Below are 55,528 nucleotides of genomic sequence, written 5' to 3'. Positions count from 1 at the left end.
TCTGTTCCGCGCTGATCCCTCTTTGTTCAGCAGAGGCTAAAATAGCTTCAGCTTTCATGCCCGTCATTCCACATTCACGATGACCGATGACACATACTTCATCAGCTTGCAAAGCGTAGACGGCAACTAATATACTTCTCATGACGCTGCCAAAGGGGTGGGAGATAACAGCTCCGGCATTTTTCACTATTTTTGCATCTCCATTTTTTAGCCCCATGGCTTTAGGAAGTAATTCTAACAAACGTGTATCCATACAAGTTAAGATCACTATTTTTTTGTTAGGAAATTTGGATGTTTGAAAAGCCTCAAATTGATTATTTGTTACAAATTTTTCATTAAACTTTAAAACTTCAGATAGACAAGTCATTGTTTTCCTCCTGGGTTATTTATTTTTAACTTATTTTTTAGTCTAAAGATAAAGTTTAAAAACGAACTAAATAAAATATTAAAATTTTCTTAAAATATTCAGAAAAAACTTATAAATAAATCACATTTATATGCGTGAAATTATGTAAGCGTATTCTTTCTTTGTTTTGACGAAAAAATAGGAATTATATGTTAAAATGGTACAAAGTTGGAATTGTCTAAAAGAATGGTAGAGAGGAGGTAGGCAAAAGTGAAGGCTCTTATAGCAATAGGTCTTATTTTTTGTTGTTTAGCAGGGTGCAATTCTAATGCTCAAGTCACCAACGACAAAGAAATGGGGGAGAATATTCAGCAATTATTTGAAAAAAAAGGTGTAAGGTCAGTGGATGTATCGAAGTTAAGTGATTTTAAATGGGAAAAAGGATATTTATTCACAAACAAAAGCAAGAAAGCCGACGTAGAAAAACTTGTAAACGCACCGATCAGTGAAGAGGTAATGAAAAAAATATCTGCTGCTAATCAAATGCTTGTGTTTGTACACGAAGGAGAAGTTGTCCGCTATGTAGAACTACCCCAAGATTTCATAGCACATGATAAAAACCAACTTGAGTTTTCATTTTATCATTCTGAACTAAAATTTAATAAAAAAAGGGAGGGCAAGCTTATAAAAGCAGGAGATAAAACGTTAAGTTCAGAAGATGCTTTAGCTGTAGAATCAATTATGAAACAAATTCAATGGAAAAAAGCTGATTACACTGTCGCTCTTGACCCAGATGTACAGCTTACTTATGAAGGAGTCGTATACAATGTACGATTCACCTCCGAGAGTGCGGAACTTACTTCTAAAAGACGAGGAGTATATGGTAAAGTTACAGGAGAAACAGCACAGCAGCTATATGACATATTGATGTAACCTATTGATTTATCAATAGGTTTTTTTGTGCACATATTTTTTAATTTACATAAAATGTCTCGATATTATTGACATTAACGTTAACGTTAATCTATAATAGTAACAGATAGTTGACGTTAACGTTAATGTTTGAGGGAGGTGAAGGGGAAAATATGTATCTAATCGATGACGTAACGAAAATGACTGGTTTGACCAAGCGTGCTCTTCGGTATTATGAAGAGATTGGACTCATTTTGCCCCCGCAGCGTACAAAAGGAAATGCACGGATTTATTCCGAAGAAGAGGTAAGAGAACTAAAAAAAGTAGCAGAAGCAAAAGAAGTTCTCGGTTTTTCTTTACAGGAGCTGCAGCAGTTTATGTCGCTCAAAAGAATGATTGAAGAAAGAAGTGAGCAGCAAGGATTATCAGCGAAAGAGATAACTAAAATAGAAAATTTACTGGAAAATCAAATCAAGATGATTGATTTTAAAGTGGTTAAAATGCAGGCATTTAAAACAGAATTAAAACAAATGCGAGAATCTGCTATGAAAATACATGAAAAAACAAAAGGAGAGATGAAAGAGTGGAAGGACAGCATTCAAATAACCGATTAGGTCAAATTATTACGGTAGTAGCTACTTTTTTAGCATTTATGGGAATCGGGGTAGTAGATCCGATTTTACCAGAGATTGCTAAGCAAATTGGAGCTTCTCATTGGCAAGTAGAAATGTTATTTACTTCCTATTTGTTAATGATGGCTATTATGATGATTCCAGCAGGCATCTTAGCATCACGTGTAGGAGACAAGCGTTTGATGGTAACAGGACTTATCATTGTAACGATTTTTGCAGCACTATGCGGGTTTTCTAACAATATTCCTCAGCTTTCTATTTTCCGAGCAGGATGGGGACTTGGTAATTCGTTTTTCTTTGCAACAGCTATGACGCTGCTTATTGCATTATCAGGTGAAGTGAAAAAAGCAGTAGGATTATATGAAGCTGCGATTGGTTTGGGAATGGCCGGAGGACCGCTTGTAGGAGGCGTGTTAGGAAATGCTTCTTGGAGATTGCCGTTTTTCGGTACAAGTGCTTTAATTTTTATCGCCTTTATTTTAGTATTAACGATTGTTAAACAGCCTACAAGCACTAAGCCCCGTAAAGCAGCGGGTTTTAAAGACATGGTTAAACTTTATAAATTAAAACCATTTACTCAAGGCGCTGTATCAGGCATGCTTTATTACTACGGGTTTTTTACAGTGTTAGCTTATACGCCGCTTATTCTATCGATCGGAGCTCTTCAAATTGGCTTTGTTTTCTTTGGATGGGGATTATGTTTAGCTTATGGATCAGCGGTTTTAGCACATCAGTTAGAGAAAAGATATCAGCCAAAACAAGTGTTACATGTTAGCTTAATTGTTTTTTCACTTATTTTAATTTGTTTATTTGCCTTTGATGCAACATGGTTGCGTATTGTCTTAATCATGGCAGCAGGTCTTGTATCAGGACTTAATAATGCATTATTTACGAGTCATGTAATGGAAGTATCTCCTTATGAACGAGGAATTACATCTGGAGGATATAATTTCTTAAGATGGTTAGGTGCAGCTTTTGCTCCTTTATTATCAGGAGTTATCGGCAATGCCGTAGCGCCTCAAGCTCCTTTTCTCGTAGCAGCGATTCTTGGGTTGCTAGCTTTTGTTATTATGGTTATAAAAGTAAAAACAGCTTCTCAAACGAATGAAGCTGTATCTAAATAAACGTTGAAATAAAAGGCTTTTTCTTGTAAAAAGCCTTTTATTTTGTTTTATGTTATAATAGTAAAAACGTTTTTAATCATAAAAATGAAACTCTTTACCAACTTGTACGTATACTTTATATGTACATAAATCTTTTTAGGAGCGTGATGCCCATGGCCACCTGTCAAAATTGTAATCATAAATGGAACTGGAGGACAACCTTTAAACAACTGTTAACATTTAGAAACGTTTTAGAATGCCCACACTGTGACAAACAACAGTATATCTCTGCAAAATCCCAAAAGCGATTATCAATCTACTCATTTGCACCCCTTATTATTTGGCTTATTCTCTCACTATTTGACTTTTCCTTTCCATCCATTGTTGTCGCGGAGCTTATTTTCTTCATAGCAGCGGTTGTTATGATGCCACTTTCTTATGAAGTAAGCAGCGAAGAAGAACCCTTGTGGTAATAAAAAACCTTCCGTTTTAACGGAAGGTTTTTTTATGCGGCTTTACCGTCTAGCTGTTGTCCGTGATGGCGCTGATAATACACCCACCCAGCATTCAATAGTAGAAGAACACTGGTTGTTAAGAATACGTAAGGAATTCCTTTAGCTCCGGCAATTTGTCCGCCAATGACTGGACCGGCTAAATTCCCAAAGTATTGCGCTGTTTGATTATAGCCAAACATTTTACCGGTAATCGAGTCCGGCACAATTTTCTTTAAATAAGAATTAATAGAAGGTAATAATCCTCCCATTGCAAAACCGAGTAAAAAACGAAGTAAGAATAGCTGCCAAGTACTATGCACAAAGGCCTGTAAGCCGCAAATAACTGCTACGATGAGCAGGCATATTTGAAGTACATTTTGAGGACCAACGCGATCGCTGACTTTGCCGAGTCTTGATGCAGCTAAAATATTTGATATTCCTGTTGCCGCCACGACAAAACCTGAAATAAGGGCAAGGTGATCGGTATGAGTAGACAGTTGTTTTACATACAGTGTAACGATTGGCTGAATAGCCATAACTGCAAGCTGCAGTAAAAAAGTTGTAACAAATATACCAATCACAGCCTTTGAATTTTTTAGAGATAGTAACCCAATGTTAGATTCTTTCGTCGTTTTCGCCGTCTCTTTTTTGTCTTCTTGAATTAAATTTACAATTAAAAAAGACAAAAACATAAATGCACCCGTCACGAAAAAGACGTGACGCAATCCAATTGTATCTCCTAAATATCCCCCTACTAGCGGTCCTAATAAAGATCCTGATACAGCCCCTGTAGATAACGTACCTAATGCTTTACCACTATGCTCTTTAGGTGTTTGAGTTGCTACTAACGTAATGGCTGCAGAGATGAAGCCGGAAACAGCGCCCATTAAAAAGCGCAGTCCGACAAGCTGATAGACATTTTGCACAAAACCAATAGAAGTCATAACAATTGCCATACCCAAGCTTGCGCGAAGGAGCATAAGCTTTCGCCCGTATTTATCGGCTAAACTCCCCCATAAAGGAGAAACAATAGCCGCCATTAAAAAGGTAGCTCCAAACGCAATACCAGCCCATCTGCTGATGGAACTCGTATCGTGAACTCCCAGCTTTTCAATATAAAGCGGTAAAAACGGAATAACTAAACTCATCCCGGCTGTGGTGCAAAAAGAACCGAACCAGCAAATGTACAAGTTTCGTTTCCATAATTCCATTATATTTCCTTCTTTCGTTGTGCCGCATAGCGTAAAAACAACAAAAGAGCGAAACCATATGGCCTGCTCTTTTAGCATACATGCAGCATCTTTTTATCGGTTTAAATTATACCATATATCAGAAATATTTAAAAATAAAATGATTCACTTAGTGAAATATTACCGTGAAATGAAAACAGAAAGATGTCCTGTGTTTACGCTTGGCTTAGAACATAAAGTGACCCTTGGTTCACTCATTACTTTATGTTGTGACAATGGAATTATGTAAAGAATTTATACTTCACTAAAAACTGCGTCAGATAATCTGTCCAAAATATACGTTATACCCACACAGTATTATATTGCGGAAACGAACTTAGCTTACGTATCGAAAGGCAAACAAAATAAAATAGTATCCATGTTCCTTAAGGCAGCTCTTTTAGCCACTACTTTATACGGATCTATCCGAACGGCTGAAACTGCATGGGCGTTAGCAGATATTGGAGTTGGAATAATGGTTTGGCTCAATTTAATTGCAATTTTGATTTTAGCTAAGCCTGCTTTAATAACTTTAAAAGATTATCGCCAGCAGAGAAAACTAGGGATAGACCCTATCTTTTCTCCAAGGAAATTAGGAATTCAAAATGCTGATTATTGGGACGAGGAATATCAGCATAATCAAGATAAGGAAAATGTTTCATAAATCAAAAAAGCCAGCTGGGGTTATCCCGTTGGCTTTTTTTAGTTTATGAAGAAGCTCTTTTGACCGCTTGAAGATGGTAATGATTCGTTCTTTTCGGGTATAATGTGGCGTGAAGCGTCCTCAATTTATTTTCGTTTGAGTATTTATTTATAATAGAAGACATATAAAGGGACGGTGGTATGTAAATGACTAAAAAAGAAAATGAATCCATTTATATTCAGCAGCATTTAGCAAATGAACGAACGTATTTAGCGTGGATTCGAACGTCTGTTGCCACACTCGGCATTGGCTTTGTTGCAGGCGGCCTACATTTCAATTCCGGAAAAAAATTAAGTGAAGCAGCCGATACTCTTATTATTGCTGTTATTATCTTTTCTTTAGCTGCAAGTGCAGGTTTGCTTCTCTTCTCAACCTATCATTATTTTTCAACCCGCAAAAAAATTAACAGCCAAACGTATCAATCTTCTCACGCTTTGGTTATTTTTGTTTCAATGATTATGCTGATGCTGATCGGCGCTCTTATGTTTTACTTTTTTAACATTGCGTAAAAAAGTTTAAGATGTAAGAAAAAAGGGAAAGCAGTCCCAGAGAATTTACGGTTTTATGAAAGAAAAAGAAGATCTATTGATATGGTGGTAATGGCAGATGTAATTATAATAATATCTTCTTTATGAACCGGCTGTATAATTTTACAGGTTAAATTCTTTGTTAACCGCGGATAATGGAAAGGAAAGCTTTATAAGCCGAAACTTATCCAATACATGTTGAACATAAAAATTGAATATGAATTTCACTACAGGGTGAAGCGAAAGTAAAGGAGAACGCTGTTATGATTCAAACATCTAAGACCGTTGCCGCTCGTTTTTTTACGGAGCGTTTCTTTGATCAGGCTGCTCAAACAGCCTACTATTTTTTGTTATCTTTTGTACCGTTTATTATCTTTCTTTTTTCTCTGCTGAGTTTCTTTCCAATTGATACAAACAATTTGCTGATATTTATTGAACCATTTACGCCTAAAAGCGCCTACGACGTAATTGAACGGTCAATTGAAACAGTTAACAATAGCGGGAAAAAAGTTTTATCTTTTAGTTTATTAGCGACTTTTTGGCTCGCATCTATGGCTATACAATCTTTGGTTCGCTCGTTAAATGACGCGTATCATATTCAAAGAAAACAAACGTTTTTGCGCGGTTTAATCAATGATTTGATTTTAACTTTTGGTTTTATGGTTGTGGTAGCTATTTCATTGTTTGTACCAATTATTGAAGAGGTCATTCGACATTTGGTCCTAACAAAAGTCCATGTTCCTGATATATGGTTTCAAAGCTGGACGACAATTAGATGGGGAATTGGGACATTATTTTTATTAGGCTTCTTCATTCTTTTTTACAAACTGATGCCAAGCGCAAGAGTAACGTGGAAAGATGTACTTCCAGGGGCTGTTTTCTCCACGCTAGGATGGCAAGTTGTATCTACCGGATTCGGATACTATGTCCAGTTTGGAAGCTACTCGCAAATCTATGGTCAGCTTGGAAGTATTATTATTTTAATGGTCTGGTTTTATTTAACCGCCGCTATTTTATTAATTGGCGGTTTAATAAACGGTAATAAGTTCATCAAAGCTCACAGGACAACGTATAGAGACGCAGAAAATGACTAGGGAAACCTAGTCGTTTTTTTTATATTCAGTTTTACAGTTAGAAAGTTTATCAAAAAAATATTGCGGGTAACTATTGAATATCTCGTTGCCTTCCCTTTACACACAACAAAAAAGCAGTAGGAGTTCACGTTGAGATGAGGTGGAAAATTGAATAATTTTAATCGGTTTTTAATCGCAGTTATTGGAATTGCAGGACTGATTTGTTCAGGTATGTTAGCACTGATGGTTTATAGGGTTCCTCACCTTTCAAACTGGTTAGAAAAGTGGCAGCATCAGGAGTGGTTTTACTACACAATTTTATCAATAAGCGCATTTTTAGCTGTTATTTTTATTATTTTTCTTTTAACAGGCATATTTAGCAGACCGCCTAAGAAGAATTTAGCAATTGTAACTGGTGAAGGCAAAATAACAATTTCTAAAGCAACGATCGAATCTACAGCTTTACGAGCAATTAGAAGCTTTCAGGGAATACGCTCTCCTGAAGTCCAGGCCTCTATTCATTCTCGGAAAGAAAAAGTTAGTCTGTATATCAACTGTTCGTTGTTTGGACGAGATGGACTACCAACACTAGGAAAAGAGATGCAGCTTGAAACAAAACGCGCCGTGGAGGCCTTACTCGAGCTTCCCGTTCACTCCGTCCGTATTGACTTAACAGATACACAAACACGAAAGAAAGAGCGTGTTGTGTGATGAAGGAGGGACATAATGAGTACTCCAAATAAATTGATTCCGTACCGTGGCCGAGTACTTGGTATTCTGGCAGGTTTAGTGTTGGCAATTTTGCTATTAACAATTGGTTTTGGCCCCACGCTGCTAATTGTAGCTTTTATGGGAATTGGTTATGTAATCGGGAAGTGGAGAGACGGTCATTTAGACATAAATGCTTGGGTAGGATTCTTTACTAAAGGAAGATAGAAAATCACTTTAAGGGAGATGTTAGTTATGGCAGTTAATGAAACAAATACAGCAGTAAAATCTCAGGAAAATACACATCAAAATACATTAACATTTGAAGATCAAGTCATTAAAAAAATTGCTGGAATTGCAGCTAATGAAATTAAAGGAATTTTATCAATGAGCGGCGGATTTATGAGCGGGTTAACAGATCGCTTCCGCAGCACTGAAGATATCACAAAAGGGATTAACGCTGAAGTAGGAGAAAAGCAAGTTGCCCTTGATTTAAAAGTAATTGTCGAATACGGAAAAAATGTTCCAGCCATTTTCTCTGAAACTGTTAATAACGTAAAAAAATCAGTTCACGATATGACGGGATTAGAGGTAGTAGAAGTAAATATGCATGTAGAGGACGTAATGACTCGCTCTGAATTTGAAGCGAAAACGGATCGAGACAAAGAGCAGGAGTCAAAGCGTGATCTTGAATAAAATATAAAAGGTAAACACTTCCATTCATCATATATTCTTTGTATGATGAATGAGAAGTGTTTTTTTATGGGAGGGAGAATTCTGTGATTTTGGTTAGTTCCTGCTTAGCAGGTCAAGCTTGCAGATATAATGGAAGCAGTGCCTTAGTTAAGGAAATTGAAGCGCTCGTTGAAAATAAAGAAGCGGTGATGATGTGTCCGGAACTGTTAGGTGGATTTCACACGCCTAGAGAACCGGCAGAAATTATAAAAGGAACGGGAATAGACGTAATAAACGGAAATGCGCGAGTTATTGAACGATCGGGAAAAGACGTGACAGATATATACATAGACGGGGCCTATAAGGCACTGAGCATCGCAAAAGAAATAAAAGCTACTGTTATTGTACTAAAAGAAAACAGCCCTTCATGTGGAAGTGAACATATATATAACGGAGCATTTTCAAATGTTAAATTAGCCGGTGAAGGGGTAACGACTGCGTTGCTAAGAAAGCATGGTTTTATCGTCATGTCCGAATCTCAATTTGCAGCTGAAATGCATGGAGACCCATCATAATCAAAAAAAGCGTACACTATATGTGTACGCTTTTTTTATAAAAGCTTATTTACTGTGAAGCGTATCTGCTGTGCTTTCTGTTCGTGTTACCGCATAAAGAGAGCAGAAAAGACCAAGCAAAACAAAAATAGACCCGACCCAGCCGTTATAAATAACAGAGTATTGATTAACGACAATTCCTCCAACATAGGAGCCGATCGCAATTCCTACGTGTGAAATCGCTGCATTAGTGCTGATTAAAATGTCCGACGTGTCGCGTGCACTATGGATAATTAAATTGCTTTGAGCTGGTGAAACCGCCCAGCTGAGTGCACTCCAAATGATCATAAGAAGCAAGAACACAATAAATGGTAATTGAACGCCAAAAGGCATAGCAATCATGCTAACAAAAAAGAGAGCAATCATGGTGATAACAGATGAAGAAGGGTTCCATTTATCAGAAACAGCTCCTCCAAGTCCTCCTCCTGCCACGGCAGCAAGACCGAAAATACCATAAATAATGGTCACCATCGCTGTATTTAATCCTAGTGTTTCTTGCAAAAATGGTGTGAAGTACGCATAAAGCGTTAAATGGCCCGCAAGTACAAATAATGTTGCTAGGTGAATAGCGAGCATTTTTTTATTGCGTAAAGCTTTTACCTGAGTTTTTAACGGTACAATTGGAGCAGGAGCTAGACGCTCCATTGTAAACCAAACGGTAATCATAATAATGGCAGTCAAAATTGCAATCATAACAAATACTTGACGCCAGCCAAGCGCATTTCCAATCAAAATACCAAGAGGAATGCCTAAAACAAGTGAGCCGCTGATTCCCATAAATACGATGCCAATTGCTCTGCCTTGGTATTCAGGTTTTACCATTCTAGAAGCCATTGTGGTAGATAGTACAATGATAAAAGAACCGCTCGCAGCAGCAAGAATACGTCCAATCAGTAGCATATAATAGCCCGAACTGTAGGCTGAAAATACATTGCTCAATAAGAAAATAAATAATGTCCACATATAAACTTTTTTACGCTCTATCTTAGCCGTCACATTTAGTAAAATCGGCGCAGACAAGGCATAAACAAACGAATAAATAGAGATTAAATAACCTGCTTTTGCTAATGATACATGAAATGCATCGGCAATTAAGTCTAAGATGCCTCCTAGAATTAATTCGACCGTTCCAACAACAAAAGAAGCAATCGCAAGTATGTAAACTTTTTTATTCATCAAAAAACCCCCTCTTTAAAAAGTTACAACTAGAATAGTAACCTTTTTTAGAAGGGATTTCAATAGGTAATATTAAAAAGGTTACTAATGAATTAGTAACCTTTTTAATATCGCAGGCGAGTAAGCAGATCCATGATCTCAGAATCTTGAAGAAGCTGCTCTTGATATTTCTTTGTAATATGGGTAAGTGCAACGTCATGATAAAAGAAATCAGCAAAAACTTTTACAAGCGGCTGGGACATGGTTTTTATTGCTTTCCATGTCTCATGTTCAATGCCGGCAAATAAAAGGTAAGCATCGTCAACAATAATCAACTGCGACGGCTCAAGGTTTTTATGATCATCTATTGGATTTAATGTATGTAAATGTTTGAGGGCAGTCTGCAAGTTTCCTATGGTTAAGACCTCGACGTTTACGCCTTGTTTCTCTTTTTCTTCTAGCAATGAGCGGTAATGTGCTAACTCATCATTCCACGCGGATAAAATAATAGAAGATTCCGCTTCATGAATCAATTGTTCGATGTGAGCAGAAATAGAGGATTTATCTTTTAAACTCCAAACATGATCATCTGTAAACGTTTTTTTAATTTTATATGTTTTTAATTCATTAATGTCATTTTCAAAATCAGCAGTAAGTTTTTGAATGACGGTTTGAAGGGCTACCGCTGAGTAAAGTTTCTTTTTCCCGGACAATGTATTTACTACAATACCTTTATCAATTAAACGATTAAGCACTTCATAAATTTTTGCTTTTGGAACATGCGAATACGTAACAATTGAACTAGCATCCAGCGGGCCATCATTCGCAAGCAGCGCTTCATATACTTGACTTTCATACTGAGAAAAACCAAATTTTTGCAGCATAATTTTCTATTCATCATCCTTTCTTTTTTTAAGTATATCACGGTTTGTAAAAGTATTACTAATTCTAAATATATCTTGTTAAACTATGTTCTAAATAATTAATAAAAATAAAAAATACGCTATTAAATGGCTTGTACTACGATAAAACTATTTTTAATCAGGTGCTTTTCATACTAAAACATTCATCATCGGGTAAAGGAAAGAGAGAGGTGAAAAAAATGAAGAAAAATGAAAAACTACTGTTGAAAAAAATGAACATAAAACAGCAACGAGAAGTGGCTGCTCAGCTTGAAGACGTACTGGATTCCTTACTGTCTCTTGAAGAAAAATTATGCTCAGCACCTGATAATAAGGAGTGGCTGTCTTTACAAGCTCAGCTTGAAAAAAGAGAACATGAGCTGAAATTTAAGCATAAAATGCTGTGTGAAGAATGGACAGCACTATAAAAGACAGGCATTTTGTCTGTCTTTTATTGTATCTAAATTTTCATGACCCGGATAGGACTCACCATCAAAATAGCTAAAATAATCATAAGATAAGGATTCACATAATAAAACATACCAAGCAGTGCGATAATTAGAGCTGGAAAAGGAATAGGCAGCCCTATAAAATAACCTATGGTTGGATTTGCACTAAATTTAGCTAATCTTAATGCGCCCATGCTTGGATAAATCATAAAAGCGAGTACCGTGAGCCAAGAGTGGGGAGAAAGAGTATGAAATAGCATTGCAGGCGCTACGCCAAAGCTGATAATATCAGCCAAAGAATCTAGCTCTACACCAAACTCGCTGTTAACTTTCAGCTTTCTCGCAATTTTGCCGTCAAATAAATCGAAAAAAGCGGCTAGAAAAATAAAAAGAGCAGCTAAGCGTTCGTAGCTGTTCATATTAAAGGCTATGGAAAATACGCCGCTTAGCAAATTTCCAATCGTAAAGAGATTCGGAACCCATTTTAACAGTCGAAGAATCAATGTCATACAACCGCCTTTCACAGTGTGTACAATTAGTGTAACTGTTAAATCGTATTATTATGTGAGATACAAGATAAAAAGAAGGTAGTATTGAAAACTGGGTGTCGTTTCTGTAATATATATCGTATAATACGATAATAATTGAAAATACGATATAAAGGAGCAGGATCATGAAAGTAGAGGAGTTAAACAGCTATTGGACGTCTATTTATTATCATTTGCACTATACGCATCAAGAGAAAATTACACACCAAACCATACGTCTTTTACAGCATATCGACAAATCATCTTCGGTTGGAATAAAAGAAATTGCGGATTATTTACACGTTTCACATAATACGGCATCTGAACACGTAAAGAGAAATATTGATAAAGGGTATGTATATAAAAATAGAGATATACATGATGAAAGAAAAGTAATTCTGCATTTAACAGAAGCAGGAAAAGACCTATTAAAACGGAATTCAAGCTTGGATGAAGAAAAAGTATCAGCTATTTTACGCGAAATGACAGCATCTGAAAAGCAGCTGATTCAACAGGCTTTTCAGTTATTGAGCGAGCGTGCAAAACATGTATAGTATCATCAAAATTTTAATGTCGGCTCTTATTATTGCAGGGGTAACAGAAATGGCCAAAAGATTTCCGACATACGGTGGAATTGTGGCTGCCCTTCCAATTGTGAGCTTACTAAGTATTGTATGGTTATCAGTGCAAGGAGAAAAAAAGGAAGTGGTCAGTCAGTTTACACTCGGCGTTCTTTATGGACTCCCAGGCACTATTTTACTACTTGCTGTCGTCTATATTTGTTTAAAAAACTCCCTTCATTTGTTTATGAGTTTATCAATAGGAGTTATGTGTTGGGGCTTGTTTTTAGGCCTTCAAAAGATAGTGATTAAACTAATTACTACATAAACTATTGGAATTTAATCCAATTTTCTGTAAAATAAAAGCCTAAGTAAAAGATAGGGGCTGAGTAGAGTTGAGTTTAGCAGAGAAAAAGTTAGGAATTGACCGAGTTGTTTTTATCGGCAGAACGTTTGAAGAGTATAGCGCCATGTTTAATTTGAATGAAAAGTATTTAAAAGGAAAAAAAGTGTTAGATTGTGCTAGCGGGGCCTGTTCTTTTACTGCTCATGCCATGCAGCAAGGTACGGAGGCTACTAGCTGCGATATTGCCTATAAATTTACGGCAGAAGAGCTTGAAAAGAAAGGAAGCCTGGATTTAATTCATACGATGAATCAAATGCAGCACGTACAGGAACAGTATGTGTGGAAGTATTTTTCGTCTATTGATGATTTAACTGAACATCGAAAAAGAGCATTAAAAGATTGTATTGCTCATATGAAAAAGAACCCCGAAGCCTATCAGTACGGAGCACTTCCTAATTTGCCGTTTCAAAAGAACGAGTTTGATTTAACGCTTTGTGCTAACTTTTTATTTATGTACAGTGACCGGTTAGATTATACGTTTCATTTAGAAGCTTTAAAAGAACTGATACGCGTTACAAAAGAGGAAGTACGTTTGTTTCCTTTAACGGACCTGAGCGGCAAGATTTCTACCTATTTGCCGCAGCTGTTAGAAGAGATTGCGCCTCTAGTAAAAGGAACAGAAATAGCAGACGTCCCGTACGAATTTCAAAAAGGTGCCAATCAAATGCTGAAAATATATGTATAACAAATATAACGAAAGCCGCTTTTAGTTAAAGCGGCTTTTTAACATTCAAACGTTTTTTGGCAGTTTGAGTATGCTTCGTTATAGTTTCAGATCCAAGCGCTTTAGCTAAACCGAACAAAGGCATATTCACGTATACTGATTCATAATTTCCTGCAGGAATGACGTACGTTTCATGATAAATGCCCACTTCATTCGTTTTTGAAGCCTGTTTATAAAAAGAATTCCAAGCTTTTAAGTGCTGAGGACCTTTGGCATAGGAGGTTAATTGATCAACTGACTCCCAATATTGTATCAGCGTGATGGTTCTTAAATTAAAAGATCCTTGCAAAGATAAAAAGCCAAGGTTTTTGTTTGTATACAACTCGCGAATCATAGGAGGCATTGCTTTAAATACAGGGAACCATTTGTGTACCGCTGTCCACTTATTAATGCGCATTCCTATAACAAAGACGACCAACTCCTGACCGGGCTTAGCCATCATACGATTGGAATGAATCATAAATTATGCGCCTCCTCATCATATAATTTATTAATCGTATCTTTGCACCATTCTATCGAAGCACACGTTGTTCGTTTACCGTAGTCTAGGGTAATAAGCCAATACGTTCTATCGGGAGAAGGGCTGTTAGAAATGCTGTCTTCAATTCCGCAATACATGTGATAACGTTCAGTTAGTTTCTGCTGAGCGTTTTTTAACTGGGAAATTGTGAGCTGCTTTTCTTGCTGACTACTAAAAAAGAGTTTTAACAAAATTTCATTTCTTTCGGAAGGGAGCTGCTTAATAGGTTCACGCAGCCAATCTTGCAGAACTTCTTTTCCTTTAGTTGTTATGACATACTCTTTTTTATCTGGTTTATCAGTTTGAGCAACGGAATTAACCGTTGCTAGTTCATTATTCACAAGCTTTTGTAAAGTGGGATAAATTTGGCCATAACTGATTTTCCAAAAATGATTTAAACTTCGATCCATTAACTGCTTAATTTCATAACCAGTTCTGCATTCCGTGGTAAGCAGTCCTAAAATTGCATATGTTGTTTGATTTTCCTTCATTTATTTTCCTCACCTATATCTTTTTGATATATATATTACCATAAACAGGATAACATTCAATAAAAAAACGCGAGAGTTATGCACTCTCGCGTCTAAAAAAAGGTTTGTATTGCTGAACCATCATTTGCGAAGCAGCAATAAATAAAAAGATAAAGCCTCCACACATTAGCAACATGACAGCACCTATTCTCCATAAAAGCTTTGGCATCAGCATATCTCCTTTTTTGAAGTTATTACCTATAGTGTAAAGAATAGCGTGCAAAAATTCTAGTCATAACTAGATATAATTTTATGACTTTTTTAAACTGACTCTCCCTTTGGGTCGTCTTCTAGATCCTCTTCGTCAAAAATAGGAACTTCCGTATATGTTTCTTCTTTTTCTGAAACGGAAGGAGAACCCTTTGTATCCTCTTGTCCTGGCTTCGCTGTGCCAGAAGAAATATCTGATTTTGCGTTTTTTAACTCTTCCATATCTTTTTGAATTTGGTCCGTGAAATCTTTTGGTATCGCTCCGCTTCCGTATGTAGCTCCGATGTTTAAAGTACCGCCGAGTTCTTTAATGCCAACTTGGCCAATATTGTTGTTTTGTTCGTATTTATCAAGAAAAAATTTATCAATATGAATAGGCGGGGGAGCATTTTCTAAAAGTGCCGCTTTTTCCTGAATCCCTTTTATTTCTTCTTGAAGGGCAGACGTTCGTTTTAGCATGTCCACCTGTACTTCAGTTACAAGCGACATGCTGCGTTCTAATGCTGAAACTCTGTTATCTAATTCTGTCATTCTTTCGATATAAGGAGCCATTTGCTTCTTTACAGATTGTTCTACTAACCGAGTTATATCCATGTAAGGTATAGCTTCTATCTTTTTATCGCGAGGAGGTTGTGTGGAGATCACTTGTTCCAATTGCGCTACTTTTTCTTTTAAAAAATGAAGCTGTTTAGCAGTTTCTTGCATGTCTTTTGCATACGTTTGTTCCGTATCTTTATGAGTGCTTCTTTGTGAAGGTGAAGAAGCATTGGAGTGCGTGGGCTGAGCCTCCAGCTTTTTTTTGAGCATGATGAGAGAACCAATTTGCGGTTCGAGTTTTAAAAAACGGTTCATGTGAACTTCAAGCGTGTTAATGCGCTTGATTTGATGTTTGAAGTCCGCTAGCTCAGTATGAAGCTGTTGGTTAGTCTGTTTGGGGTTGAAAAATCCTTTCATAGACATTTCGCTTCTCCTCATCTTGGGCTTATTTCCTCTGTAATCACAGTTAGATAAATACATAGTGAGCCAGTTTAGAAGTGAACGTTAAATTTTTCGCATTTATAAATACTTATGTGCAGCATTAAAATTCATTCGTAAAACTACTAAACCTTATTCAATGTGAATACGTTCTTCTTGGAAAAACTGCCTGTGATAAGAAAGGATAAGCAGCCCGTTTTCAAATTTTGCACGCAGATGATGTGCATCGGTGGGCTCTGGCAACTCAATAATTCGGTTGAAATCTCCAGAAGGTCGTTCTTGTACAACCGGCTGTCCTGTGATGAGAGGGTGCGGTGAGCCTTTTAATAGAAGTCTGCTGCCTGAAACGGAAACGTGTAAGTTTTCTTTTAGATAACCAGGCAGGTCAGCGATAACAATGATCTCGTGAGGCGTAACGTAAATGTCAACAGGTGGAAAATTACTTTTAGAAGCCTGAGGTGCCTGATATGAATCAGGAGCATTCATATCCATATTTTCTTTCATAAATTCGTTAAAAGCAGTTTGATCAAAAACACCGTTCCAAAAGTCATTTGTTTGATAATTTTTAGCAAATTCCATCCACTGCATAAGTTTATCAAAGTCCATATCGTTTCCTCCTTACCACACATCATAAAAAGATGGAATTTGAATATAGTTTGAAAGGGGGTGGTTTAAATGGCAGGTGCATCTATAAATATTAATATTTTAATGCTAAAGATAAATTCCTTTGAAAATGCGTCTGCAGTAAATATCGGACAGAATTTACTAGCAGACTGGAATAATTCAGATAAAAAAACACAGGGATTTGGGCAAAATTTTGGTGATGATAGCGGCTTTATAGGAACGAGAAGCTGTGTCGATGATCGAGATCAAATTGACAGCCCATCATCTTTTCAAAAAGTGCCCATTTCATAGAAAAAGCCTAATAAATATAGCCAGTTCAGATGCAGGTTATATTTATTAGGCTTCCGATTGAATGCTAATAGACGAATAGATGAAGATATGCTGCTAGTTGTGCGCAGTAGAGGCAGAGGAGATGAAAAAATTAAATTACGCTATTTTTAACTGAGTTTGAATCATTTACATCTGAGTCTATAATCCATGAGAACGGAGTTACGTTCGGAGAAAAATCTCCGTTTGATTCTCCCAGACCTTGATTACGTTTATAAGATACGAACACATCAAGCTGCTGATTAGGTCCTATGCTTAAAACGGATGAATTATCCAAAACGTTCACTTTGAAGGCTTGTAAGTTAATGACCATGGGCGAAAAAATCATATGGTTTCCTCCTTATTTATCATTTTTTGTTGCAAATGCATCTACATAATCATTATCTACAGTTTTGTAAGCAGATCCTGCTGTAAAACATTGATCAGCGTGCTGCTGTCCGAAGGCCTGATTTTTCTTTGCTGTGACATATCTTGTAACTTTTGACGTATTTCCAATAGAAATACTGCTTGCTTGATCAGCACTGCGAACGTTCAAATTTCCTAGGTTGATTTTTGTTGAGTCGAATAGCATATTATTCTCCTTTCAAACGACAGTTCTTCTAAGTCTTTAAAAGCTTATTGTAGCTTCTTTGAAAATATGAATAATACATGGATTCATTCAGAGAGTAGAAGTGGTCTACTGTAGCGTATTGTAGTTCCGTGTAAAACGTGAAAAGATTTTAAAACCTCGACAGGAAAAGGAGGGAATAATAAAAATGCACGATATTTTACATGCTGTAAACACATCAACAGTAAAAAGTGTGTTGGCAACGATTGTTCATGTAGAAGGATCCTCATATTTAAAAGAAGGAGCGTCCATGCTGTTTCAAGAAAATGGGGAGAACATTGGGATGTTAAGCGCTGGTTGTGTAGAAGCAGATCTTGCTGAGCGCGTAAAAGAGTTGTTCGACACTGAGCACGTATTAACCGTTACGTACAATTTGAAAGAAGAAGGTGATGCAGGATGGGGACAAGGAGCAGGCTGCAATGGAATCCTGTATATTCTCCTAGAACCTGTAACTGCGAGGATGAAGCAAAATCTTTTGCGGGTAAAACGTCATTTAGATAACCGAAATCCTGTTTTGCATATTAAAAAATTAGAAAAAAACTTTATTCAAACAACCTCTTTTTATGTAGAAAAAACGGGCGAAACATTTGGTGGAAATAGCGACACATCATCTTTTGCAACAGATGATTGGAATGGGGGAAAGAGCGGTATTCAACTTTCAAATTGCTCCCTGCTCACATATGCTCATCTATATAAACCAAAGCCTCGTCTAGTTATTTGGGGAGCAGGTGTTGATGCAAAATATTTAGTATCACTTGCAGCCAATACGGGGTTTTCGGTTACCTTATGCGACTGGAGACCGGCTTTATGTAATAAAGAACATTTTCCGCTAGCAGAGGAAATACATATTGGATTTCCAGAGGAAGTAGACAAACAATTATCTATACAAAGCGATGATTTTGTTGTGATCATGACCCATAATTTTTATCGCGATCAAGAAATTCTCTCGCTATTAAAATCAAACCCTGTGAAGTACATAGGAGTTTTAGGATCTAAAAAGCGAACACTTCGATTATTGAATACTGATATTTCTTCACGCATTCATTCGCCGGTAGGACTTTCTATAGGAGCGGTAGGACCGCAAGAAATTGCCGTTAGTATTCTTGCTGAATTAATTCAAAACCTCCGAATATATGATGAAAAAAAGGGATGAAAATGTCCGGGTTAAATATTGTTGCTGTTTATCTTGCCGCGGGAGCTAGTAAAAGGATGGGCAGAAATAAACTGCTGTTGCCTTTAGGGAATGGATGTTTGGGGAGTAAAGCTTTACGAAAAGCGGTTTCTTCAAAAGTAAATCATACGATAGTAGTAACTAAGAAAGGAGATCATCTTGAGTGGATTGACCCTATTCTTTTTTCAGAAGCATATCAGCAGAAGTGGAGTCATACTTCTTGTAGTAGCGCCTTAAAAGGTCAGTCTGCGTCTTTAAAATGCGGATTGAAAAAAGCAAAAGAATTAAACGCTGATGCTATTATTGTGCTGTTGGCAGATCAGCCTCTTATAAGCATCGTGCTGATAGATACATTTGTTTCTCTTTTTGAAAAACATTTTTCTGTTCCATTTATTTCATCTTTTTATCAAGGAATGTCCAGAGCACCGGTTTTATTTTCAAAACAAATGTTTTCAAGCTTGGATAAGCTGCAAGGAGATCAAGGGGCAAGAAAAATTATAAGACAAAGCGGACCTGAAAATGGAATATTTTACGAATGGACCGACGCGTCCCTTTTTATGGATGTTGATACAAAACAAGCGTATGAACACATTAAAAAGATATACAAAGAGAAACGTCGACTGTTTTGATTGATGGAGGTGAAAAGAGTGGAGATCATTGGAAAAAGCGTGATTCGAAAAGATGCATTGGAAAAAGTAACGGGTACGGCGCGATACACAAATGATTACATGTTTAAAGGCTCCCTGCATGCCAAAATAGTAGTCAGTCCTTACGCTCATGCAAGGATTCAAGCCATAGACGTCCAAGCGGCGATTGCTATTCCCGGTGTTCACGCGGTTGTGACGGGTGAGCATTTGCCGTTAACCGGGGAAGGAGTTCGTGACCGGCGACCGCTTGCATTTGAAAAAGTGCGGTATCACGGAGAAGCCGTAGTCCTGGTAGTAGCAGAAACTCCTGCACTCGCTGAGCGTGCGGCGAGCTCCGTTCATATTCAATATGAGCCGTTGCCTGTCGTACATTCTCCTAGCGCTGCTATTGAGCCTGATTCTCCTTTAGTGCATGAACATATGCACATCTACAAGCATGATGAAACGGTGTATCCAGAACCCGGCACCAACGTAGCAAACAGAGTTAAAATTCGAAAAGGCAATATAGAAGAAGGTTGGCAAAAAAGTGAGTTAATAGTCGAAGAAACATTTTCTTTATCTCCTTCAGATCACGCGGCAATGGAAACAAGAAGCGCCGCTGCTGAAATCCTTCCAAATGGATTAGTTAAAATTATCACTTCTTCTCAAGCTCCTTTTATGGTCAAAAAATTAATCAGTGAGTATTTTGAAATTGAAGCGGGAAAAGTGATCGTTGAAACACCGCTAGTAGGAGGAGGGTACGGAGGAAAAGCAGCTGTCCAGCTGGAGCTGCTTGCTTATCTAGCTTCAAAAGCTGTGGGTGGAAGGCTGGTTAAAATATTGAACACAAGAGAAGAAGATATGCTTACTTCGCCTGCTCACGTAGGTCTAGATGCCAAAATCAAGCTAGGTTGTTCTAAAGAGGGACTCTTGCAGGCTGCTGACATTCTTTATTTGTTCGACAGCGGTGCTTACGCAGATAAAGGAACGGACTTGAGTAAAGCAGCAGCAGCTGACTGTACGGGACCTTATCGTCTTGAACATATTTTCTGTGATTCATTATGTGTATATACAAATCACCCTTACGCTTCCCCTTTTCGAGGATTTAGCCATTCGGAACTATTATTTGCGTTTGACCGCACGATGGACATCCTTGCTAAAAAAGCAGGTATAGATCCTTTGGAGTTTAGAGAAAAAAACGCTATTCTTCCGGGTGATACTACGCCTACGCAAGTACGTTTAACTTCTAGCAGCGTTGGTAACTTACCGGAATGTATTCGTCGCTTGAAGCAGCTAATGAAATGGGAGGAAGGGCAGAGAATAGTTCATGAAAACGGCCTTATTACTGCCAAAGGGATTAGCTGCGTCTGGAAAACCTCCACTATTGAAACAAACGCAGGTTCAGGTGTTATTCTCACATTCAATCCTGATGGAAGCGTGAATTTAATGTCTGGCGTTATTGAATTAGGCACGGGGACAAAAACAGTGCTCGCGCAAATACTGGCTGAAAAATTGCAAATGCCCGTGGAACGTATTCATGTGCGAATGGAAGTAGATACTCAAACGACTCCTGAACATTGGAAAACGGTGGCTAGCAGAGGCACTTTTATGGCAGGAAGAGCGGTTTTAGAAGCGGCTGAAGATGTGATTAACCAATTAAAAAAGATAGCTTCTTGTATATTTCGAGCTTCTGAGGAAGATATCGAAATAAAAAATGAAAAAGTTTTTTTACGGGATGAGCCTGAAACCTCCTTGGCCTTTAAAGAAATTGTATATGGCTATAAATATCCGAACGGAAATGCAATTGGAGGGCAAATCATAGGGAGGGGCAATTATATTTTAAGAGGGATGACCTACTTGGATAAAGAAACGGGAGCTGGGCGTCCCGGTCCTGAATGGACGGTAGCAGCTGAAGGAGTTGAAGTGGAATATAACCCTAGAACGTATAGATATCGTATTGTAAAAGCAGTCTCTGTTATTGACATAGGAACCGTGTTAAACGAGAAAATGGCAAGAGGGCAAGTCATGGGAGCGATGAGTATGGGCCTATCGTTTGCCGGAAGAGAAACATTTTGGTTTGATTCAAATGGCCGTATTTTAAACCCTCAGCTTCGGAAATATCGTCCTCTTCGCTACGGAGAGCATCCGGAGTACGTAGTAGATTTTGTTCATACGCCTCAATTAGATGCGGCCTATGGAGCTAGAGGAGTGGGAGAACACGGGCTGCTTGGTATGCCGGCTTCTTTAGGAAACAGCTTAACGGTGGCAGCAGAAACAGAATTAAACCACCTTCCGCTTATTCCAGAATTAATTTGGAGAATGAAAGAAGGGAATGCTGATGATTTCATTTGACTTTGAATATCACAAACCTGCTACCGTTTCAGAAGCAGTTGCCTTATTTCAAGAGTTAGAGAATCAAGGCAAACAGCCGCGTTATTATGCTGGAGGCACTGAAATTCTGACATTGGGCAGGTTGGGTTTGTTTGTTACCCATGCTGTCATTGATATAAAAAATATACCCGAGTTTCAAAAAGCAGAAGCCGATGAAGACTGGATGATTTTTGGTGCAGGTGTAACGTTGACTGAACTGGAAGAGAAAAACGTATTTCCTTTATTAAGTAAGTCTGCTAGCGAAGTGGCTGATCACACGGCTCGAAATAAAATAACGCTGGGAGGAAATATTTGTGGGCATATCTTTTATCGAGAAGCCGTATTGCCGCTCCTTCTAGCGGATAGTCAACTCGCAGTGGCAGATCTCAGTGGAATAAAGCTCCATTCGATTCACGATCTTTTTCAGCGGCGTTTGCAGCTAAAAAAAGGAGAGCTGCTTGTTCAGGTGTTTGTTGAAACAAAGTATGCTGACCTCCCGTATATGAGTATAAAGGAGCGCCAGCAGTGGGATACAGGATATCCACTAGTTACAGTAGCAGCTTTAAAAACAGAAGAAAACATTCGAGTAGCTTTCAGCGGAGTATGTTCGTTTCCTTTTCGATCAGCTGAAGTAGAAGAAGTGCTAAACCAGAAAGACATTCCATTAGAAGATCGACTTCAAACTGCTCTTGATTATATACCGGCTCCAATTTTAAATGATGGAGAAGGATCGGATCGATATCGCAAATTTGTGATTGAAAATTTATTGATTGATATTTTCAAAGAGCTGGGAGGAACGTAATGTGCTAAGAGATGAAGGGTATAGAATAACAGTTAAGCTAAAGGTTAATGGGGAAGCAAAAATGGCTGATATCCGAACAGCAGATACGCTGCTTTACGTATTAAGAGAAAAGCTGGGCCTTACCGGAGCAAAACCAGGCTGTTTAAATGGAGACTGCGGAGCTTGTACAGTAGGGATAAATCAGCGGCCAATGAAATCCTGCCTCATGTTAGCGGCAGAAACAGAAGAGAAAGAAATAATGACTATAGAAGGACTGAAGAGTTCACCTATGCAAAAAGCTTTTATTGAACACTTTGCTTTTCAGTGCGGTTATTGTACATCGGGTTTTATTATGAATGCTCATTTGCTTTCCAAACGCCATCCTTCAGGCAGTGACGATATTATAAAGGAGTGGTTAGCTTCCAATATATGCAGATGTACAGGGTATAAAGAAATTGAAGACGCAGTAAAATCTGTTTTACACTTTTCTGAGCGCGAGTGAGAAAAGAAAAAGCAGAATTAGAATAACACTTACACGTGTTTAGAATAGTATGTGCTAAGGGTGTGGAGAATGTGGAATGGAAAAGCGGCTTTGACAAAGAAAGGGAACTTATCTTTGCCATTCAACGAGATCTTGATGTAGTAACAGCCATATTATTATTAACTGGCCAAATAACAATTATAGGAGTATTTGTGACACCCGGAGCTTTTCGTGTTTCAGTAGGCGGACCTATTACAGGAACCAGTCGCATCGAAGGAAAAGACGGAAATGCGGGAATTAATATTATTATTGATATGATTGATGTGTTTCTTGCGGCTTTGCTGCTTAATAACCAGATCAATGTGTCGGGCGCCTTTATTTCTTCTGGAAGGTTTACCATTAACGTAAGCGGACCTATTTTTGGCGTTCCCAAAACAGAACCTGCATTAAGTGAACTGAATCAATCCTCTCAGTTTTTTCATCGTACTGTATCAAAACATTTTTATGTAAATCCTGACTTAGTTGAAAAATTTACAAAGGACTGATTAAAATGTCATTAACGGATATACCTACAGTAAGACCTTCAGAGACGAGTATTTTTCTTATCGCCCTGCCGCTTATTATTTTTATCTTTTTCTTTACTCAGCCAAAAGCATCAGATGTTAAATAATCATGTAGCATAATGGGTGTTTTATACTTGGGCACACAAGCTGCTTATTTTTCTGTTCATATCATTGCCTCTTCATTCATTAAGCCCCTAACGCTTTTCTTTTCTGTCATGTTTCATTAAAATGAACATAAACATGTATGTAGAGAAAAGAATAATGTAGAGTTTCCTAACGTTATAAAATAGCTTACTATACGAAGAAAGCGTCTATAATAAAAGAAATGAACCTTTTGCGTGGTCAGTTGACGATGCTTTTTATTTTTACAAACTGCAGTGAAGGCAGAAAGGAGAGAATTCGATGAGTTTGCGCGAGCGGCTGCTGTATGTAGCGGAACATTATAAACAAATGGGTGGAGACGTACTTGTAAAACATGAAATAGAAAATATGCTTACACGCAGGCTTCCGATTTCTCTTTATCGATTGGAGCATATAAATCGAGAAGAAATGCGTATATCGGGACACCACGCTGAAACATTTCCTTACGTGACCCTTGCGAATAAGAATATAGAGAGTGACGTGATGGTCGCGTATTTATTCAGTGAAGACGGTCAGCGCATTTACTTGGTCATGATGAGAGGAGACTCAGAAGAAGGAACAGATCTGAAAGACATTCGATTTTTTACTCCTGAACATGCCCGCGTATTGAAAGATAATCATATTGTCATTGGTACAAGCATGGAAGCGAAAAGCTTTGAGGATAGAGTAGCTCTTTATCTTCCTTACAATATAGCAGACTTACCTAGCAATGATCAGCTGCAAGAGGACTTGCATTTACTGCTAAGTATGCATGAACAGTATATAAAAACATACGGAATGAGCAAAGAGATGATGGGGGACAAAGACGCAATCGTCCATATTCATGAGTATATTAGGAAATCTGGATTTACATATGAACGACATGATATAGCCAACGCCTACTTTGCTTTAAAGACCAAACCGTTTATTGTTTTATCAGGAATGAGCGGGACAGGGAAAACAAAGCTTGCTCAGCTCTTAGCAGATAGTATCGGTGCCACGATTGAAAATGGAAGACAAGTGCTCATTCCGGTTCGACCCGATTGGCACGATAGTTCAGATTTATTAGGATATATTGATTTAAGAGGGGATTTTCGCAGAGGATCGTTTCTGTCGATTATGCAGCAAGCCATTCAGCATCCGGCTTACACATATGTTGCCATATTGGATGAAATGAATTTAGCTCGAGTTGAACATTATTTTAGCGACATTTTAAGCGTGATGGAAAGCAGGAGCTGGTCAAAAGGGAAAATCAAAACGGCTCCGTTATTCCCGGGACATAAGATGTTCCGAGATATTTATTTGCCATCCAATCTTCTCATTATCGGTACAATTAATATGGATGAAACAACTCATGGGTTTAGCCAAAAGTTGTTAGATCGTACCAACACCATTGAGTTAAATAAGATTCAACTAGATTCTTTTGATTTTTTAGATGATAAAGATCCGTCTCAGCACGGCATTCAAAATGTACAAATTCAAAGTCAATATGTTCACTTAAAAGATGCGTATGTTGAACATGCTGAGCTCATTCACGAAGTAACAAATGAACTGCTAACCGTCAATGAGATGCTTATAGAAGTCGATTTACAAATAGGTTACCGCGTACGCGACGAAATATGCTTTTATTTAATTTACGCGGTGAAAAGTGGAATGCTTACATTTGATCAGGCGTTTGATTTTCAGGTTTTGCAAAAAGTTTTGCCTCGTATTTCAGGAAGCGATGGGTACACATTTGATTTATTAAAAAACCTTTATTATTACTGTACAAATACGCTGTTAGATGATGAATTTGAGACAGCTGTCGTAAATGCAGATGGAATGAGATTTCCTAAAAGCGCACGCAAAATAATGGAGATGATGAGACGTTTTGAAGTATACGGATACACGTCATTTTGGATTAATACCGTACGTTGAAATTGAAACTGACACGTGTACGGTGGTTATAAAAGGGAAAAATAAGAAAAAAATAAAATCTGCAGAAGAAGTGATGTTTTTTTCTTGTACAGGAAAAGGAATTAGACATGTAAAAGTATTAAATCGAACAAAAGGCATGATGACCTCAAAACCGCCGCTTGAGCCTTTATTTTTTGAAAATGAAACCTATCAAATTACAGTTGTTTCTAAAAATGAAACAAGCCTGGTTGTTAACCACGATTCAAAAGCAGTTGAACAAAGCTTTCAAAGCGTAGGATTTCCCTACATTCTGACGGGAAATATAAGCTTTCAAAATGAAGTAGGGTATTCTACGTTTCATGTTTACAGCGAAAGAGAAAAAGAGCTCTCCTTTACTCTTGAAATTTTCCCTTCAAAGATGAGCTACAAGACAGATTATGTAAACATGGTCGATGAAGTGAACGGATACATTCATGATTTGGCATACGATATGCTTCGTAAAACATATATTGAAGCAAAATCTGTTTGGTCTAAGCAAGCAACATGGACGGAATTTTATCATGTTCTCTCTCACTATATGAAACCCTTTCTTCATTCTGTGCGTCAGATTGAAAATCAGGCGTTTCAATCGGTAAAAGTTGAACATGAGCTCATGAGAGGCGATCAAATAAAAAAACAAGATAGCCGTGCTATATCATTTGTCCGAACCCACCCTACCTATCTTGCATCTTCAAGCAGGGGGATTAAAATTAATCGAAATATAAAAGTAGTACCCACAAAAGCGATTGGCACCAGGCACGTGTCTACCTATGATAATCTGGAAAATCAAAGTGTAAAATGGATGATGACGCAGCTGTATCATAAGCTAACTGCACTAATTGACAAATTGATAGAAGATAGATATGTAAAAAAAGAAGCCGTATCGGCTCTAGAAACTAATCATACCGAATTAAAAAGACTGTTAAATAATGCGTTTTGGCAGCGGGTGAAGACCCTACAAGCTTCAACTCTTCCTTCTACATTGCGTACGGCACCCCGCTACCGGGAGGCAAGCAGATACTTTATGTTCTTAACGCGAGGATTGGCTCTTAACGGAGAGTTTTACCACCTTTCATTAAAAGATATCGCAACTCTCTACGAATACTGGACGTATGTTAGTCTTTTAAAGAAGTTGCAAACTTACGGCAAGCGGATAGAACAAAACATCATGACAACGACAGAACAAGGGTTGAACGTCAGGATGCAGCCGTCTTATCATCGTTTTCAAGTGGGGAAAGCAGAAGTCACGCTATGGTATCAGAAAGCATACCATCATACTCATACCGTTATTCAAAAGCCTGACTTACTGCTTGAAGTAAAGCAAGGGGAGAAAAAAAGTGTATATCTTTTTGACGCTAAGTATCGTATCAAACCAAATCACGATACGCCTTCACCTAGAGAAGAAGATATTAATACCATGCACCGTTACCGAGACGCTATTGTAGAGGAAAATGGAATAAAACCAGTACAAACAGCGATTGTGCTGTTTCCAGGGAAAGCAGAGGACTATAAGCAGCATCATTTTTATAAAAGTATTGAACGTGTTGGAGTTGGCGCGCTGCCTTTTTTGCCGGGAGAAGAAGGGTTAGTAGAAGAATTTATTGAAGCTATTTGTACGGTAGAACCACATTTTTTCATCGCTGAGTAGGTGAATAGATAGAAAGTGAACAAGTCTTTTTTTATGCGTTGACATAGTGTTAAGTTTTTTATGTTTTGATGACATTTCGAGATTTTAGTTGTATTTTCCTGTTGAATTTTCTAGAATAGTAGAGAATAAAACCGTATCGAAAAGAAGTCGTATCATGTGCAGAGAACGTTTCAGGAGGACAACGAAGTGAAAAAGATTCTACTATTCACGTTAGTAGCGCTATTGGCAACTTTTTTTATTGACAGGGTATACAGCGAACGCAACCAAGCGCAACTTCAGCAAACTGTAATTAATGAAATTAAAAAAACAAATCAAAGTAAAGAAGAAGCTTCCATCCTTGATTTTAATGAATTATGTGATTTTAGATGGGATAAAGTATATGTTTTTGGACCGGAAACGACTCGCAGTGAGGTAAATGAAAAGCTGGGCTTCACGTGGTCTGAAGCAAAAGCAAAAGGTATTGGAAAAGATAAAAAAGATAACTTTATTGTCTTTGTAGAAAATAATCAAGTAACGCAATATTTAAAAATACCGGCGTCATATGGAACTATTGTTCCTAAGACTTCTGTTGCAAATGAAAGCTAACGAATTTCTTCGTTAGCTTTTTTATGCTTTCTTTTTTAAGGATGAAGTTTTTTTCTCTGCTGTTGATTTTGTCGGGTGTAAAGTAGAAGGATCTATGCTCACTTTTAACATTTCCATTAAATGTCGAATATCTCGTTCTTCGCTTCCGCTGCCTTTTGTAACTTCGCCTTGATTTATTTTTTGTTGAATGACGTTTTGCAAGGCGTCTCGGTAGTTGTTTTTGTAAATAGATGGATTAAAAGAAGTAGATAGCTTATCAATTAATTCCACCGTCACTTGTGTATCACTTTCATTAATGGAAGAAGTACTGGATAAGTTAGGCACATCTGTGACTGAACGAAGCTCTTCTTCAAAATGCATCGTGTGAAGAACAAGAGATCCGCCCACGGAGCGAATAATTGCCATTTGCTGTTTGGAATATAAAAATACATCCGCAATACCGACTTTATTCGTTATTTCAAGTGCATTTAATAAAGTGTAATAAGCTTTTAGGCTTGTTTCCCCAGGAGAAATATAGTAGGGCTTATCAAAAAACAGGGGATCAATGTCATCTAACGAAACAAAGTGTAACAATTCAACGGCTTTGTTTGCTGTAAAGGGCTCTTTGACACTGTCAATTTCCTGTTGTGAAAGTACAACAAACTGACCGGTCGCAGTTTCGTATCCTTTAATCAGTTCATCGGATTCTACTTCTCGTCCGCACGTTTGGCAATGTTTTTCTTGATGAATAGGTGTATGGCAAACGGAGTGTAGCGTGCGCAGCTTTACATCTTTTTCTTCAATTGCTCCGTGCAGTTTAATAGGGATATCAATTAATCCAAAGCTGATTTTACCTTTCCAAGCAGTATGAAGCATAAACGTTCTCCTTTTACTCTTTTTTTAGTAGTGTGCCGTAAAATCAATTAGATATCCCATTGTTTTGAAAAGAAGAATATTCTTAAAAAACTATGTGCTAAATAAATAAATAATTAAATAGTTCCAATAAAGCTGCAGAGACAACATCTCCAGCTTTATTGGAACTCAATAGGGACTATTTGCTGATTAGATTCATTTGTCTCATGTTTAGAAATCGTAATTTCAAGGATTTCGTTACTAAATGTAGCGGTAATTTTTTTATTCATCAATGGAAATGGAAAGTCGATTGTACGTTCAACGCTTTCTTCCATTTGTTCTCTTGCAAGCGTTCCTTGCTTTTCATCATGAAATTCTCTAATACAGTATTTTTTGGCTGTCAGCTGTAAGTGGTCAGCTTGTATCTGAACGATAATATCCTTAGGGTGATACCCTAATAATTCAGCTTCGACAATAAATGATTGTTCTGTTTCAAATAAATCTATACGAACGGAATCATAATCTAAATAACTCATAAAGGGATTTGAAAGCATGACTTCTAACAACTCTTGAAAGCCTTTTACAAACATTTGGTCTGCTGGCAGACGCTTGTTTTTCATTTCTGCGTTCCTCCATTATTTAAACTGTTTCACTTTACTATCATATGCGCGTTTATGTACTTAGTGAACTCCTGCGCAAAGAATAAGCTTGAAGTACTAGCTGTCTTTTCTACGCATAAAAAAGCAAGCTCTGTAGAGAGCTTGCCGCTGTTTTACATATCATGTCCGCTATTGTGTTTTTGGCGAGAATGCTTACGGTTTTTTACTTTATGAGATCCGCTTAGCGGTTCTGGCTGTCCAGAATTGCTTTTTGGCGCATTTCTTCTGATGTCTTTGCTGCTGTTTTTGTTCATAGTTAAAGCCTCCCTTTCATTTATTAGGGTAGGATAGCGACAGGGAATTTATCCGATGAAAAATTCCCCTTTCTAAAAATAGGTTTAACAAAAACAGGAAATGGGAACAGAAAAAAAGCGTCATATATAATGACGCCTTCTCGTTAGATTTCATGGAGTTAAACGATTTTGCTTTTCTAACTAGTGATTAGTATACCCAATAAGAGATTGTTTTATTGATTTTTTTTGCGTTTTTTATTATTTTGTTTCTGTTGTTCCGTTAATGGTTCATTTGAAAACTCTTCATTATAACCCGCTCCTTTTCCTTGAGCGCTAGCCGCGTTAGCTCCAGGAATGACGTGGTTTGACTTGCGTTTAGCCATGTTGAATCACCTCCGTTTCTAGCATGCGTAAAAATCAATGAAATATGAATTATTAGAAAAATAAAAGGGGGATGGAAAAAGGTTATAAGTGAAACTTATGTTAATTAATAACATTCTTTTTATTTACTTATGTATAATATTATATTAAGATAGATGGTGAAGGGAATAGAGGATGGGGTAAGTAAATCCTTTATACATAGAATTTTAAGGGGGTAAAAGTAATGACTAAAAAAGACGTTTTCAACGCTCGTTCGTCATTCGATCTTAATGGCAGCACATATAATTATTACCGCTTACAAGCTTTAGAGGAAGCAGGTTTAGGTAATGTATCTAAGCTGCCGTATTCAATTAAAGTATTATTAGAATCTGTTCTTCGTCAGGTAGATGGCCGTGTTATTACAAAAGAACACGTCGAAAACCTTGCAAAATGGGGAACAAAAGATATTAAAGATATCGATGTTCCTTTCAAACCATCTCGTGTTATTCTTCAAGATTTCACTGGAGTTCCAGCGGTTGTAGACTTAGCGTCACTTCGTAAAGCAATGGCTGATTTAGGAGGAGATCCTGACAAAATCAATCCAGAAATTCCAGTAGACCTCGTTGTCGACCACTCCGTACAAGTTGATAAAGCAGGTACAGCTGACTCATTACGAATTAATATGGACCTCGAGTTTCAACGTAATACAGAGCGCTATAATTTCTTAAGCTGGGCTCAAAAATCATTTAATAACTATCGTGCAGTGCCACCAGCTACAGGTATCGTGCACCAAGTAAATTTAGAATATTTAGCAAACGTTGTTCATGCTGTTGAAGAAGATGGTGAATTTGTAGCTTTCCCTGATTCTCTAGTAGGTACTGACTCTCATACAACGATGATTAATGGTATCGGTGTTTTAGGATGGGGTGTTGGCGGTATTGAAGCGGAAGCAGGTATGCTTGGTCAACCTTCTTATTTCCCAGTTCCTGAAGTAATCGGTGTTAAACTTGTTGGTGAATTACCAAACGGTACTACAGCTACAGACTTAGCGTTAAAAGTTACGCAAGTGCTTCGTCAAAAAGGAGTAGTCGGAAAATTCGTTGAATTCTTCGGTCCTGGCGTAGCAGAACTTCCATTAGCTGACCGTGCAACAATCGCTAATATGGCTCCTGAATACGGTGCAACATGTGGATTCTTCCCAGTTGACGCAGAAGCATTAGCATATATGCGTTTAACAGGAAGAGATGAAAAAGACATTCAGGTTGTCGAACAATATACAAAAGCAAATGGTTTATTCTTCACACCAGAAAATGAAGATCCAATTTTCACTGACGTTGTTGAGATTAACCTTGCTGAGATTGAAGCAAATCTTTCTGGTCCAAAGCGTCCGCAAGATTTAATTCCACTTTCTCAAATGCAAACAGAATTCAAGAAGGCTTTAACAGCTCCTGTTAGCAACCAAAGCTTCGGACTTGATGCTAAAGACGCGGATAAAGAAATTACGTTTAAGCTTGCAGACGGTTCAGAAACAACAATGAAAACAGGTGCCATTGCCATTGCGGCTATCACAAGCTGTACAAACACATCAAATCCTTACGTATTAGTAGCAGCTGGTTTAGTTGCGAAAAAAGCGGTAGAAAAAGGATTGGATGTTCCAGCTTACGTGAAAACTTCTTTAGCACCAGGTTCAAAAGTAGTAACGGCTTACCTGCAAAATTCAGGGCTGCTCCCATACTTAGATAAAATCGGCTTTAACATAGTAGGTTATGGCTGTACGACTTGTATCGGTAACTCTGGTCCATTAGAAGCTGAAATTGAAGCAGCGATTGCAGATAGCGACTTGCTTGTAACGTCTGTTCTTTCAGGAAACCGTAACTTTGAAGGACGTATTCATCCATTAGTAAAAGGTAACTACCTTGCTTCTCCACCGCTTGTTGTAGCCTATGCACTGGCTGGAACAGTAGATGTAGATTTACAAAAAGATCCAATCGGCATTGATACAGACGGCAATGAAGTATTCTTTAGCGACATCTGGCCTTCTCAAGATGAAATTAAAGAAGTTGTTAGCCGTACCGTAACGCCTGAATTATTCCGTAACGAGTATGAGCGCGTATTCGATGATAACGAGCGCTGGAATGAAATTAAAACAAGCGAAGATGCGCTTTATACGTGGGAGAATGATTCAACGTACATTCAAAACCCACCTTTCTTTGAAGGCTTATCAGAAGAACCAGGTGAAGTAGAGCCGTTAAATGATCTTCGCGTAGTAGCGAAATTTGGTGACTCAGTGACAACGGATCACATTTCACCAGCGGGTTCAATTGCAAAAACATCACCTGCAGGTCTTTACCTTCAAGAAAACGGTGTAGAGCCAAAAGACTTTAACTCATATGGTTCTCGTCGTGGTAACCATGAAGTGATGATGCGCGGTACGTTTGCAAACATCCGTATTAAAAACCAAGTAGCTCCTGGTACAGAAGGCGGCTGGACAACGTACTGGCCAACAAATGACGTAATGAGCATTTATGATGCTTGTATGAAATACAAAGAGCAAGATACAGGTCTTGTTGTACTTGCAGGCAAAGATTACGGCATGGGAAGTTCTCGTGACTGGGCAGCAAAAGGAACAAATCTTTTAGGTATTAAAACAGTAATCGCTGAAAGCTTCGAGCGTATTCACCGTTCAAACCTAGTATTAATGGGTGTTTTACCTCTTCAATTTAAAGATGGTGAAAGCGCGGATACATTAGGTTTAACTGGAAAAGAAACAATTGCAGTAGCAGTTGATGAAACAGTAAAACCACGTGATTTTATAAAAGTAACAGCAACTGATGAAGCCGGAAACAAAAAAGAATTTGAAGTACTGGTTCGTTTCGATAGTGAAGTTGAAATTGATTACTATCGCCACGGTGGTATCCTTCAAATGGTACTTCGTGATAAATTACAGTCTAAAACACATGCGTAAGTTATAAAGAAAAAGAGCGGTTCTCGTGAGCCGCTCTTTTTTTATGCAAACGCACCGTTTTCGACAAAAAGTGAGAGGGAAATATGCTATATTATAAAAGAAAATGCCCTATAAAAGGATTATTTTAGTAGATATTGCACATATCTATTAGTACATAGATTATCACTTTTTAGAAGAAATAAAGGAGCCGATCATATGGTTAAAAAAATAATTGCGGTCTTGCTTCTAGTAGGCTTTCTTAGCTACGCACTTTGGCAAGGGCTTTCTCCAAATGAAGCATCCGATAATTCTAACTTAAGCGAATACAAGGATTTAAATATTAAAAAAGGCGATAGTGCTCGTCAGGCTTCGGGTCAAGCTTATGGGTTGGAATCAAAAGATATAGCGCCTCCGTTTACACTGTCAGATACGAGCGGGAAATCCGTTCAATTATCGGACTTTAAAGGAAAAAAAGTTATTTTAAACTTTTGGGCAACATGGTGTCCGCCGTGTCAAAAAGAAATGCCCGATATGCAAGCGTTTTATGAGAAATATGGAAACGATGTACAGCTACTTGCGGTTAATTTAACTTCGTCAGAAGGCAGTAAACAGGCAGTATCTAAGTTTCTTAAAGAAAAACAGTTTACGTTTCGTGTATTATTGGACGACCAAGATAGTGTAGGAAGTAAAAAATATCGGGTCTCCACCATTCCGACATCTTACTTTATAGATGAAGAAGGGAAAATTGTTCAACGAGTGAATGGTCCAATGACGCTTAAACAAATGGAAAACTTTGCTCAACAAGCAGCGAATTAACTTCGCTGCTTGTTTTATTAAACATGAAACTTATTTACTTTATCATCGTATATATAGATAAGTCAGTAAACATGTCAAACTTTCTTACAACTTTTCAAAAAGTATGTTTACTTATCTGACAAATTGGTTACAATATAGATAGTTATATGATATCAGTTTCTTTAGATTTTTCAGATTTTTCATAAAAATTACATAAAGTAGGTGTTGTGATCATGAGAAAATTACGCAAACGTTCATTTGAAGAGTTAGTGCAAGAAAATAAAACGCAGCTGTTAAAAGATCAGTCAGAAATTGAACGCATTGAAATGGAAATTGAAAAGCGGTTAGAAGATCGTATGCTTGAAAGAGCTGAATAACTTTAAAGTAAGTTGGTTAGAGTAACGGTGAGGAGGGGATAAGCATGGGAAATCCTAAAAAACAAAGCAAACCTTTTGTTCCGAATCACATCGGCACTCAACCGAGAGAAGCTGGTGGAAATAATGGAAAACAAATGCAAGATACATCCGGCAAGCATCCTCAAGTTATTCAAACCAAAGGTGAATGAATAAAAAGTCGCTGAATTCAGCGACTTTTTATTATTTGAATTCTACTGTGAATAAATAAACGTAAGGATTGCTCGAAATAAGCTCTTTAACGACTTCTTCATCGTCGGTTGAAAGCGGAGCAACTCGTATGCCACTGCCATCGTCACCAAATAAAGCAGCAATTGGATATGTTTTATTCATTTTTACCGTTTGTTTTTTCTCTAATCCAGTAAAGGAATAGCCGTTCATTTTTTTTTGCTTTTCCGCTTCTATTCCTAGGTTTGTATCGTTGCTGCCTACATTAAACATAACTTTGTGAGTATCATCATCGATTTTATATGTAATAGCAAACATGTCAAATTCTTTTGAAACAGTCAACCCTCCTGAAAATAAAGGTTCTTTGGCTTTTCCCTTTTCGTAGTAAGTAGCTTTTACATAAGCTTCTTTTGCGTCACTAGGAGCTTTCACATCGTATGCAATGATATTGCTTTTGTAGTCCAGGTTTGTCACAGCTAACATTTTTTCTTCATGTTTTGAGTAATGATGAGGCTTCATAAAGGCACTTGCAGTCAATTTTGATGCCAATGAGGTTTGCGACATAAAAAATACGGCAAGCACTGCAATAAAGATGACGCTTAGTAATGTTATCATTCGTTTAGTCATAGAGATTCCCCCTTTGTATGTATATATTACCATATTATGTATGTTTTATATATACATTTTAACTTAATTATAATTATATTATGTAAACTAAAATCATTTTTTTCCACTTATAGAGATGAACAAATCCGGCATACTACAATTGTAACAAAGTTATTTTGAGGAGGAAGATACAATGGCATGGAATAAACCGAATCTAGACGATCGCAGTGATAACGTTGAAAAATTACAAACAATGGTGCAAAATACAATGAAAAACATTGAAGAAGCAGAAGAAGCTGCTGCATGCAGCAATGAAGAAGAGCGTCAGCGCATTCAGCAAAAAAATCACAATCGCGAAGTAAGTATCGAAGCAATGCGCAGCGAAATAAAAGATGAGTCAGAAGCTCGTCAAAATGGTTACGAAGGTACGATTTAATAAATAAAGCAACGACAATAAGCAGCTAAAAATAAACGGTTTTAGCTGCTTTCTTTCTATATTTTTTTAGTAAGACAATACTAATACAAACTAGCGAAGAGGTTTATGTAGGTGAAAAAGCACGTGAAAAAGAAAGTACTAAGGATTTTGATCAGTTTACTTGTCGTCTTGATTATTGTGGGCTCTTATCAAACACATAAGCCCTTGCCTAAAGGAGTTTCATACGAAAGTAAGCCCCACAAAGTAGAAGATGTATTTCTTTTATCAGACCTAACGTATCAAGACCAGCAGACATCTGTTTCTGAACAACATATTTTTCAAGCAGTTACGAATGCGATTGATGACGCAAAAGCTTTTATTATTATGGATATGTTTCTATTTAACGGCTACTATAACCAAGGCGAAACGTTCCCTCACCTTAGTGATACGCTTGCAAGTAAGCTGATTGAAAAGAAACGAAAACATCCTACTATCGAAATCGTCTTTATTACAGATGAAATCAATACAACCTACGGCTCACATGATTCAAAGTGGTTAGATTCACTGCGGCTAAACGGAATCAAAGTGGTGCAAACCAATTTATCTAAGCTCAGAGACTCCATTCCACTGTATTCTGCAGTATGGAGAACTTTTATTCAGTGGTTTGGTGAAAAAGGAAACGGCTGGATAACAAATCCGTTTGGTACCAATGCGCCTAAAGCGACGGTCCGTGCTTATTTAAAGTTGTTAAATGTAAAAGCTAATCATAGAAAAGTAGTAGCAACAGATCAAAGCGTTATTATCTCCTCTGCCAATCCTCATGATGCAAGTTTTTATAATTCTAACATGGCCTTTGAAGTAAAAGGGAATATCATTGGAGATGTGGTGAAAAGTGAACAAGCGGTGTCAGATTTTTCTTACGGAGGAAAGTTACCTCAGTATAAGAAGAAAGAAAAAGAAAAGGGAGACCTCTATGTTCAGCTGTTAACAGAAGGAAAAATCTATAAGCACGTATTACATGATTTACGTCATGCTAAAAAAGGAGATGATGTATGGCTTGGCATGTTTTATCTTGGAGATCGAGACGTAATAAAGGCGCTTTTGAAAGCTTCCAAACAAGGCGCAAACGTACGATTAATTTTAGATCCTAATGAAAATGCGTTTGGAAGAAAAAAGTTCGGACTGCCTAACCGTCCAGTAGCAGCAGAACTTGTGAAAAAATCTAAAGGCGATATTAAAGTTCGCTGGTATCATACGGGAAAAGAGCAGTATCATCCTAAAACTTTATTTATTCGGAACAAAAGAAAGGCAACGATTATTGCAGGAGCAGCAAATTTCACAAAACGAAATTTAGATGACTTGAATTTAGAAACGGATATTAAAGTATCAGGACCTTCTAACAAAAAGGTTATGACCGAACTAAACGCTTATTTTGACCGTTTATGGACAAATAAAGACTACACATATACACTTCCTTATAAAAAGTATGAAAATAAGATGACGCGGCTGGAAACACTGATATATCGCATTCAAAATGTGCTTAGTCTTACAACATATTGAGTTACAACCAAACTAGTAGGAGTATATTCTCCTTATATGGTAAGATAAAACAGGAACAGTGCAAGAGGAGGTAGAATCATGCTAGTGTCGAAGAAAGAAATCGAAGTGCGCTATGCAGAAACCGATCAGATGGGCGTTGTGTATCATGCTAACTATTTAGTATGGATGGAAATAGGTCGAACGCAGTTTATTAGTGATTTAGGTTTTAGCTATGCACAAATGGAAAGAGACGGTGTGCTGTCGCCAGTTATTGATATACAGGCTTCATATAAAAAGCCGCTTCATTATGGCGAGACAGCTGTAGTACATACTTGGGTTGAGAACTATGACGGTCTACGCGTTGTGTACGGCTACGAAATTTTTAATTCAAATGAAGAACTTGCGTTAACAGGAACATCGTCACACGTATGTGTGAAAAAAGAAAACTTTAAGCCTATTTCGATTCGCCGTAATTATCCGGAATGGCATAAAGCCTATGAAGATGCCAAAAAGCAGGGTTAAGCGCAAGAATAAAAAGCATCGATAAATCGATGCTTTTTTTCTTACGCTTCGTAATGAAAGTCAGGTTCTTTTGTTTCTTCATTATAATTTACGGTCAAATCATGACCGTCAAAGTACCAAAGGTCTTCATCTTCTACGAAGAATGTTAAACCGTCAACTTTTGTTTCAACGCCAACGTTTTTAGGAGAATCTGTGTTTACACCTAAAGAAAAACCTTTTTGAACGTTGCTGCATCCGCCGTAGCGAACAAAAAAGCGAATTGTTTCGTTTCCTTCTAGCATCATTTCATCTTTGTACCACGTAGCTGCTGCTTCTGTTACTGTTAATTTCATTCATTATGCTCCTTCCAATACTGCGGATACATTTATTATAGTAGAAAGGTAGATAAATTACCAATATATACGAATCCAGCTAGGAAGGAATGAGATAAAATAAAATAAAACGATTTAATATAGAGGTGAAGGCTTCATTTCTATATTAAATCGTTTCATTCTTTCATTTGAAATCATATTGTTTTCCAATGGTTTCCCAGCAGTGAACGCAGTAGCGGCTTCCTTCTAGCTGTGCATCCATTTTCTTATTTCGTTTGCAAATGGGGCATTTTTTCTTCACATCATTCACCTCCTTATTTTAGTATCAGTATAACTAATAAATAAGAAATGTATTCGCTTACAAGGTGGTTATAAAAAAAGAAATAAGAGGAAGATCCTCTTATTTCTTTTTACCTGACAAAAATGTGACTTTCGGTTCTGTTTTGTTAAGAATACGGGTAATGTTTGCGCGGTGTCTGTAAATGACAAAGGCTACAATTAAACCAATAATCATAATAAGCACGTAGTCTTGTTTAAACAGCGTGTAGATAAAGGTTAATACCCCGGTAATCATTGATGACAGTGATACATATTTCGTTATGTATAAGCAGATAAAAAAACATAATAGTACGAAAACAAATAAAAGAGGTTCATAACATAAAATCACTCCGGCGGACGTGGCAACAGCTTTCCCGCCTTTAAATTTCGCGAAAACAGGAAAAATATGACCAATGACAGCAAATAAACCAATGAAGAGAATGTTTTGATTCGTATTAAATAAAAGCGGTAAAGAAGCTGCTAGGGTTCCTTTTAGAATGTCTCCCAGCGTAACGATAATTCCGGCTTTTACACCCAATGTACGAAAGGAGTTGGTCCCGCCTAAATTGCCGCTTCCATGCTCTCGTATATCGATGCCGTATCCTAGTTTTCCAACAACTAGTCCAAAAGGAATAGAGCCCAAGATATAGGCAAGAATAGGTAATAAATAATTCATGTTTGAAAGCTCCTTTATTTCTATATCGTTTCTATTTTACCATGAGATACTTAAAAAAACATAGCTAGTTTTGGGTGAGAGACAATTATTTTAAAAAAAGAAGACGTTTACAAAAATAGAGAAAACGGGTACTATATGCAGGAAATCAACTGTAAATCGCGAATGTTGTTCAGTACATATTATATAGCTAAGAGAGGTAATAGACATGTCCATTAAAATTCCTTCCCGCCAAGAGCTTGGTAAAATATTAAAAAAAAGCAAGCGCATTGCTGTAGTAGGTTTATCAGATAACCCTCATCGAACGTCTTATATGGTTTCAGAAGCCATGCAGCAACAAGGCTACGAGATTATTCCGGTGAACCCGACAATAAACTCAGCGCTCGGCGTAAAAGCCGTATCTTCATTAAAAGAAATTGAAGGACATATTGATATCGTTAATGTATTTCGCCGCTCTGAGCATTTACTTGAAGTTGCAGAAGAGTTTTTAGAAGTAGATGCAGACGTATTTTGGGCACAATCTGGTTTAATTAATGAAGAAGCATATGACCTGCTCGCTAAAAAAGGGTATACTGTAGTTATGGATCGTTGTATAAAAGTTGAGCATGCTTTAACAAAGTAAGATCTATAAGCAGAACAACCAACCCATGCACACTGCTTGCATGGGTTTCACCATGCGTTGAAATAGTAAGAGCGTTTCCGCTACAATAGACGTTAGACAGCTAGCTTTATAATGCTTATAATCCATGAATACACAAGATATTGCTTTTATAATACGGAAATTTGTGCTAAAATCTTGTAAGTACGCAAAAATAGAAACATACGTTCTGTTGATGCGAACACTATAAAATTAAAAGATAGGATACATGATCATTTATTCTTAGACACGAAGCGCAAACGTTTGTGTTTCATACATAATGTAGTAATGTTCGTTGTGATGAAAGGGGTAGTATGAATGGCTCGGAAACAACAATTTAATTATAATGAAGATGCAATTCAAGTACTAGAAGGATTAGATGCCGTTCGTAAACGTCCTGGTATGTATATTGGAAGTACGGATACACGAGGTCTGCATCATTTAGTATATGAAATCGTCGACAACTCTGTCGATGAAGCTCTAGCAGGCTACGGAGAAGAAATTATTGTAACCATTCACAAAGATAATTCAATTTCTGTACAAGATAAAGGTCGAGGTATGCCAACGGGCATGCATAAACTAGGAAAACCAACGCCTGAAGTTATTTTAACCATCTTGCATGCAGGAGGTAAATTCGGACAGGGTGGATATAAAACAAGCGGAGGCTTACATGGAGTAGGTGCATCTGTTGTAAATGCGCTGTCTGAATGGTTGACTGTAACCATTCATAGAGATGGATTTATTTATGAACAGCGTTTTGAAAATGGAGGAAAGCCGGTTACGACGCTAGAAAAAATAGGGAAAACGAAAAAAACGGGAACAACGATTCATTTCAAACCGGATGCCACGATCTTTTCAACAACTGTGTATAATTATGACACGCTGTGTGAACGGCTCCGCGAATCGGCTTTTCTGTTAAAAGGATTCAAAATAGAGTTAATCGATAAAAGACATGATCGTCACGATATCTTTCATTATGAAACAGGTATTCAAGCCTTCGTTTCATATTTAAATGAAGAAAAAGATTCACTTCATCCAGTCGTCTTTTTTGAAGGGATTCACCATAATATTGAAGTTGAATTTGCCTTTCAATTTAATGATGGTTATTCTGAAACCATTTTATCATTCGTTAATAATGTTCGTACCAAGGATGGTGGAACGCATGAGTCCGGTGCAAAAAGCGCTATGACCCGTGCATTTAATGAATACGCCCGTAAAGTAAGCTTGCTAAAAGAAAAAGATAAAAACTTAGAAGGAACAGATATACGAGAAGGCTTGGGAGCAATCGTTTCCGTTAGAATACCTGAAGAGTTGCTTCAGTTTGAAGGACAAACAAAAGGAAAGTTAGGTACAAGTGAAGCTCGTTCGTCCGTAGATGCAGTTATTTCTGAAAAACTTGCCTATTTCTTAGAAGAAAACCCGGACGTAAGCTCTCTTCTTGTAAAAAAAGCAATCAAAGCTGCTCAAGCGCGTGAAGCAGCACGAAAGGCAAGAGAAGATGCAAGAAACGGGAAGAAAAGAAAGCGTCAAGAAACCGTTCTAAGCGGAAAGTTAACGCCTGCGCAATCAAGAAATCCTCAGCGAAACGAACTGTACTTAGTCGAAGGGGATTCCGCCGGAGGTTCAGCAAAACAAGGAAGGGATCGCCGCTTTCAAGCTGTGCTGCCACTGCGAGGGAAGGTTATCAATACCGAAAAAGCTAAGCTTCAAGATATTTTTAAAAACGAAGAAATTAGTACGATCATCCACGCGATAGGCGGAGGAGTAGGAGCAGATTTCACCATCGATGATATTAACTACGATAAAATAGTCATCATGACCGATGCGGATACGGATGGCGCTCATATTCAAGTGCTTCTGCTAACGTTTTTCTACCGCTATATGAAACCGCTTGTGGAAGCAGGAAAAGTATTTATTGCTCTTCCACCGCTCTATAAAGTAAGTAAAGGTTCAGGTAAAAAAGAAGTGGTTGAATATTCATGGAGTGACGAAGAATTGCAAGGTGCTATCGATAAGGTAGGAAGAGGGTATATGATTCAACGCTATAAAGGTCTCGGTGAAATGAACGCAGATCAGCTGTGGGAAACAACAATGAACCCAGAGACGCGTACGCTGATTCGTGTTCGTATTGACGATGCTGCCCGCGCTGATCGTCGTGTGACCACTTTGATGGGCGATAAAGTAGAACCTCGCAGAAAATGGATTGAAAGCAACGTAGCGTTTGGATTAGAAGAAGATCCAAATATTTTAGATAATGAAAATGTATTAACGGTCGCAGAGGAGGACGTACAATGACACAAACAGAACGCTTTTTAGATTTACCTCTTGAGGATGTACTAGGCGACCGTTTTGGTCGATACAGTAAATATATTATTCAAGAGCGTGCACTGCCGGATGCAAGAGACGGGTTAAAACCCGTTCAGCGCCGTATTTTATATGCAATGCACGTAGATGGAAATACAGCAGAAAAAGGCTTTCGCAAGTCAGCCAAAACTGTAGGGAATGTAATTGGTAACTATCACCCTCATGGTGATTCATCTGTATATGATGCCATGGTTCGAATGAGTCAAGAATGGAAAGTTAGAAATGTATTAATCGAAATGCATGGAAACAACGGAAGTATTGATGGAGATCCCCCAGCAGCAATGCGTTATACAGAAGCTCGCCTTTCATCGATTGCTGCAGAACTTCTACGAGATATTGACAAACAAACGGTTGAGTTTGTGTCTAACTTCGATGATACAAGCAGTGAACCAACTGTGTTACCGGCTATGTTTCCTAACTTGCTAGTAAATGGATCCACGGGTATTTCAGCTGGTTATGCTACAGAACTTCCTCCTCATCATTTAGGTGAAGTAATTGACGCAACGATCATGCGAATTGATAAACCAACGTGTACAATTGAAGAGTTGATGACGGCTATTCAAGGTCCTGATTTTCCTACGGGAGGAATCATTCAAGGGGTAGACGGGATTAAGAAAGCCTACGAGACAGGTAAAGGAAAAATTATTATTCGCGGAAAAACGGAAGTGGAGTCCATTCGCGGCGGAAAACAGCAAATTGTCATTACAGAAATTCCGTTTGAAGTAAACAAAGCCAACCTTGTTAAGAAAATGGATGAGCTTCGTTTAGATAAAAAAGTGGAAGGTATTGCTGAAGTTCGCGATGAAACGGATCGTACGGGTCTGCGCATCGTAGTAGAATTAAAAAAAGATGCAAATGCTCAAGGAGTACTTCACTATCTTTATAAAAATACGGATCTGCAAGTACCGTATAATTTTAACATGGTTGCTATTGCTAAAAAGCGACCAAAGCTTATGAGCTTGGCTAACATTCTTGATGCTTATATTGATCATCAAAGAGAAGTGGTAACAAATCGTTCTAAATATGAACTGCAAAAAGCACGTGAACGTGAACATATTGTAGCGGGATTGATTAAGGCCCTGTCGATTTTAGATGAAGTTATTGCGACGATTAGAGCTTCTAAAGATAAGCGCGACGCTAAAAATAATTTAATTGCCAAATATGAATTTACAGAACCTCAAGCAGAGGCGATTGTATCGCTTCAATTATACCGTTTGACAAATACGGACATCACAGCTCTACAAGCGGAAGCCGAAGAGCTAGGTGCTAAAATTAACGAGTTAGAAGAAATCTTACATAGCGAGAAAAAACTTTTTAATGTAATCAAAAAAGAATTACGCCGTGTAAAGAAGCAATATAGTACAGAACGCCGCTCAAAAATTGAAGCGGAAATCGAAGAAATTAAGATTAATCTAGAAGTGATGGTTCCATCTGAAGAAGTGATGGTGACAGTCACAAAAGACGGATACGTAAAACGAACAAGCCTTCGTTCTTACGCCGCGTCTAACGGGCAAGACTTCGGTATGAAAGATACGGACCGAATTTTAGCGAAGTATGAAATTAATACAACCGAAACGCTGCTCATCTTCACAAACAAAGGGAATTATTTATATATGCCAGTGCACGAACTTCCTGATATCAGGTGGAAAGACATGGGGCAGCATATCATGAACATTGTTCCAATTGATAAAGAAGAGCAAATTGTACGGGCGATACCGGTGAAAGAATTTAAAGAAAATCAGTATCTGCTTTTCTTTACGAAAAATGGTATGGTCAAAAAATCAGAATTACTTCAATATAAAGCACAGCGCTACTCCAAAGCCCTTGTCGCGGTTAATTTAAAAGGCGATGATGAAGTAATTGATGTATATCAAACGGATGGTAAAAAACAAGTGTTTATTGCCACTCGTTCTGGCTACGGATTGCGTTTCCCGGAAGAAGAAATCAATATTGTAGGAACTCGCGCTTCTGGTGTGAAAGGAATTAACTTAAAAGACGATGATTATGTTGTAAGCAGCGTTATCTTCGATGAAGATGAAGCTCTATCAACTGAATTATTTATCGCCACGCAGCGAGGAGCTGTGAAAAAGACAAAAATTACTGAGTTTGAAGAATCAGCACGAGCAAAACGAGGGCTAGTGATGGTCCGAGAACTAAAATCTAATCCGCATCAAATTGCAAAAGTAAAAGCAATTTCTAAAGAACATTACATGATAGTAGAATCATCCAAAGGTCAAATCGAGCAGGTTGATCCGTCTACAATGCGAGCTAGCGACCGATACAGCAACGGTTCATTCGTATTGGACCAAAGTGAAGCTGGCAATTTAATTGATGTGTGGCTGGAAGAAAAATAACAAAAAAAAGTAGTAAAGTGTTAAAAACTTTACTACTTTTTTTGTCTAATATTTTTAAATTAAACTATGTTCTAAATAAACAATATAAAAGAATTTCCCTACTCATTATCCCAGATAAACATTATACATCTTCTACACAAGCCTCTAAGAAACTTTTGAATGTTCCAATTGTCCTACACATATATATAAAAGAACAACTAGGAGGTGTTATAGATGAACTACTTTATTCACGTAACTCCTAAGACTAAACTTTTTGTTCGAGATATTGGAAAAGGGGAACCCGTTCTTTTCCTTCACGGGTGGCCGGTTAACGCTAAAATGTACGAATACCAATTTACAACGTTGCCGGCCCGAGGTATTCGATGTATCGCTCCTGATCTTCGGGGATTCGGAAAATCAGATGCACCTTTCACCGGCTATTCTTATAATCAATTAGCGGATGATGTTCGCATGTTAGTAGAAAGACTGGAGCTTAAAAATTATACGCTCGTAGGCTTTTCTATGGGGGGAGCCATTGCCATTCGATATATGAGCAGACATTTAGGATATGGCGTGAAGAAGTTAATTTTATTAGGAGCAGCGGCTCCTAGTTTTATTCAAAAAACTGATTTTCCATATGGACTTCCTTCTGAAGAAGTAAATACAATTATTCAAAATACGTATAGAGATCGTCCTAACATGCTTGAAGAGTTTGGGAAAAAGTTTTTTAATCAGCCAACCAGTTCAGCTTTTAGAGGGTGGTTTCAAGATTTAGGTTTAGAGGCATCCGGTCATGGAACGATTAAAACTGCGGTGTCTTTACGAGACGAAGACTTACAGGAAGATTTAAGTCAAATTTTCGCTGAGACATATATATTACACGGGAAAAAAGATCAAATTTGTCCATTTGATCTTGCAAAAGTTATGAATCGTCATATTTCATTTTCTACACTTCTTCCATTTGAAAACAGTGGACACGGCCTTTTTTATGATGACCGTGAGAAAGTAAATGACACTCTTATTGAACTCATCGCTAAAAGCTCAGCCTACAAGTAAGGATATACATTTAAAACCGAACTGGCAGCCAAATAAAAAAAGTAAAAACCCGGCACCTAACGTAATGAAACGAAGAAGCTTAGGCGTGATAAATTTTCTTGTAAAATGAATGCTGCTGGCAATATTTAAATTCCAAAGAAGGATGCCAAAGATAATAAAGAAACTGTGAAAAAAGACAGATAGCCACGTTTGACTTTGGAGGCTTTCGCTTAAGCTTGACCCAAATACACCAAACCAAAACACAATATTTAAAGGATTCATAAGAGCAATGAAGAAACCTGTAAAAAACGACTTATCTCTTTTAATAGAGGGTTTATTTACATCTATTGAAAAGGAACGAGAAACAGCTTGTTTCATACTTTGAAAGCCAACAAATGTGAGCATGACAAAACCAGTTGCATACAGGGTAACAGTAACAGCCTGCATCTGCACAAAAGGCGTTAACCCTATTAAAATGAGGAGCATAAATAAAATGTCGGCCGTCATGCCCCCTAAACCAACTAGCCAAGAAGCCCAAAATCCTTTTGTCAGCCCTTTTTTAATCATCTCTATATTAATTGGACCTACCGGTGCTGCGAGACTAATACCTAGAATTATTTGTTTTATAGCAATCAAAAACCACTCCACAAACACAGCCTCCTTTCTAACTTGTCCAATAGTAGCTTATATATATATAGATTAGAGTTTTATAATTTAGAAGCGGCATTTAGTTAAAAATGCTCATAAACTTTCTTTTCTCTAATACACATGTAACGTTGAGTTCCATAAGGAGGGTTTTAATGGCATCAAAAATGCTTTTTCGAGCCAATGAGATTTTAGAGTCAACGCACGTTCCATTTTGGGGAAAAGATGCTTTTCAATATTTCCGAAGCGATATATTATCAGAAGAAAATCCATTTCCTTGTATATTAGGGGTAGAAGGCTTTAAAAAAGATTTACTGCGGTTTTCATTTGTGACTACTCCTTATAACTACCAAGATATTAGGAATGCAGCGTCGGCACTTAGAGAATACATAGATACGTTCAAGACCATAGGTCGCTATACATCCTTTGTGTTATTCTTTAAGCCTGAACATAAAGAACGATCAATGGAAGAGTACGAAACGATGTTTTGGGATACGCTGACGTTTCTTCATCAAATTGATCAAAAGAAATGGCCGCAAGACATTCCAAAAGATCCAAAAGATCCATTATGGGAATTTTGCTTTCACGGAGAACCTATTTTTGTCGTATGTAATACGCCTGCTCATTCTTTACGTAAAAGCCGTAAGAGCAGAGGATTTATGATTACATTTCAACCTCGGTGGGTGTTTGAAGGTATGACAGGAGATTCAAAAATAGGGCGGCACGTACAAAAGGTGGTCCGCGATCGGTTAAAAACATATGATGACGTATCAGCTCACCCTGAATTAGGATGGTATGGACAGCAGGAAAACCGAGAGTGGAAGCAATATTTTTTACACGATGATAACAACTATACTACCGGACAGTGTCCGTTTAAATTAAAAAGGAGTGAGCAGCATGGACGTAAAAAAAGCCTCTATTAAAAAAGGAGTTGGCGGAAAGTTTGAAGAAGTAATTAAAGAACTGCTTCCAGCGTATACTGGATATGTTGAAGTACAGCACGATATTGCTTTTCAAACGCACCCATCTCATACCCATCCAACTGATGAAATTCTTCATATACTTGAAGGATCTATTTACTTTACAGTTGAACATGATACGGTTCTATGTCAGGCAGGAGATCGAATACATTTACCGAAACAAACGGTTCATTCCTCAAAAGCCGGTCCTGATGGGTGCACATACGTTATTTCCATTTTAAAATAAAGACGAAAGAAGATGATGCTTATGCTACGTTCCCGGCCAGTGCTGCTGCTTATCGATGTACAAGAAGGGTTTTATTCACCACAGTGGGGGGAAAGAAACAATCTAGATGCAGAAAAACATATGCTGACGCTACTGCAAGCATGGAGGCGCCAAAATTATCCTGTCATTCACGTACAGCATGCATCAGAAAATCCAGATTCTCCTTTACACCCAAGTTCGAAGGGATTTCAGTTCAAAGAAGGGTTTGGTCCACAAGAAGACGAATACTTAATTCGCAAACACGTGAACAGCTGCTTCATTGGAACAGAGCTAGACAGTTATTTAAAAGCAAATGGCTATGATACGCTTATCTTAATAGGACTAACTACTAATCACTGCGTCTCTACGACTGCCCGCATGGCTGGAAATCTAGGGTACAGGACGTACGTTGTAAACGATGCAACAGCTTGCTTTGATGGTATGTCCTACGATGGAAAAACAAGGCTTCCTGCAGAAGATGTACATACATTCGCATTGTCTTCTTTGCATGAAGAGTTTGCAACGGTCGTTTCTACAAAAGAGACACTTCAAGTTCTTCAAACCTTTCAATATGCTCAAAATCATAACTGATGTGCATGCGCACATCGGTTTTTTATGTAGATTATGTTTCTTAAAAGAAGTAAAATAAAGATAATTCTATACTATAAGGAGTTTGTACATATGATCATTCGTTATGCTAAAGAAGAAGATTTACCTATGCTTGTTGAAATTTATAACCAGTCTGTTCAAGCAAGTGCTGCTACTTTTGATTTAACGCCTGTAACAGTAGAGCAAAGAAGGAGCTGGTTTGATAATCATATTAGCAATGAACTTTTTCCGCTTATTGTCGCAGAAAAAGATGGGGTAGTAGCGGGCTATGCTTCGCTTTCTTCTTATCGAGATAAAGAAGCGTACATTCAAACGGTAGAGCTATCGATTTATATTGATAAAAATCAACAGGGGTATGGCATTGGAAAACAGCTTATGAAGCGAATTTTGGAACTAGCTAAAGAACTCAACCATCACGTTGTCATTTCAGGGATTACAAAAGGGAATGATATCAGTATCAAAATGCATGAGCAATTTAATTTTACATTTTGCGGAGAATTTAAAGAAGTAGGCTGGAAATTCGATCAGTGGCAAGATGTGCTTTTTTATCAGCTTATTTTATAAGATGTATGACACCTTTACACATTGTAACGTTTTAGTTTCATGTGTAAAGGTTATTAAAATAATAAGTCGTTTTATTATTTTAATACGAAAGGTGTTAGCTATCATGAATACACGTTTTCAATATCAGCATCTAAGAGCTATTCCAAAGACATGGTCAAAAAAAGAACTGCATATCCAGCTGAATAGAATCAAACACAACTCTGAACTATCTACTATAGCAGCAGATCCGCTTTTTCATCTGTTAGAATGTACCCATTCGGGCCTTCAAACTAAACAAGAAATCATAGACTACATCCAAAGCATTCCTACTCATCAACTTCCATCTTTTGTAACCCATTTAAGCAGGTTAGTTCAGCGTATTTATTATATAGAAGCTGCTGATTACTGTAATCGTCCCCTCAAAGGTTATATGCTTGTTATGAAAAATCAGCCCGCCTATATATCTCTTCATTTTGCTGATCAGATCACATAAAAAAGCTCTCTATTCAAAAGAATAGAGAGCTTTTTTTATTGGTATTTTTTTACTGTTACTTGGCATTCTTTTAACGGAATAAGTTTTGACTTTTTCGTCCATTTGTATCCTAACCAAACAATTAAGAATAAAGGAAGTCCGATATAAGAAACAAGTACACCGTACCAGTCAATCGAATCACCCGTAAACGCCGAATAGTTTTGACCTAAAATGACAACAGCACATAAAATAAAGGCAAAGATAGGACCAAACGGGAAAAGTTTTGCATGATATGGAAGTTCACTCAAATCATGACCTTGAGCAACAAATGCTCTTCTAAAACGATAGTGGCTGATGGCAATTCCTAACCAAGCAATAAAACCAGACATACCAGAAGCGTTAAGTAACCACGTGTATACCGCACCGTCTCCAAAAAATGAAGCACCAAATGCAAGTGTACCGACAAGTGCCGTTGCGATTAAAGCATTAACCGGAACGCCTCGTTTATTTACTTTTGCTAAGAACCTCGGTGCTTTTCCATCTTTCGCTAAGTTCCAAAGCATACGCGTAGAAGCATACATACCTGAGTTACCAGCAGATAAAACGGCTGTTAAAATAACGGCATTGATAGCTGATGCTGCAAACGCCAGACCTGCTCGTTCGAATATTAAAGTAAATGGACTTACCCGCACATCATCACTTGCTAATGAATCCGCTGTGTATGGAATAAGCATCCCGATAACAAAAATAGCTAAAATATAAAATAACAAGATGCGCCAGAAGACTTGTTTAACTGCGCGAGGAACCGTTTTTTCCGGATCTTCACTTTCTCCAGCTGCGACTCCAAGCAACTCTGTTCCTTGGAATGAAAAACCAGCAGCCATAAAAATACCTAAGACAGTAAAGAATCCACCGTGAATGGGTCCATCACCAAGCGTGAAGTTTTTAAAACCTGGTGCTTCATTGTTAAAGATACCAAAAATCATCATAATACCAATAACTAAAAAGATGATAACCGTTACTACTTTAATTAACGAAAACCAAAATTCAGATTCACCAAATCCTTTTACAGAAAGGTAGTTAAGCCCAAACATAATTAATAAAAACAGGGCACTCCATAAAATAGAAGAAGAGTTTGGGAACCAAAATTTCATAATAAGGGCTCCAGCCGATAATTCAGCTGCAATCGTAATAGCCCAGTTATACCAATAGTTCCAGCCGAGAGCGAAACCAAAGGATGGATCTACAAACCGAGACGCATACGTACTAAACGAACCGGCTTCAGGCATATAAGCTGCGAGCTCCGCTAGGCTGGTCATCAAAAAGTAAACCATGACACCAATGATAGCGTAAGCTAAAAGCGCTCCCCCAGGTCCTGCTGTGTGAATTGCTCCACCACTTGCTAGGAATAAGCCGGTTCCGATGGCTCCTCCTAATGAAATCATCGTTAAGTGGCGAGATTTCAACCCACGTTTTAATTCTTGCTGCTCTTGCATAGATAAATGCTCCTTTCGAATGTACGGAAAGAGACGGGATAACATAAAAAAAGCCCGCAGTATATGTGCGCGCTTTTAAATCTGAAAACCGCGTCAACCTTCCGTGAAGATAGCTCTTCACATCACTCGCATGATGTGACAGTTCTGTTCCTGTTCGGAGACAGCCCCAGCTTAAATCAACAGAGAAGTGATCTAAACTTCGGCAATTTTTCCTTTCAAGCAACATCCTCAATGTTCTCTGCATTTCCGTTGCTTTACTATTAAAAACTGCGACCTCTACCTCATCGATTAGGATGAGGGTTTTTTATATTCATTTGACATAAAAGAAGTATACCAAATACTAAAACGATTGTCATTATAAAAAATAGATTCAGAAAATAGAAACATCTTTGAAATCTCTCGAATCTATTTTGTTACATATGATATAATGGATGTTGTCATAATACTACATAAATATCCGAACGTACCACAGGGGGAGCCGCCGTGCTGAGAGTGAACAAATTGTTCAGACCCTTCGAACCTGTTAGTTAACGCTAGCGTAGGAATGTGGGAATAGTAGCATATATTTGCTTACTCCTGTGTAAACCGTTTGATATGAATGATTCAAAAACAGGAGTGAGAAACGTGAATAAAGCATTACCTTTACAGGCTAAAATTGAAATAGCTATTTTTGCAGCATTGGCACTTCTACTTGATCTTTTGCCTTCCATTAAGATTGCAACGGCTGTGAGTATTTCGTTCTCCATGGTGCCCATTTTTATTATGTGCTTTCGCTGGGGAGTAAAAGGCGGGGCTCTATCTGGTCTATTATGGGGGCTTTTACAGTTGGCAACAGGAACGGCTTATATTTTAACAGCGCTGCAAACGTTTATTGAATATATTGTGGCTTTTGCTTTTATAGGTTTTGGAGGTATTTTTTCGCAATCTATTAAAACAAATTTAGCTAACAATAACAGATCAAAAGCTTTTGTTTTGATTGTTTTATCCCTTATTATCGGCAGCTTCGCACGGTATTTCTGGCACTTTATTGCGGGTATTATTTTCTGGGGGTCATATGCGCCAAAGGGCATGTCCGCTCTATGGTATTCTTTTTCAATGAACGGGATTTCAATGGTAGGATCACTAATAGCCTGCTTAATCATTCTTTCACTATTAATTCCATCGGCATCAAGAATGATTATAACTAAATCACACTCATCATAAGCAAAAAGACTAAATCTACCAAGATTTAGTCTTTTTTGTCATTTGTCACCTTTGTTTACACAAAAGTGTGTCAGGTTTGATAACATAGTTAGTGAAATATTCAAAAAACTGTTTTATGATAATCACCATATTCAAACGAGATAAGGGATTGATAGCATGCTACAGAAATGGATCACGAGCATAGGTTTAGATATTGGAACAAGTACAACAAAACTGATTGCAAGCAAGCTGTTAATAGCAAATCAACAAAATCAGTTTACGCTGCCAGGCTGTCAAATTATTGATCGTCGCGTAACGTATGCAAGTTCTATCTATACCACCCCTATGCTAAACGATGTTGAAATCGATGTTCAACGATTAACGGTACTACTAGAACAAGAGTATAAGAATGCAGGAATCTCCTTAGATCAAGTGGAGGCAGGTGCTGTGATCATCACAGGAGAAACGGCCAGAAAGAAAAATGCAGAAAGTATCGTTCACTATCTAGCCGAACATGCTGGGGATTTTGTTGTTGCAACAGCCGGCGCTGACTTAGAAGGAATATTAGCTGCAAAAGGATCAGGAGCAATCGAACGTTCTGCTGAAACAAATGCAGTAATTGCCAATATTGATGTAGGAGGAGGAACTGCTAACATCGCTTTATGTCAAAATGGAAAAGTTATAGAAACGTTTACACTGCATGTGGGAGGAAGATTAATTCGCCTGAATTCAGAAGGTTTTGTTACCTACGTTTCTTCTCATTTAACTGAATTTTTGAAAAATAATTCTTTAACACTGCGAGAAGGTGAAAAAGCAACATTTGAAAAGCTCTCGTCTATCTGTCAATTACTAGCTGAAGAAACCGTGAATTATGTAAATGCGCTGAATCAAAATTCCTCGCTGATCGTTTCTCCTCATACAAGATCTTCTATCCCCGAAATGATCATGGTTTCAGGAGGAGTAGGAGCAATGATGGAGAAGCAAAAGCCAAAAACAGTGAAGGAAGTGGCCATACATGGGGACGTTGGTCCGCTTCTAGCATATCATTTTCAATCCATCCAAGTATCTCAAGCCGCTGAGACAACGCGCGCTACTGTAATTGGGGCTGGTATGCAAAATACAGAAGTTAGCGGATCAACTGTATACATTGGGTCAAAGCGGTTGCCGTTAAAAAATATACCGATTGTAGAGATACCTGTTCAGCAAGAAGAGAAATGGAATCCGCTGATGTTTCAAGAAAGAGCTCGAGCGGCATGTATGCAGGCTTCAACTATTTTCAGCGCAGAAGATCCCCCCGCTGCTATTGCTTTATCTCATTTTCCTTACTGCAGCTATAAGATGCTTCAAGAATTAGCAAAAGTAATAAGCGCTGAATTTATTGCTTGTTTTAAAGGAGCTAAGTGCCTCGTTGTTCTATGCGAGCAAGATATTGCAAAAGCTTTAGGACAAGCATTAGCTAAACAGAGGAAAGAGTTAGAAATTATTTGTTTAGATCAAATTGATTTTACACACGGAGATTACATTGATCTAGGGTTACCAGTAGCTGGAGAAGCGATCTCCGTTTCCGTTAAAACGCTCGCTTTTTCATCATAATCTACTAAATATACAAGGAGGAAACGATGTTTAAAACTACACGATTGTTAGGAGAAACATTTTCATTTTATAGCTTAAAAGAAATCATGGCCAAAGCAAACGAAGAGCGTTCTGGAGATCAGCTCGCAGGAGTTAGCGCTGAGTCAATGAAAGAACGAATGGCAGCAAAGCAAGTCCTAGCTGATATCACACTTGCTGATATCAGAAACTATCCGCTGCTCAGCGCAGATGAAGACAACGTCTCGGCATTAATCGAAAGTCAGATTGATTCATCTGTTTACGATATTATTAAAAATTGGACAGTAGGGGATTTAAGAGAATATATTTTATCCGATCAGCATAGCGGAGAAGACCTTCTTGCACTTAGCCAAGGATTAAGCAGCGAAATGATTGCGGCGGCTACTAAAATTATGTCCAATTTAGATTTAATTCAAGGAGCTGCCAAGATAGAAGTGCAAACTACTTGTCAAACGACTATCGGCCAAAAAGGAGTATTGGCTTCTAGAGCCCAGCCTAATCATCCTTCAGATAATTTAAAAGGAATGAGAGCATCTCTATACGAAGCGTTAAGCTATGGAATTGGAGATGCGGTTATCGGAATTAACCCTGTTATTGACACAACGGATAATATCTACGCGCTTTTAAATGAAACAAAAAATATAATCAACGAATGGTCAATTCCTACTCAAAACTGTGTATTATCACACGTAACGAGTCAAATGAGAGCAATTGAAAAAGGAGCATCTGCTGACTTGATTTTTCAAAGTTTAGCAGGTACAGAAGCTGGTAATGATTCATTTGGAATTTCACTGTCTATGCTCGATGAAGCGACAGCGTTAATTCATGAAAAAGGAACGGCAAAAGGTCCAAACCTCTGGTATTTTGAAACAGGACAAGGTTCTGAACTGTCAGCAGAAGCTCACTATAACATTGATCAAGTAACGCTCGAAGCCAGATGCTACGGCTTAGCTCGTCACTACAAGCCTTTTTTAGTTAATACAGTTGTTGGATTTATTGGACCTGAATACTTATATAACAGCAAACAAGTTCTACGAGCTGGGTTAGAAGATCATTTTATGGGTAAAATGCACGGCCTGCCTATGGGAGTAGACGTATGTTACACCAACCACATGGATGCTGATCAAAATGATATGGATAATTTAAGTATGCTTCTGGGAACAGCTGGAGTGAACTTTGTCATAGGAGTGCCCATGGCTGATGACTGCATGCTAAACTACCAGTCTCTTAGTTATCATGACATCGCAACGGTCCGTAACGTGTTAGGTTGTACCCCAACGCCGTTATTTCAAAAGTGGCTTGAAGATCAGCGTATTATGGACAACGGGCGCTTTACGTCTAGAGCCGGAGACCCAACTATTTTTATGAATTTGATTTAAGGAAGGTGCTTACTATGATACCAAAGTCAAATCGCGATCCGCTTGAAACACTTAAACAATTTACCCCTGCCCGCATAGGTGTCGGCCGTACAGGAACAAGGCCGCTAACAAAAGACGTTTTATCTTTTCGCACGGATCACGCTGCAGCTGTAGACTCTGTATATGGAGTAGTTTCAGAAGATATTTTAGCCGAGTTTAACCTTTTCTCTGTGAATACACGTGTGGAGTCAAAAGAACATTATTTAAAACGGCCAGATCAAGGAAGGTTATTAGCAGATAACGCTAAGAAAGAAATTTTTAAAAACTGCGTGCAGCGGCCTGATGTACAAGTGGTAGTCTCGGATGGACTGAGCGCCAAGGCAATTGAAGAAAACATAAGCGACGTCTATCCAGCTTTAATTGACTCCCTGCAGTCATATGGACTTCATATCGGGACTTCATTTTTTGTAAAAGGGGGACGAGTTGCGTGTATGGATGAAATAGGCGAGATCATAAAGTCAAAAGCACTTGTGCTATTGATTGGGGAGCGACCTGGACTGGTCAGTGCTGAATCAATGAGTGCTTACATGTGCTATGAACCTAGCACAGGCAAAAAAGAGTCTGATCGTATGGTCATTTCTAATATTCATAAAAGAGGGACGCCTCCTATTGAGGCAGCCGCACATATCGGTACCATGATTGACAAAATGATCAAGCAGCAAACAAGCGGTGTACATCTTATTGTCTAAACATCAAAAGGAGGAGAACGTATGGCGTTACAAAAACAATTAAAACCTATTCATTTATGGGCTATTTCAGTTGGTATGGTTATTTCAGGACAATACTTTGGGTGGAATTACGGGTTTGAACAAGGCGGGATTATCGGACTTGCAATTGCAACCTTAATTGTAACTGTGTTTTACACGACGTTTATGTTCAGTTATGCAGAGCTTTCAACATCTATCCCGCAAGCAGGTGGACCTTCAGCTTATGCAAGAAGAGCACTTGGACCTTTTGGGGGATATATCGCAGGAATTGCCTGCTTGCTTGAATTTATTTTTGCTCCTCCTGCTATTGCCGTATCAACAGGAGCATACCTGCATTTTCTCATTCCAGCCGTTAACCCTGTATACGCAACAGTAGGTGCCTTTATTTTCTTTGTTTTATTAAATTTAATCGGGGTAAAAGAAGTAGCGGTGATTGAGCTTACAGCTACCATTGTTGCACTAATTGGTTTATCTATTTTTTATGTAGCTGGTTTGCCTCATGTACAAACATCGAATATTTTTAATGATCATTCATTTATTAACGGGCCAACAGGGGTATTAGCAGCTATTCCATTCGCTGTTTGGTTTTATCTGGCAATAGAAGGAGGAGCAATGGCAGCGGAAGAAGTGGAAAATCCTAAGAAAAACATTCC

General features: G+C 37.9%; 67 protein-coding genes and 2 riboswitches (2 of these 69 running past the window's edge). Of the genes, 46 read left to right on the top strand and 21 right to left on the bottom strand.

The window, feature by feature from the left end:
- A protein-coding gene (locus AC3WJG_RS14755; protein WP_337134365.1) for a beta-class carbonic anhydrase crosses the window boundary here: on the bottom strand, positions 1–367 show its 5' portion. The gene continues 221 nt to the left of window position 1, outside the view; 367 of the gene's 588 nt are visible here — the first part of the coding sequence; the start codon lies at positions 365–367; its stop codon lies beyond the left edge, outside the window.
- A gap of 249 nt (positions 368–616) precedes the next feature.
- On the opposite strand from AC3WJG_RS14755, the gene AC3WJG_RS14750 reads away from it, so the two are divergent.
- From AC3WJG_RS14750 to AC3WJG_RS14735, 4 genes are all read left to right on the top strand, one after another.
- Complete coding sequence (locus AC3WJG_RS14750) at positions 617–1,279, top strand: hypothetical protein (protein WP_328241077.1); 663 nt, start codon at positions 617–619, stop codon at positions 1,277–1,279.
- Positions 1,280–1,431: 152 nt separating this feature from the next.
- Positions 1,432–1,872, top strand: coding sequence for a MerR family transcriptional regulator (locus AC3WJG_RS14745; RefSeq protein ID WP_337134364.1), 441 nt, complete (start codon positions 1,432–1,434; stop codon positions 1,870–1,872).
- Complete coding sequence (locus tag AC3WJG_RS14740; RefSeq protein WP_028408322.1) at positions 1,842–3,014, top strand: MFS transporter; 1,173 nt, start codon at positions 1,842–1,844, stop codon at positions 3,012–3,014. Before AC3WJG_RS14745 ends, AC3WJG_RS14740 begins: the two co-directional genes overlap by 31 nt.
- Positions 3,015–3,133: 119 nt before the next feature.
- On the top strand, positions 3,134–3,466 hold the full coding sequence (locus AC3WJG_RS14735; RefSeq protein WP_308292779.1) for a TIGR04104 family putative zinc finger protein: 333 nt from the start codon (positions 3,134–3,136) through the stop codon (positions 3,464–3,466).
- Positions 3,467–3,498: 32 nt separating this feature from the next.
- On the opposite strand, the gene AC3WJG_RS14730 is transcribed toward AC3WJG_RS14735, so the two are convergent.
- Positions 3,499–4,698 (bottom strand): multidrug efflux MFS transporter, encoded by a 1,200-nt coding sequence (locus tag AC3WJG_RS14730; RefSeq protein ID WP_028408323.1) that lies wholly within the window; start codon positions 4,696–4,698, stop codon positions 3,499–3,501.
- A 271-nt stretch (positions 4,699–4,969) separates the two neighbouring features.
- Here AC3WJG_RS14730 and AC3WJG_RS14725 point away from each other — a divergent pair, with 271 nt between their 5' ends.
- The 7 genes from AC3WJG_RS14725 (at position 4,970) to AC3WJG_RS14695 (ending at position 8,977) form a co-directional block, all read left to right on the top strand.
- Positions 4,970–5,380, top strand: coding sequence for an alanine:cation symporter family protein (locus AC3WJG_RS14725; RefSeq protein ID WP_337134414.1), 411 nt, complete (start codon positions 4,970–4,972; stop codon positions 5,378–5,380).
- A gap of 185 nt (positions 5,381–5,565) precedes the next feature.
- On the top strand, positions 5,566–5,928 hold the full coding sequence (locus tag AC3WJG_RS14720) for a YidH family protein (protein WP_060745497.1): 363 nt from the start codon (positions 5,566–5,568) through the stop codon (positions 5,926–5,928).
- A 281-nt stretch (positions 5,929–6,209) separates the two neighbouring features.
- Positions 6,210–7,040 (top strand): YihY/virulence factor BrkB family protein, encoded by an 831-nt coding sequence (locus AC3WJG_RS14715; RefSeq protein ID WP_098524981.1) that lies wholly within the window; start codon positions 6,210–6,212, stop codon positions 7,038–7,040.
- 147 nt (positions 7,041–7,187) lie between these two features.
- Positions 7,188–7,730, top strand: coding sequence for an alkaline shock response membrane anchor protein AmaP (gene amaP / locus AC3WJG_RS14710; protein WP_221840604.1), 543 nt, complete (start codon positions 7,188–7,190; stop codon positions 7,728–7,730).
- Positions 7,731–7,745: 15 nt separating this feature from the next.
- On the top strand, positions 7,746–7,955 hold the full coding sequence (locus tag AC3WJG_RS14705; protein ID WP_098331779.1) for a DUF2273 domain-containing protein: 210 nt from the start codon (positions 7,746–7,748) through the stop codon (positions 7,953–7,955).
- 27 nt (positions 7,956–7,982) lie between these two features.
- Complete coding sequence (locus tag AC3WJG_RS14700; RefSeq protein WP_025751716.1) at positions 7,983–8,423, top strand: Asp23/Gls24 family envelope stress response protein; 441 nt, start codon at positions 7,983–7,985, stop codon at positions 8,421–8,423.
- An 83-nt stretch (positions 8,424–8,506) separates the two neighbouring features.
- Positions 8,507–8,977 (top strand): 2-thiouracil desulfurase family protein, encoded by a 471-nt coding sequence (locus AC3WJG_RS14695; RefSeq protein WP_028408325.1) that lies wholly within the window; start codon positions 8,507–8,509, stop codon positions 8,975–8,977.
- Between the two features lie 45 nt (positions 8,978–9,022).
- Here AC3WJG_RS14695 and AC3WJG_RS14690 read toward each other — a convergent pair whose 3' ends face one another.
- Positions 9,023–10,192, bottom strand: a complete 1,170-nt coding sequence (locus AC3WJG_RS14690; protein ID WP_492588357.1) for an MFS transporter — start codon at positions 10,190–10,192, stop codon at positions 9,023–9,025.
- A 104-nt stretch (positions 10,193–10,296) separates the two neighbouring features.
- The gene (locus tag AC3WJG_RS14685; RefSeq protein ID WP_060745498.1) at positions 10,297–11,055 is read right to left on the bottom strand and encodes a TrmB family transcriptional regulator; all 759 of its coding nucleotides are present in this window, start codon (positions 11,053–11,055) and stop codon (positions 10,297–10,299) included.
- Between the two features lie 218 nt (positions 11,056–11,273).
- Between AC3WJG_RS14685 and AC3WJG_RS14680 the strand changes: the two genes are divergently transcribed.
- Positions 11,274–11,501: a hypothetical protein gene (locus AC3WJG_RS14680; RefSeq protein ID WP_028408327.1), complete on the top strand. Its 228-nt coding sequence runs from the start codon at positions 11,274–11,276 to the stop codon at positions 11,499–11,501.
- 32 nt (positions 11,502–11,533) lie between these two features.
- On the opposite strand, the gene pssA is transcribed toward AC3WJG_RS14680, so the two are convergent.
- A complete protein-coding gene (gene pssA, locus AC3WJG_RS14675; RefSeq protein WP_170959531.1) occupies positions 11,534–12,025 on the bottom strand; it encodes a CDP-diacylglycerol--serine O-phosphatidyltransferase in 492 nt (163 codons plus the stop codon).
- A 170-nt stretch (positions 12,026–12,195) separates the two neighbouring features.
- Here pssA and AC3WJG_RS14670 point away from each other — a divergent pair, with 170 nt between their 5' ends.
- From AC3WJG_RS14670 to AC3WJG_RS14660, 3 genes are all read left to right on the top strand, one after another.
- Positions 12,196–12,603, top strand: a complete 408-nt coding sequence (locus AC3WJG_RS14670) for a MarR family winged helix-turn-helix transcriptional regulator (RefSeq protein ID WP_013057279.1) — start codon at positions 12,196–12,198, stop codon at positions 12,601–12,603.
- Positions 12,596–12,937, top strand: a complete 342-nt coding sequence (locus tag AC3WJG_RS14665; protein ID WP_098249586.1) for a DUF3147 family protein — start codon at positions 12,596–12,598, stop codon at positions 12,935–12,937. The genes AC3WJG_RS14670 and AC3WJG_RS14665 overlap by 8 nt, the downstream gene beginning before the upstream one ends.
- A gap of 67 nt (positions 12,938–13,004) precedes the next feature.
- Positions 13,005–13,700: a class I SAM-dependent methyltransferase gene (locus AC3WJG_RS14660; protein ID WP_028408330.1), complete on the top strand. Its 696-nt coding sequence runs from the start codon at positions 13,005–13,007 to the stop codon at positions 13,698–13,700.
- A gap of 25 nt (positions 13,701–13,725) precedes the next feature.
- Here the strand turns inward: AC3WJG_RS14660 and AC3WJG_RS14655 are convergent, their stop codons facing one another.
- The 5 genes from AC3WJG_RS14655 to AC3WJG_RS14635 form a co-directional block, all read right to left on the bottom strand.
- Positions 13,726–14,199, bottom strand: coding sequence for a DUF4188 domain-containing protein (locus tag AC3WJG_RS14655; RefSeq protein WP_102812810.1), 474 nt, complete (start codon positions 14,197–14,199; stop codon positions 13,726–13,728).
- On the bottom strand, positions 14,196–14,750 hold the full coding sequence (locus tag AC3WJG_RS14650; protein WP_016764331.1) for a PadR family transcriptional regulator: 555 nt from the start codon (positions 14,748–14,750) through the stop codon (positions 14,196–14,198). Before AC3WJG_RS14650 ends, AC3WJG_RS14655 begins: the two co-directional genes overlap by 4 nt.
- Before the next feature lie 76 nt (positions 14,751–14,826).
- On the bottom strand, positions 14,827–14,958 hold the full coding sequence (locus tag AC3WJG_RS14645) for a hypothetical protein (protein WP_013057274.1): 132 nt from the start codon (positions 14,956–14,958) through the stop codon (positions 14,827–14,829).
- Between the two features lie 92 nt (positions 14,959–15,050).
- Positions 15,051–15,959: a hypothetical protein gene (locus tag AC3WJG_RS14640; protein WP_225049853.1), complete on the bottom strand. Its 909-nt coding sequence runs from the start codon at positions 15,957–15,959 to the stop codon at positions 15,051–15,053.
- 147 nt (positions 15,960–16,106) lie between these two features.
- On the bottom strand, positions 16,107–16,580 hold the full coding sequence (locus tag AC3WJG_RS14635) for an Hsp20/alpha crystallin family protein (protein WP_028408333.1): 474 nt from the start codon (positions 16,578–16,580) through the stop codon (positions 16,107–16,109).
- 69 nt (positions 16,581–16,649) lie between these two features.
- On the opposite strand from AC3WJG_RS14635, the gene AC3WJG_RS14630 reads away from it, so the two are divergent.
- The gene (locus tag AC3WJG_RS14630; protein WP_013057271.1) at positions 16,650–16,889 is read left to right on the top strand and encodes a hypothetical protein; all 240 of its coding nucleotides are present in this window, start codon (positions 16,650–16,652) and stop codon (positions 16,887–16,889) included.
- Positions 16,890–17,019: 130 nt separating this feature from the next.
- Here the strand turns inward: AC3WJG_RS14630 and AC3WJG_RS14625 are convergent, their stop codons facing one another.
- On the bottom strand, positions 17,020–17,253 hold the full coding sequence (locus tag AC3WJG_RS14625) for a hypothetical protein (protein WP_013057270.1): 234 nt from the start codon (positions 17,251–17,253) through the stop codon (positions 17,020–17,022).
- A gap of 12 nt (positions 17,254–17,265) precedes the next feature.
- Positions 17,266–17,496 carry a hypothetical protein gene (locus AC3WJG_RS14620; RefSeq protein ID WP_028408334.1) on the bottom strand — a complete coding sequence of 77 codons (231 nt, stop codon included), beginning with the start codon at positions 17,494–17,496 and terminating at the stop codon, positions 17,266–17,268.
- Between the two features lie 184 nt (positions 17,497–17,680).
- Here AC3WJG_RS14620 and AC3WJG_RS14615 point away from each other — a divergent pair, with 184 nt between their 5' ends.
- The 9 genes from AC3WJG_RS14615 (at position 17,681) to AC3WJG_RS14575 (ending at position 27,812) form a co-directional block, all read left to right on the top strand.
- A complete protein-coding gene (locus AC3WJG_RS14615; RefSeq protein ID WP_221840601.1) occupies positions 17,681–18,685 on the top strand; it encodes an XdhC family protein in 1,005 nt (334 codons plus the stop codon).
- Positions 18,682–19,332 (top strand): NTP transferase domain-containing protein, encoded by a 651-nt coding sequence (locus AC3WJG_RS14610; RefSeq protein WP_337134363.1) that lies wholly within the window; start codon positions 18,682–18,684, stop codon positions 19,330–19,332. Before AC3WJG_RS14615 ends, AC3WJG_RS14610 begins: the two co-directional genes overlap by 4 nt.
- Positions 19,333–19,350: 18 nt before the next feature.
- A complete protein-coding gene (locus AC3WJG_RS14605) occupies positions 19,351–21,681 on the top strand; it encodes a xanthine dehydrogenase family protein molybdopterin-binding subunit (protein ID WP_492588354.1) in 2,331 nt (776 codons plus the stop codon).
- A complete protein-coding gene (locus AC3WJG_RS14600; RefSeq protein ID WP_028408338.1) occupies positions 21,668–22,501 on the top strand; it encodes an FAD binding domain-containing protein in 834 nt (277 codons plus the stop codon). The genes AC3WJG_RS14605 and AC3WJG_RS14600 overlap by 14 nt, the downstream gene beginning before the upstream one ends.
- 1 nt (position 22,502) lies before the next feature.
- Positions 22,503–22,982, top strand: coding sequence for a (2Fe-2S)-binding protein (locus tag AC3WJG_RS14595; RefSeq protein WP_337134362.1), 480 nt, complete (start codon positions 22,503–22,505; stop codon positions 22,980–22,982).
- Positions 22,983–23,053: 71 nt separating this feature from the next.
- A complete protein-coding gene (locus AC3WJG_RS14590) occupies positions 23,054–23,506 on the top strand; it encodes a hypothetical protein (RefSeq protein WP_025751732.1) in 453 nt (150 codons plus the stop codon).
- A 420-nt stretch (positions 23,507–23,926) separates the two neighbouring features.
- Positions 23,927–25,561 carry an MrcB family domain-containing protein gene (locus tag AC3WJG_RS14585; protein ID WP_492588352.1) on the top strand — a complete coding sequence of 545 codons (1,635 nt, stop codon included), beginning with the start codon at positions 23,927–23,929 and terminating at the stop codon, positions 25,559–25,561.
- Positions 25,515–27,227: a DUF2357 domain-containing protein gene (locus AC3WJG_RS14580; RefSeq protein ID WP_102812804.1), complete on the top strand. Its 1,713-nt coding sequence runs from the start codon at positions 25,515–25,517 to the stop codon at positions 27,225–27,227. The genes AC3WJG_RS14585 and AC3WJG_RS14580 overlap by 47 nt, the downstream gene beginning before the upstream one ends.
- Positions 27,228–27,413: 186 nt before the next feature.
- Positions 27,414–27,812 (top strand): hypothetical protein, encoded by a 399-nt coding sequence (locus AC3WJG_RS14575; protein ID WP_013057259.1) that lies wholly within the window; start codon positions 27,414–27,416, stop codon positions 27,810–27,812.
- A 21-nt stretch (positions 27,813–27,833) separates the two neighbouring features.
- Here AC3WJG_RS14575 and ku read toward each other — a convergent pair whose 3' ends face one another.
- The 4 genes from ku to sspO form a co-directional block, all read right to left on the bottom strand.
- A complete protein-coding gene (gene ku / locus AC3WJG_RS14570; RefSeq protein ID WP_102812803.1) occupies positions 27,834–28,667 on the bottom strand; it encodes a non-homologous end joining protein Ku in 834 nt (277 codons plus the stop codon).
- Between the two features lie 155 nt (positions 28,668–28,822).
- Positions 28,823–29,263: an Hsp20/alpha crystallin family protein gene (locus AC3WJG_RS14565; RefSeq protein ID WP_013057257.1), complete on the bottom strand. Its 441-nt coding sequence runs from the start codon at positions 29,261–29,263 to the stop codon at positions 28,823–28,825.
- Positions 29,264–29,415: 152 nt separating this feature from the next.
- The gene (locus AC3WJG_RS14560; RefSeq protein WP_013057256.1) at positions 29,416–29,556 is read right to left on the bottom strand and encodes a small acid-soluble spore protein P; all 141 of its coding nucleotides are present in this window, start codon (positions 29,554–29,556) and stop codon (positions 29,416–29,418) included.
- Between the two features lie 212 nt (positions 29,557–29,768).
- Positions 29,769–29,918: a small acid-soluble spore protein SspO gene (gene sspO, locus AC3WJG_RS14555; RefSeq protein ID WP_013083371.1), complete on the bottom strand. Its 150-nt coding sequence runs from the start codon at positions 29,916–29,918 to the stop codon at positions 29,769–29,771.
- 221 nt (positions 29,919–30,139) lie between these two features.
- Here sspO and acnA point away from each other — a divergent pair, with 221 nt between their 5' ends.
- The 4 genes from acnA to AC3WJG_RS14535 all read left to right on the top strand — a co-directional run bounded on the left by acnA (position 30,140) and on the right by AC3WJG_RS14535 (position 34,199).
- Positions 30,140–32,860 (top strand): aconitate hydratase AcnA, encoded by a 2,721-nt coding sequence (acnA, locus tag AC3WJG_RS14550; RefSeq protein ID WP_028408344.1) that lies wholly within the window; start codon positions 30,140–30,142, stop codon positions 32,858–32,860.
- Between the two features lie 195 nt (positions 32,861–33,055).
- Complete coding sequence (locus tag AC3WJG_RS14545) at positions 33,056–33,655, top strand: TlpA disulfide reductase family protein (protein WP_337134361.1); 600 nt, start codon at positions 33,056–33,058, stop codon at positions 33,653–33,655.
- 212 nt (positions 33,656–33,867) lie between these two features.
- Complete coding sequence (locus AC3WJG_RS14540; protein ID WP_013057252.1) at positions 33,868–34,011, top strand: FbpB family small basic protein; 144 nt, start codon at positions 33,868–33,870, stop codon at positions 34,009–34,011.
- Positions 34,012–34,055: 44 nt separating this feature from the next.
- On the top strand, positions 34,056–34,199 hold the full coding sequence (locus AC3WJG_RS14535) for an acid-soluble spore protein N (RefSeq protein ID WP_013057251.1): 144 nt from the start codon (positions 34,056–34,058) through the stop codon (positions 34,197–34,199).
- Between the two features lie 31 nt (positions 34,200–34,230).
- Here the strand turns inward: AC3WJG_RS14535 and AC3WJG_RS14530 are convergent, their stop codons facing one another.
- Positions 34,231–34,842, bottom strand: a complete 612-nt coding sequence (locus AC3WJG_RS14530) for a YgaN family protein (RefSeq protein WP_492588349.1) — start codon at positions 34,840–34,842, stop codon at positions 34,231–34,233.
- Between the two features lie 172 nt (positions 34,843–35,014).
- Between AC3WJG_RS14530 and tlp the strand changes: the two genes are divergently transcribed.
- From tlp to AC3WJG_RS14515, 3 genes are all read left to right on the top strand, one after another.
- A complete protein-coding gene (gene tlp, locus AC3WJG_RS14525; protein WP_337134360.1) occupies positions 35,015–35,257 on the top strand; it encodes a small acid-soluble spore protein Tlp in 243 nt (80 codons plus the stop codon).
- 111 nt (positions 35,258–35,368) lie between these two features.
- A complete protein-coding gene (locus AC3WJG_RS14520) occupies positions 35,369–36,796 on the top strand; it encodes a phospholipase D family protein (RefSeq protein WP_098658313.1) in 1,428 nt (475 codons plus the stop codon).
- Between the two features lie 78 nt (positions 36,797–36,874).
- On the top strand, positions 36,875–37,297 hold the full coding sequence (locus AC3WJG_RS14515) for an acyl-CoA thioesterase (RefSeq protein ID WP_028408348.1): 423 nt from the start codon (positions 36,875–36,877) through the stop codon (positions 37,295–37,297).
- Positions 37,298–37,338: 41 nt separating this feature from the next.
- Here the strand turns inward: AC3WJG_RS14515 and AC3WJG_RS14510 are convergent, their stop codons facing one another.
- Together AC3WJG_RS14510 and plsY are read right to left on the bottom strand one after the other, a co-directional pair.
- Positions 37,339–37,629 carry a HesB/YadR/YfhF family protein gene (locus tag AC3WJG_RS14510; RefSeq protein ID WP_013057245.1) on the bottom strand — a complete coding sequence of 97 codons (291 nt, stop codon included), beginning with the start codon at positions 37,627–37,629 and terminating at the stop codon, positions 37,339–37,341.
- Between the two features lie 379 nt (positions 37,630–38,008).
- Positions 38,009–38,602: a glycerol-3-phosphate 1-O-acyltransferase PlsY gene (gene plsY, locus AC3WJG_RS14505; protein ID WP_060745510.1), complete on the bottom strand. Its 594-nt coding sequence runs from the start codon at positions 38,600–38,602 to the stop codon at positions 38,009–38,011.
- A 205-nt stretch (positions 38,603–38,807) separates the two neighbouring features.
- Here plsY and AC3WJG_RS14500 point away from each other — a divergent pair, with 205 nt between their 5' ends.
- The 4 genes from AC3WJG_RS14500 to AC3WJG_RS14485 all read left to right on the top strand — a co-directional run bounded on the left by AC3WJG_RS14500 (position 38,808) and on the right by AC3WJG_RS14485 (position 44,989).
- Positions 38,808–39,221 (top strand): CoA-binding protein, encoded by a 414-nt coding sequence (locus AC3WJG_RS14500; RefSeq protein ID WP_013057242.1) that lies wholly within the window; start codon positions 38,808–38,810, stop codon positions 39,219–39,221.
- 333 nt (positions 39,222–39,554) lie between these two features.
- Complete coding sequence (gene parE, locus AC3WJG_RS14495) at positions 39,555–41,531, top strand: DNA topoisomerase IV subunit B (RefSeq protein WP_013057241.1); 1,977 nt, start codon at positions 39,555–39,557, stop codon at positions 41,529–41,531.
- Positions 41,528–43,954 carry a DNA topoisomerase IV subunit A gene (gene parC / locus AC3WJG_RS14490; RefSeq protein WP_337134359.1) on the top strand — a complete coding sequence of 809 codons (2,427 nt, stop codon included), beginning with the start codon at positions 41,528–41,530 and terminating at the stop codon, positions 43,952–43,954. Before parE ends, parC begins: the two co-directional genes overlap by 4 nt.
- 213 nt (positions 43,955–44,167) lie before the next feature.
- Complete coding sequence (locus AC3WJG_RS14485; protein ID WP_225049860.1) at positions 44,168–44,989, top strand: alpha/beta fold hydrolase; 822 nt, start codon at positions 44,168–44,170, stop codon at positions 44,987–44,989.
- Here AC3WJG_RS14485 and AC3WJG_RS14480 read toward each other — a convergent pair.
- Complete coding sequence (locus AC3WJG_RS14480) at positions 44,975–45,616, bottom strand: LysE family transporter (RefSeq protein ID WP_060745513.1); 642 nt, start codon at positions 45,614–45,616, stop codon at positions 44,975–44,977. The two genes, AC3WJG_RS14485 and AC3WJG_RS14480, sit on opposite strands and share 15 nt — an antisense overlap.
- Positions 45,617–45,768: 152 nt before the next feature.
- Between AC3WJG_RS14480 and AC3WJG_RS14475 the strand changes: the two genes are divergently transcribed.
- The 5 genes from AC3WJG_RS14475 to AC3WJG_RS14455 all read left to right on the top strand — a co-directional run bounded on the left by AC3WJG_RS14475 (position 45,769) and on the right by AC3WJG_RS14455 (position 48,482).
- Entirely contained in the window at positions 45,769–46,536 is a 768-nt protein-coding gene (locus tag AC3WJG_RS14475; RefSeq protein WP_098249603.1) for a YqcI/YcgG family protein, read from the top strand.
- Positions 46,511–46,819: a cupin domain-containing protein gene (locus AC3WJG_RS14470; protein ID WP_034651653.1), complete on the top strand. Its 309-nt coding sequence runs from the start codon at positions 46,511–46,513 to the stop codon at positions 46,817–46,819. Before AC3WJG_RS14475 ends, AC3WJG_RS14470 begins: the two co-directional genes overlap by 26 nt.
- A 21-nt stretch (positions 46,820–46,840) precedes the next feature.
- Positions 46,841–47,428, top strand: coding sequence for a cysteine hydrolase family protein (locus tag AC3WJG_RS14465; RefSeq protein WP_043982818.1), 588 nt, complete (start codon positions 46,841–46,843; stop codon positions 47,426–47,428).
- 90 nt (positions 47,429–47,518) lie between these two features.
- On the top strand, positions 47,519–48,010 hold the full coding sequence (locus AC3WJG_RS14460; RefSeq protein ID WP_136789211.1) for a GNAT family N-acetyltransferase: 492 nt from the start codon (positions 47,519–47,521) through the stop codon (positions 48,008–48,010).
- A 103-nt stretch (positions 48,011–48,113) separates the two neighbouring features.
- Entirely contained in the window at positions 48,114–48,482 is a 369-nt protein-coding gene (locus AC3WJG_RS14455; RefSeq protein WP_043982815.1) for a hypothetical protein, read from the top strand.
- Between the two features lie 35 nt (positions 48,483–48,517).
- On the opposite strand, the gene AC3WJG_RS14450 is transcribed toward AC3WJG_RS14455, so the two are convergent.
- Entirely contained in the window at positions 48,518–49,957 is a 1,440-nt protein-coding gene (locus AC3WJG_RS14450) for an amino acid permease (RefSeq protein ID WP_102812795.1), read from the bottom strand.
- Between the two features lie 102 nt (positions 49,958–50,059).
- Positions 50,060–50,244, bottom strand: a riboswitch (Lysine riboswitch).
- Between the two features lie 174 nt (positions 50,245–50,418).
- Positions 50,419–50,519, top strand: a riboswitch (TPP riboswitch).
- Between the two features lie 32 nt (positions 50,520–50,551).
- Here AC3WJG_RS14450 and thiT point away from each other — a divergent pair.
- The 5 genes from thiT to eat form a co-directional block, all read left to right on the top strand.
- A complete protein-coding gene (gene thiT / locus AC3WJG_RS14445; RefSeq protein WP_050689751.1) occupies positions 50,552–51,160 on the top strand; it encodes an energy-coupled thiamine transporter ThiT in 609 nt (202 codons plus the stop codon).
- 156 nt (positions 51,161–51,316) lie between these two features.
- Entirely contained in the window at positions 51,317–52,732 is a 1,416-nt protein-coding gene (locus tag AC3WJG_RS14440) for an ethanolamine ammonia-lyase reactivating factor EutA (protein ID WP_337134358.1), read from the top strand.
- Positions 52,733–52,758: 26 nt separating this feature from the next.
- Positions 52,759–54,129, top strand: coding sequence for an ethanolamine ammonia-lyase subunit EutB (locus AC3WJG_RS14435; RefSeq protein WP_337134357.1), 1,371 nt, complete (start codon positions 52,759–52,761; stop codon positions 54,127–54,129).
- 14 nt (positions 54,130–54,143) lie between these two features.
- A complete protein-coding gene (eutC, locus tag AC3WJG_RS14430; protein WP_337134356.1) occupies positions 54,144–54,857 on the top strand; it encodes an ethanolamine ammonia-lyase subunit EutC in 714 nt (237 codons plus the stop codon).
- A gap of 21 nt (positions 54,858–54,878) precedes the next feature.
- A protein-coding gene (gene eat / locus AC3WJG_RS14425) for an ethanolamine permease (RefSeq protein WP_028408364.1) crosses the window boundary here: on the top strand, positions 54,879–55,528 show its start. 700 nt of this gene lie beyond the right edge of the window; only the first 650 of its 1,350 coding nucleotides appear in the window; it begins with the start codon at positions 54,879–54,881; its stop codon lies beyond the right edge, outside the window.

The sequence above is a fragment of the Priestia sp. FW507-14D1A genome, from assembly GCF_058781295.1.
Note: the sequence above shows the minus strand (reverse complement) of the source record. Positions and strands in the feature narration are given on the sequence as shown.

What these genes read in the sequence shown, in the direction of transcription:
- AC3WJG_RS14670 (WP_013057279.1), top strand. Translation starts at nt 12,196, where the DNA reads ATGAAAGTAGAGGAGTTAAACAGCTATTGGACGTCTATTTATTATCAT.
- AC3WJG_RS14560 (WP_013057256.1), bottom strand. Translation starts at nt 29,556, where the DNA reads ATGAACAAAAACAGCAGCAAAGACATCAGAAGAAATGCGCCAAAAAGC.
- AC3WJG_RS14700 (WP_025751716.1), top strand. Translation starts at nt 7,983, where the DNA reads ATGGCAGTTAATGAAACAAATACAGCAGTAAAATCTCAGGAAAATACA.
- AC3WJG_RS14460 (WP_136789211.1), top strand. Translation starts at nt 47,519, where the DNA reads ATGATCATTCGTTATGCTAAAGAAGAAGATTTACCTATGCTTGTTGAA.
- AC3WJG_RS14610 (WP_337134363.1), top strand. Translation starts at nt 18,682, where the DNA reads ATGAAAATGTCCGGGTTAAATATTGTTGCTGTTTATCTTGCCGCGGGA.
- AC3WJG_RS14720 (WP_060745497.1), top strand. Translation starts at nt 5,566, where the DNA reads ATGACTAAAAAAGAAAATGAATCCATTTATATTCAGCAGCATTTAGCA.
- eutC (WP_337134356.1), top strand. Translation starts at nt 54,144, where the DNA reads ATGATACCAAAGTCAAATCGCGATCCGCTTGAAACACTTAAACAATTT.
- AC3WJG_RS14470 (WP_034651653.1), top strand. Translation starts at nt 46,511, where the DNA reads ATGGACGTAAAAAAAGCCTCTATTAAAAAAGGAGTTGGCGGAAAGTTT.
- AC3WJG_RS14585 (WP_492588352.1), top strand. Translation starts at nt 23,927, where the DNA reads ATGAGTTTGCGCGAGCGGCTGCTGTATGTAGCGGAACATTATAAACAA.
- AC3WJG_RS14625 (WP_013057270.1), bottom strand. Translation starts at nt 17,253, where the DNA reads ATGATTTTTTCGCCCATGGTCATTAACTTACAAGCCTTCAAAGTGAAC.
- AC3WJG_RS14530 (WP_492588349.1), bottom strand. Translation starts at nt 34,842, where the DNA reads ATGACTAAACGAATGATAACATTACTAAGCGTCATCTTTATTGCAGTG.
- AC3WJG_RS14545 (WP_337134361.1), top strand. Translation starts at nt 33,056, where the DNA reads ATGGTTAAAAAAATAATTGCGGTCTTGCTTCTAGTAGGCTTTCTTAGC.
- AC3WJG_RS14620 (WP_028408334.1), bottom strand. Translation starts at nt 17,496, where the DNA reads ATGCTATTCGACTCAACAAAAATCAACCTAGGAAATTTGAACGTTCGC.
- AC3WJG_RS14535 (WP_013057251.1), top strand. Translation starts at nt 34,056, where the DNA reads ATGGGAAATCCTAAAAAACAAAGCAAACCTTTTGTTCCGAATCACATC.
- parE (WP_013057241.1), top strand. Translation starts at nt 39,555, where the DNA reads ATGGCTCGGAAACAACAATTTAATTATAATGAAGATGCAATTCAAGTA.
- AC3WJG_RS14730 (WP_028408323.1), bottom strand. Translation starts at nt 4,698, where the DNA reads ATGGAATTATGGAAACGAAACTTGTACATTTGCTGGTTCGGTTCTTTT.
- parC (WP_337134359.1), top strand. Translation starts at nt 41,528, where the DNA reads ATGACACAAACAGAACGCTTTTTAGATTTACCTCTTGAGGATGTACTA.
- tlp (WP_337134360.1), top strand. Translation starts at nt 35,015, where the DNA reads ATGGCATGGAATAAACCGAATCTAGACGATCGCAGTGATAACGTTGAA.
- acnA (WP_028408344.1), top strand. Translation starts at nt 30,140, where the DNA reads ATGACTAAAAAAGACGTTTTCAACGCTCGTTCGTCATTCGATCTTAAT.
- AC3WJG_RS14655 (WP_102812810.1), bottom strand. Translation starts at nt 14,199, where the DNA reads ATGATTCATTCCAATCGTATGATGGCTAAGCCCGGTCAGGAGTTGGTC.
- ku (WP_102812803.1), bottom strand. Translation starts at nt 28,667, where the DNA reads ATGCTTCATACTGCTTGGAAAGGTAAAATCAGCTTTGGATTAATTGAT.
- AC3WJG_RS14705 (WP_098331779.1), top strand. Translation starts at nt 7,746, where the DNA reads ATGAGTACTCCAAATAAATTGATTCCGTACCGTGGCCGAGTACTTGGT.
- AC3WJG_RS14440 (WP_337134358.1), top strand. Translation starts at nt 51,317, where the DNA reads ATGCTACAGAAATGGATCACGAGCATAGGTTTAGATATTGGAACAAGT.
- AC3WJG_RS14735 (WP_308292779.1), top strand. Translation starts at nt 3,134, where the DNA reads ATGTACATAAATCTTTTTAGGAGCGTGATGCCCATGGCCACCTGTCAA.
- plsY (WP_060745510.1), bottom strand. Translation starts at nt 38,602, where the DNA reads ATGAATTATTTATTACCTATTCTTGCCTATATCTTGGGCTCTATTCCT.
- AC3WJG_RS14515 (WP_028408348.1), top strand. Translation starts at nt 36,875, where the DNA reads ATGCTAGTGTCGAAGAAAGAAATCGAAGTGCGCTATGCAGAAACCGAT.
- AC3WJG_RS14450 (WP_102812795.1), bottom strand. Translation starts at nt 49,957, where the DNA reads ATGCAAGAGCAGCAAGAATTAAAACGTGGGTTGAAATCTCGCCACTTA.
- AC3WJG_RS14455 (WP_043982815.1), top strand. Translation starts at nt 48,114, where the DNA reads ATGAATACACGTTTTCAATATCAGCATCTAAGAGCTATTCCAAAGACA.
- AC3WJG_RS14665 (WP_098249586.1), top strand. Translation starts at nt 12,596, where the DNA reads ATGTATAGTATCATCAAAATTTTAATGTCGGCTCTTATTATTGCAGGG.
- AC3WJG_RS14635 (WP_028408333.1), bottom strand. Translation starts at nt 16,580, where the DNA reads ATGGACTTTGATAAACTTATGCAGTGGATGGAATTTGCTAAAAATTAT.
- AC3WJG_RS14540 (WP_013057252.1), top strand. Translation starts at nt 33,868, where the DNA reads ATGAGAAAATTACGCAAACGTTCATTTGAAGAGTTAGTGCAAGAAAAT.
- AC3WJG_RS14435 (WP_337134357.1), top strand. Translation starts at nt 52,759, where the DNA reads ATGTTTAAAACTACACGATTGTTAGGAGAAACATTTTCATTTTATAGC.
- AC3WJG_RS14715 (WP_098524981.1), top strand. Translation starts at nt 6,210, where the DNA reads ATGATTCAAACATCTAAGACCGTTGCCGCTCGTTTTTTTACGGAGCGT.
- AC3WJG_RS14680 (WP_028408327.1), top strand. Translation starts at nt 11,274, where the DNA reads ATGAAGAAAAATGAAAAACTACTGTTGAAAAAAATGAACATAAAACAG.
- sspO (WP_013083371.1), bottom strand. Translation starts at nt 29,918, where the DNA reads ATGGCTAAACGCAAGTCAAACCACGTCATTCCTGGAGCTAACGCGGCT.
- AC3WJG_RS14685 (WP_060745498.1), bottom strand. Translation starts at nt 11,055, where the DNA reads ATGCTGCAAAAATTTGGTTTTTCTCAGTATGAAAGTCAAGTATATGAA.
- AC3WJG_RS14565 (WP_013057257.1), bottom strand. Translation starts at nt 29,263, where the DNA reads ATGAAAAACAAGCGTCTGCCAGCAGACCAAATGTTTGTAAAAGGCTTT.
- AC3WJG_RS14645 (WP_013057274.1), bottom strand. Translation starts at nt 14,958, where the DNA reads ATGCCAAAGCTTTTATGGAGAATAGGTGCTGTCATGTTGCTAATGTGT.
- AC3WJG_RS14650 (WP_016764331.1), bottom strand. Translation starts at nt 14,750, where the DNA reads ATGAAGGAAAATCAAACAACATATGCAATTTTAGGACTGCTTACCACG.
- AC3WJG_RS14485 (WP_225049860.1), top strand. Translation starts at nt 44,168, where the DNA reads ATGAACTACTTTATTCACGTAACTCCTAAGACTAAACTTTTTGTTCGA.
- AC3WJG_RS14745 (WP_337134364.1), top strand. Translation starts at nt 1,432, where the DNA reads ATGTATCTAATCGATGACGTAACGAAAATGACTGGTTTGACCAAGCGT.
- AC3WJG_RS14465 (WP_043982818.1), top strand. Translation starts at nt 46,841, where the DNA reads ATGCTACGTTCCCGGCCAGTGCTGCTGCTTATCGATGTACAAGAAGGG.
- AC3WJG_RS14615 (WP_221840601.1), top strand. Translation starts at nt 17,681, where the DNA reads ATGCACGATATTTTACATGCTGTAAACACATCAACAGTAAAAAGTGTG.
- AC3WJG_RS14690 (WP_492588357.1), bottom strand. Translation starts at nt 10,192, where the DNA reads ATGAATAAAAAAGTTTACATACTTGCGATTGCTTCTTTTGTTGTTGGA.
- AC3WJG_RS14510 (WP_013057245.1), bottom strand. Translation starts at nt 37,629, where the DNA reads ATGAAATTAACAGTAACAGAAGCAGCAGCTACGTGGTACAAAGATGAA.
- AC3WJG_RS14630 (WP_013057271.1), top strand. Translation starts at nt 16,650, where the DNA reads ATGGCAGGTGCATCTATAAATATTAATATTTTAATGCTAAAGATAAAT.
- AC3WJG_RS14475 (WP_098249603.1), top strand. Translation starts at nt 45,769, where the DNA reads ATGGCATCAAAAATGCTTTTTCGAGCCAATGAGATTTTAGAGTCAACG.
- AC3WJG_RS14640 (WP_225049853.1), bottom strand. Translation starts at nt 15,959, where the DNA reads ATGTCTATGAAAGGATTTTTCAACCCCAAACAGACTAACCAACAGCTT.
- AC3WJG_RS14500 (WP_013057242.1), top strand. Translation starts at nt 38,808, where the DNA reads ATGTCCATTAAAATTCCTTCCCGCCAAGAGCTTGGTAAAATATTAAAA.
- thiT (WP_050689751.1), top strand. Translation starts at nt 50,552, where the DNA reads ATGAATGATTCAAAAACAGGAGTGAGAAACGTGAATAAAGCATTACCT.
- AC3WJG_RS14600 (WP_028408338.1), top strand. Translation starts at nt 21,668, where the DNA reads ATGATTTCATTTGACTTTGAATATCACAAACCTGCTACCGTTTCAGAA.